The organism is Pontibacter sp. E15-1, assembly GCF_022601975.1.
Classification (GTDB): domain Bacteria; phylum Bacteroidota; class Bacteroidia; order Cytophagales; family Hymenobacteraceae; genus Pontibacter.
Map to the genome: position 1 here is coordinate 1 of NZ_JAKVIR010000002.1, position 57,671 is coordinate 57,671.

Annotated in this window: 47 protein-coding genes (1 of these 47 running past the window's edge); 19 read left to right on the forward strand and 28 right to left on the reverse strand. The window is 52.1% G+C overall.

Annotated elements, in window-relative coordinates; all coding sequences use genetic code 11:
* Window positions 1-151: 151 nt before the first annotated feature.
* Entirely contained in the window at window positions 152-3,688 is a 3,537-nt protein-coding gene (gene smc / locus MKJ04_RS01515; protein ID WP_241638587.1) for a chromosome segregation protein SMC, read from the reverse strand.
* A 142-nt stretch (window positions 3,689-3,830) separates the two neighbouring features.
* Between smc and MKJ04_RS01520 the strand changes: the two genes are divergently transcribed.
* Window positions 3,831-4,355 carry a hypothetical protein gene (locus MKJ04_RS01520; RefSeq protein ID WP_241638589.1) on the forward strand — a complete coding sequence of 175 codons (525 nt, stop codon included), beginning with the start codon at window positions 3,831-3,833 and terminating at the stop codon, window positions 4,353-4,355.
* Window positions 4,356-4,406: 51 nt separating this feature from the next.
* On the opposite strand, the gene MKJ04_RS01525 is transcribed toward MKJ04_RS01520, so the two are convergent.
* The 3 genes from MKJ04_RS01525 to pckA form a co-directional block, all read right to left on the reverse strand.
* Window positions 4,407-5,072, reverse strand: coding sequence for a DUF4159 domain-containing protein (locus MKJ04_RS01525; RefSeq protein ID WP_241639060.1), 666 nt, complete (start codon window positions 5,070-5,072; stop codon window positions 4,407-4,409).
* A 17-nt stretch (window positions 5,073-5,089) separates the two neighbouring features.
* Window positions 5,090-5,806: a 16S rRNA (uracil(1498)-N(3))-methyltransferase gene (locus tag MKJ04_RS01530; RefSeq protein WP_241638591.1), complete on the reverse strand. Its 717-nt coding sequence runs from the start codon at window positions 5,804-5,806 to the stop codon at window positions 5,090-5,092.
* A gap of 245 nt (window positions 5,807-6,051) precedes the next feature.
* The gene (pckA, locus tag MKJ04_RS01535; protein ID WP_241638593.1) at window positions 6,052-7,665 is read right to left on the reverse strand and encodes a phosphoenolpyruvate carboxykinase (ATP); all 1,614 of its coding nucleotides are present in this window, start codon (window positions 7,663-7,665) and stop codon (window positions 6,052-6,054) included.
* A 487-nt stretch (window positions 7,666-8,152) separates the two neighbouring features.
* Between pckA and MKJ04_RS01540 the strand changes: the two genes are divergently transcribed.
* Together MKJ04_RS01540 and MKJ04_RS01545 are read left to right on the forward strand one after the other, a co-directional pair.
* Complete coding sequence (locus tag MKJ04_RS01540) at window positions 8,153-9,952, forward strand: peptide MFS transporter (protein ID WP_241638595.1); 1,800 nt, start codon at window positions 8,153-8,155, stop codon at window positions 9,950-9,952.
* 360 nt (window positions 9,953-10,312) lie between these two features.
* A complete protein-coding gene (locus tag MKJ04_RS01545) occupies window positions 10,313-10,909 on the forward strand; it encodes a hypothetical protein (protein ID WP_241638597.1) in 597 nt (198 codons plus the stop codon).
* 199 nt (window positions 10,910-11,108) lie between these two features.
* Here MKJ04_RS01545 and groL read toward each other — a convergent pair whose 3' ends face one another.
* The 11 genes from groL to MKJ04_RS01600 form a co-directional block, all read right to left on the reverse strand.
* A complete protein-coding gene (groL, locus tag MKJ04_RS01550) occupies window positions 11,109-12,743 on the reverse strand; it encodes a chaperonin GroEL (protein ID WP_241638599.1) in 1,635 nt (544 codons plus the stop codon).
* Window positions 12,744-12,783: 40 nt separating this feature from the next.
* Entirely contained in the window at window positions 12,784-13,074 is a 291-nt protein-coding gene (groES, locus tag MKJ04_RS01555; protein ID WP_241638601.1) for a co-chaperone GroES, read from the reverse strand.
* A gap of 256 nt (window positions 13,075-13,330) precedes the next feature.
* Entirely contained in the window at window positions 13,331-13,720 is a 390-nt protein-coding gene (secG, locus tag MKJ04_RS01560; RefSeq protein WP_241638603.1) for a preprotein translocase subunit SecG, read from the reverse strand.
* 1 nt (window position 13,721) lies between these two features.
* Window positions 13,722-15,107 (reverse strand): hypothetical protein, encoded by a 1,386-nt coding sequence (locus tag MKJ04_RS01565; protein WP_241638605.1) that lies wholly within the window; start codon window positions 15,105-15,107, stop codon window positions 13,722-13,724.
* A gap of 56 nt (window positions 15,108-15,163) precedes the next feature.
* Window positions 15,164-15,694, reverse strand: a complete 531-nt coding sequence (locus MKJ04_RS01570) for an LptE family protein (RefSeq protein ID WP_241638607.1) — start codon at window positions 15,692-15,694, stop codon at window positions 15,164-15,166.
* On the reverse strand, window positions 15,678-16,964 hold the full coding sequence (locus MKJ04_RS01575; protein WP_241638609.1) for a sigma-54 interaction domain-containing protein: 1,287 nt from the start codon (window positions 16,962-16,964) through the stop codon (window positions 15,678-15,680). Before MKJ04_RS01575 ends, MKJ04_RS01570 begins: the two co-directional genes overlap by 17 nt.
* Before the next feature lie 84 nt (window positions 16,965-17,048).
* On the reverse strand, window positions 17,049-18,479 hold the full coding sequence (gene miaB / locus MKJ04_RS01580; protein WP_241638611.1) for a tRNA (N6-isopentenyl adenosine(37)-C2)-methylthiotransferase MiaB: 1,431 nt from the start codon (window positions 18,477-18,479) through the stop codon (window positions 17,049-17,051).
* A gap of 183 nt (window positions 18,480-18,662) precedes the next feature.
* The gene (locus tag MKJ04_RS01585; RefSeq protein WP_317246692.1) at window positions 18,663-19,958 is read right to left on the reverse strand and encodes an anthranilate synthase component I family protein; all 1,296 of its coding nucleotides are present in this window, start codon (window positions 19,956-19,958) and stop codon (window positions 18,663-18,665) included.
* An 8-nt stretch (window positions 19,959-19,966) separates the two neighbouring features.
* Window positions 19,967-21,439: a tetratricopeptide repeat protein gene (locus MKJ04_RS01590; protein WP_241638613.1), complete on the reverse strand. Its 1,473-nt coding sequence runs from the start codon at window positions 21,437-21,439 to the stop codon at window positions 19,967-19,969.
* Window positions 21,440-21,486: 47 nt separating this feature from the next.
* Window positions 21,487-22,218 carry a zinc ribbon domain-containing protein gene (locus tag MKJ04_RS01595; RefSeq protein ID WP_241638615.1) on the reverse strand — a complete coding sequence of 244 codons (732 nt, stop codon included), beginning with the start codon at window positions 22,216-22,218 and terminating at the stop codon, window positions 21,487-21,489.
* 3 nt (window positions 22,219-22,221) lie between these two features.
* Window positions 22,222-23,322 (reverse strand): Nif3-like dinuclear metal center hexameric protein, encoded by a 1,101-nt coding sequence (locus MKJ04_RS01600; protein WP_241638617.1) that lies wholly within the window; start codon window positions 23,320-23,322, stop codon window positions 22,222-22,224.
* A 75-nt stretch (window positions 23,323-23,397) separates the two neighbouring features.
* Here MKJ04_RS01600 and lpxK point away from each other — a divergent pair, with 75 nt between their 5' ends.
* From lpxK to MKJ04_RS01615, 3 genes are all read left to right on the forward strand, one after another.
* The gene (gene lpxK / locus MKJ04_RS01605) at window positions 23,398-24,447 is read left to right on the forward strand and encodes a tetraacyldisaccharide 4'-kinase (protein ID WP_241638619.1); all 1,050 of its coding nucleotides are present in this window, start codon (window positions 23,398-23,400) and stop codon (window positions 24,445-24,447) included.
* Window positions 24,448-24,493: 46 nt separating this feature from the next.
* The gene (locus tag MKJ04_RS01610; RefSeq protein WP_241638621.1) at window positions 24,494-26,476 is read left to right on the forward strand and encodes a putative porin; all 1,983 of its coding nucleotides are present in this window, start codon (window positions 24,494-24,496) and stop codon (window positions 26,474-26,476) included.
* Window positions 26,477-26,573: 97 nt separating this feature from the next.
* Window positions 26,574-27,182 carry a tRNA-(ms[2]io[6]A)-hydroxylase gene (locus tag MKJ04_RS01615; RefSeq protein WP_241638623.1) on the forward strand — a complete coding sequence of 203 codons (609 nt, stop codon included), beginning with the start codon at window positions 26,574-26,576 and terminating at the stop codon, window positions 27,180-27,182.
* Window positions 27,183-27,240: 58 nt separating this feature from the next.
* Here the strand turns inward: MKJ04_RS01615 and MKJ04_RS01620 are convergent, their stop codons facing one another.
* On the reverse strand, window positions 27,241-28,506 hold the full coding sequence (locus MKJ04_RS01620) for an asparagine synthetase B (protein WP_241638625.1): 1,266 nt from the start codon (window positions 28,504-28,506) through the stop codon (window positions 27,241-27,243).
* A gap of 132 nt (window positions 28,507-28,638) precedes the next feature.
* Here MKJ04_RS01620 and MKJ04_RS01625 point away from each other — a divergent pair, with 132 nt between their 5' ends.
* The gene (locus MKJ04_RS01625) at window positions 28,639-29,880 is read left to right on the forward strand and encodes an ABC transporter permease (RefSeq protein WP_241638627.1); all 1,242 of its coding nucleotides are present in this window, start codon (window positions 28,639-28,641) and stop codon (window positions 29,878-29,880) included.
* Between the two features lie 118 nt (window positions 29,881-29,998).
* On the opposite strand, the gene MKJ04_RS01630 is transcribed toward MKJ04_RS01625, so the two are convergent.
* The 3 genes from MKJ04_RS01630 to MKJ04_RS22845 form a co-directional block, all read right to left on the reverse strand.
* Window positions 29,999-30,559: an OmpH family outer membrane protein gene (locus MKJ04_RS01630; protein ID WP_241638629.1), complete on the reverse strand. Its 561-nt coding sequence runs from the start codon at window positions 30,557-30,559 to the stop codon at window positions 29,999-30,001.
* A 133-nt stretch (window positions 30,560-30,692) separates the two neighbouring features.
* Complete coding sequence (gene mtaB, locus MKJ04_RS01635; protein ID WP_241638630.1) at window positions 30,693-32,012, reverse strand: tRNA (N(6)-L-threonylcarbamoyladenosine(37)-C(2))-methylthiotransferase MtaB; 1,320 nt, start codon at window positions 32,010-32,012, stop codon at window positions 30,693-30,695.
* A 172-nt stretch (window positions 32,013-32,184) separates the two neighbouring features.
* A complete protein-coding gene (locus tag MKJ04_RS22845) occupies window positions 32,185-34,020 on the reverse strand; it encodes an LTA synthase family protein (protein ID WP_241638632.1) in 1,836 nt (611 codons plus the stop codon).
* Window positions 34,021-34,277: 257 nt separating this feature from the next.
* Here MKJ04_RS22845 and MKJ04_RS01645 point away from each other — a divergent pair, with 257 nt between their 5' ends.
* A complete protein-coding gene (locus MKJ04_RS01645; protein WP_241638633.1) occupies window positions 34,278-36,470 on the forward strand; it encodes a glutamine synthetase III in 2,193 nt (730 codons plus the stop codon).
* Between the two features lie 58 nt (window positions 36,471-36,528).
* Here MKJ04_RS01645 and MKJ04_RS01650 read toward each other — a convergent pair whose 3' ends face one another.
* Both MKJ04_RS01650 and MKJ04_RS01655 read right to left on the reverse strand, forming a co-directional pair.
* Entirely contained in the window at window positions 36,529-36,927 is a 399-nt protein-coding gene (locus MKJ04_RS01650) for a hypothetical protein (RefSeq protein ID WP_241638634.1), read from the reverse strand.
* A gap of 349 nt (window positions 36,928-37,276) precedes the next feature.
* Window positions 37,277-38,236: a hypothetical protein gene (locus MKJ04_RS01655; RefSeq protein ID WP_241638635.1), complete on the reverse strand. Its 960-nt coding sequence runs from the start codon at window positions 38,234-38,236 to the stop codon at window positions 37,277-37,279.
* Window positions 38,237-38,440: 204 nt separating this feature from the next.
* Here MKJ04_RS01655 and MKJ04_RS01660 point away from each other — a divergent pair, with 204 nt between their 5' ends.
* The 6 genes from MKJ04_RS01660 (at window position 38,441) to MKJ04_RS22685 (ending at window position 42,863) form a co-directional block, all read left to right on the forward strand.
* On the forward strand, window positions 38,441-38,683 hold the full coding sequence (locus tag MKJ04_RS01660; RefSeq protein WP_241638636.1) for a DUF433 domain-containing protein: 243 nt from the start codon (window positions 38,441-38,443) through the stop codon (window positions 38,681-38,683).
* Window positions 38,667-38,933, forward strand: coding sequence for a DUF5615 family PIN-like protein (locus MKJ04_RS01665; protein ID WP_241638637.1), 267 nt, complete (start codon window positions 38,667-38,669; stop codon window positions 38,931-38,933). Before MKJ04_RS01660 ends, MKJ04_RS01665 begins: the two co-directional genes overlap by 17 nt.
* 299 nt (window positions 38,934-39,232) lie before the next feature.
* Entirely contained in the window at window positions 39,233-41,206 is a 1,974-nt protein-coding gene (ispG, locus tag MKJ04_RS01670; RefSeq protein ID WP_241638639.1) for a (E)-4-hydroxy-3-methylbut-2-enyl-diphosphate synthase, read from the forward strand.
* Between the two features lie 387 nt (window positions 41,207-41,593).
* The gene (locus MKJ04_RS01675; RefSeq protein WP_241638641.1) at window positions 41,594-41,758 is read left to right on the forward strand and encodes a DUF6728 family protein; all 165 of its coding nucleotides are present in this window, start codon (window positions 41,594-41,596) and stop codon (window positions 41,756-41,758) included.
* Between the two features lie 11 nt (window positions 41,759-41,769).
* The gene (locus tag MKJ04_RS01680) at window positions 41,770-42,123 is read left to right on the forward strand and encodes an MmcQ/YjbR family DNA-binding protein (protein WP_241638643.1); all 354 of its coding nucleotides are present in this window, start codon (window positions 41,770-41,772) and stop codon (window positions 42,121-42,123) included.
* Window positions 42,124-42,365: 242 nt separating this feature from the next.
* Entirely contained in the window at window positions 42,366-42,863 is a 498-nt protein-coding gene (locus tag MKJ04_RS22685) for a MarR family winged helix-turn-helix transcriptional regulator (RefSeq protein WP_245402576.1), read from the forward strand.
* A 450-nt stretch (window positions 42,864-43,313) separates the two neighbouring features.
* On the opposite strand, the gene MKJ04_RS01690 is transcribed toward MKJ04_RS22685, so the two are convergent.
* On the reverse strand, window positions 43,314-46,199 hold the full coding sequence (locus tag MKJ04_RS01690; protein ID WP_241638647.1) for a leucine--tRNA ligase: 2,886 nt from the start codon (window positions 46,197-46,199) through the stop codon (window positions 43,314-43,316).
* Window positions 46,200-46,370: 171 nt separating this feature from the next.
* On the opposite strand from MKJ04_RS01690, the gene MKJ04_RS01695 reads away from it, so the two are divergent.
* Together MKJ04_RS01695 and MKJ04_RS01700 are read left to right on the forward strand one after the other, a co-directional pair.
* Window positions 46,371-47,033, forward strand: a complete 663-nt coding sequence (locus MKJ04_RS01695; RefSeq protein ID WP_241638649.1) for a DsbA family protein — start codon at window positions 46,371-46,373, stop codon at window positions 47,031-47,033.
* A 108-nt stretch (window positions 47,034-47,141) separates the two neighbouring features.
* A complete protein-coding gene (locus MKJ04_RS01700; RefSeq protein ID WP_241638651.1) occupies window positions 47,142-47,864 on the forward strand; it encodes a DUF1003 domain-containing protein in 723 nt (240 codons plus the stop codon).
* Here MKJ04_RS01700 and MKJ04_RS01705 read toward each other — a convergent pair.
* Both MKJ04_RS01705 and MKJ04_RS01710 read right to left on the reverse strand, forming a co-directional pair.
* Window positions 47,854-48,594: a DUF3291 domain-containing protein gene (locus MKJ04_RS01705; RefSeq protein ID WP_241638653.1), complete on the reverse strand. Its 741-nt coding sequence runs from the start codon at window positions 48,592-48,594 to the stop codon at window positions 47,854-47,856. The genes MKJ04_RS01700 and MKJ04_RS01705 overlap by 11 nt on opposite strands.
* A 295-nt stretch (window positions 48,595-48,889) precedes the next feature.
* Window positions 48,890-49,390, reverse strand: a complete 501-nt coding sequence (locus MKJ04_RS01710; RefSeq protein WP_241638655.1) for a pyridoxamine 5'-phosphate oxidase family protein — start codon at window positions 49,388-49,390, stop codon at window positions 48,890-48,892.
* Window positions 49,391-49,661: 271 nt separating this feature from the next.
* Here MKJ04_RS01710 and MKJ04_RS01715 point away from each other — a divergent pair, with 271 nt between their 5' ends.
* A complete protein-coding gene (locus MKJ04_RS01715) occupies window positions 49,662-50,246 on the forward strand; it encodes an ACP phosphodiesterase (protein ID WP_241638657.1) in 585 nt (194 codons plus the stop codon).
* 89 nt (window positions 50,247-50,335) lie between these two features.
* Here the strand turns inward: MKJ04_RS01715 and MKJ04_RS01720 are convergent, their stop codons facing one another.
* From MKJ04_RS01720 to MKJ04_RS01735, 4 genes are all read right to left on the reverse strand, one after another.
* Complete coding sequence (locus tag MKJ04_RS01720) at window positions 50,336-50,848, reverse strand: peptidylprolyl isomerase (protein ID WP_241638659.1); 513 nt, start codon at window positions 50,846-50,848, stop codon at window positions 50,336-50,338.
* Window positions 50,849-50,969: 121 nt separating this feature from the next.
* Entirely contained in the window at window positions 50,970-52,913 is a 1,944-nt protein-coding gene (locus tag MKJ04_RS01725; RefSeq protein ID WP_241638660.1) for an AAA domain-containing protein, read from the reverse strand.
* A 192-nt stretch (window positions 52,914-53,105) separates the two neighbouring features.
* Complete coding sequence (locus MKJ04_RS01730; protein ID WP_241638662.1) at window positions 53,106-53,678, reverse strand: hypothetical protein; 573 nt, start codon at window positions 53,676-53,678, stop codon at window positions 53,106-53,108.
* Window positions 53,679-53,748: 70 nt separating this feature from the next.
* Window positions 53,749-56,004 (reverse strand): efflux RND transporter permease subunit, encoded by a 2,256-nt coding sequence (locus tag MKJ04_RS01735; protein WP_241638664.1) that lies wholly within the window; start codon window positions 56,002-56,004, stop codon window positions 53,749-53,751.
* A gap of 204 nt (window positions 56,005-56,208) precedes the next feature.
* Here MKJ04_RS01735 and MKJ04_RS01740 point away from each other — a divergent pair, with 204 nt between their 5' ends.
* Both MKJ04_RS01740 and MKJ04_RS01745 read left to right on the forward strand, forming a co-directional pair.
* Window positions 56,209-57,003: a thymidylate synthase gene (locus tag MKJ04_RS01740; RefSeq protein WP_241638666.1), complete on the forward strand. Its 795-nt coding sequence runs from the start codon at window positions 56,209-56,211 to the stop codon at window positions 57,001-57,003.
* Window positions 57,004-57,109: 106 nt separating this feature from the next.
* Window positions 57,110-57,671, forward strand: the 5' portion of a protein-coding gene (locus MKJ04_RS01745; RefSeq protein ID WP_241638668.1) for an MBL fold metallo-hydrolase. 200 nt of this gene lie beyond the right edge of the window; only the first 562 of its 762 coding nucleotides appear in the window; it begins with the start codon at window positions 57,110-57,112; its stop codon lies off the right edge, out of view.

Below are 57,671 nucleotides of genomic sequence, written 5' to 3' on the forward strand. Positions count from 1 at the left end.
CCCTTACAACATGAAGATGCAAGAGATAGAAGAAAGGATTAGCCGGGAGCTTCAGAAAGCAAAGCTGCTCCAACCAGCGAAGATAAGCAACATCCTCCAGTACATGGAGCAGCAAATAAGTGTACCCTTATAATAAGGTAATGGGAGTAAGTTAAGCTATCTGGCGCAGGTCTACCGGTATTACCCTGGAGATACCCGCCTCGATCATCGTGATGCCATACATCACGTCGGTAGAGGCCATCGTGCGCTTGTTGTGCGTGACCACGATAAACTGGGAATCCGCTGAAAACTTACGGATGATGTTGTTGAATTTGTCGATGTTGGCATCATCCAACGGGGCGTCCACTTCGTCAAAAATACAGAACGGCGCGGGCTTTAGCAGGTAGATGGAGAAAAGGAGAGAGATGGCCGTGAGCGTCTTCTCCCCGCCGGAAAGCTGGTTGATGGTGAGCGGGCGCTTTCCTTTTGGCTGTGCCATAATCTCGATCTTCGAATCTAGCGGACTTTTCGGGTCTGTCAGCACCAGGTCGCAGTTGTCTTCCTCTGTAAACAGGCTTCGGAAAACCAGTTTAAAGTTGTGCTTGATCTGGTTGAAGGCATCCATAAACTTGTCCTTGGCCACCGTGTCAATCTCGTTGATGGTATCGATGAGCATGTTCTTGGCGTTCACCAGGTCGTTGCGCTGCTCTGTGATGAAGGTGTTGCGTTCCTCGATCTCGGCATACGCCTCAGCAGCCATGGCATTCACCGGTCCCATCTTATCCAGTTGACCTTTCACGGTGCCGATGTGCTGACTCAGTTCATCCGAGGAGAGCGGGATCAAAAGGTCTTCCTCCGGAACCGGTGTGGCAAAATCCTCATCAGATATACTGAACTCTGCTGCAAGGCGCTCTTTGATAGCCACCAGCTTGAGCTGCGTTTCTGTTTTAGCCTGTTGCATGCGCATCAGGAGCTCGTCTGAGTTCTGGCGCTTGCGCTGAATCTCGCGAATGGTTTTCTCTTTCTCGTCCAGGTCGCCGCGCAGGCTGAAGTACACCTTTTCTATATCCTCCAGCTCATGGCCAAAAGCGGTACGGGCCTCCAGCATAGCCGCAACCACTTCCTCATTGTCCGCTATAAACACCTCGGCCGCGCCGATCTCTTCCTCTGCCTTCACCAGTTCCTGCTGCAGGGTGTTGATACGCTCCTGGTTTGTCTCCACCGTTTTCTGCTTGTAGCTGATTTCCTGCTGCAGGCTGGCATACCGGTTTTTTAGCTGGTGAAACTGTATGTTCTCCTGGTTATACCTGCCCGAGATCACGGTGATCTTCTCCTGCTGCCCGGCAATGATGGCGGCATGCTCTGTCAGTTGAGCTTCGAGCTGGCTCAATGCATGCATGTCGGCCTCTGCCTGCGGAGACACTTCCTGGCTTTGCTCCCGAAGTTCCAGCAGGCGCTCTTGCAGCTCCTGCTTTTTTTGGTCGAAGTTGCGGAGGTTTTGCTGGTATTGTTCATGCCTGATCCGGACTGTGAGCAGTTCCTGCTGTTGTTTGGCCACGTCCTTCTCCAGTTGCCTGATCGCGTCTTTCTGCGATTCCAGCTTATAGTTTTGCAACAGCTGGTTCTGGGTGTTCACGCGGCCCTGCATCAAGTCCACCTGCCGGGTGAGCTCCTCTACCTCTTTGGCCAGCGCCTCCAAACTCTGCTTGCGCCCCAGCCGGTTGCCGTCGAACAGCCCGACAGACCCACCCGAAAGGCTCAGGGGCTTGCGGATGGCGCTGCCGTCCTTCAGAATGATTGTTTTATAGTCGTTGTCATACAGCTCTTCCTCGCTGTCTTCCGCGATATACACGTTGCGGAGCATGTACTTCATCAGCCCGCTGTATTTTTTCTCAGCAGAAACTACCTCATACCCGGCTTTCAAATTACCCTCACTGTACGTGGCGGTAGGCTCTAATTCCTCAATCTCAGAAAGGATAATGAAGTTTGCGCGCCCCTTGTTCTCGCTTTTCAGCAAGCCAATGGCTTCCACGGCATCATGCAGCTCATCCACCACAAAAAAGTTCATGTATGGCTCCAGGTAACTCTCTATAAGTGGCTTGTAGTCAGGCTCGCAAACCAGTATGTCAGACAGAAGGGGGGCAGGCTTCGACCAGTCAGTGGTTTTGCTCAGGTATTTAATCGCCTCCGGAAATCCCTCCATGTTCTCGACAAGAGACTTGGTGAGATTATACTGGTTTTGCTTTGCGTCGAGCGAGCGGGTCAGCTCAGCGCGCTGTGTCTTCAGCCCCTCTATATTTTCCTCGGTCGCCACTATTTGCTGCTGCAAGGTTTCTTCTTTAGCCTGAAGTCGCACCAGCTCTGAGGTAGAATCCTCTAAAATCAGCTGTGCCTCCTGCAACTGGTCCTGCAGCTCAAGGCCATCGGCATCCGCATTTGTTTGCTGCTGGTGGAGGCGCTCCAGTTCCTGATTGATGTTCTGTATCTGTACCTGACCGATCTCCAGTGATTTGCTGAGTTGGTATACCTCATTCTGCTTCGCCTTCTGCTGCTGCGTCAGGTCCTGCAAGATATCCTGCAGGGAGGCTTTCTCCTCATTGGCTTCCTGCAGCTGCTCCCGCATTTCGGATACCTGCTCTTCTGCCGTGGCATAATGTTCCTGCACCTCTGTCAGTTCGTCGCTCAGTTCCAGGATGCTTTCCTGGGTATGAGTCACGTTCGCGGTGTCCTGGCTGATCTGTTGGCGCAGTTGCTGCATGCGTTCCTGCAAGTAAGACCTGCGCTCGGCGTTCAGCTTGATGTCGTTCTCGAGTTGGCGGAGCTTGGCAGTTTGCACCTGCATGGTTTTCTGCATCTCCGCCAACTTTTCCTGTGTCGCGTTCAGTTCCTGTTTTTGGTCCGCAATGGCGTCTTCCGCCTCTGTCACGGTGCTCACATATTGTTCTTTCAGGCAGTTCTCCTGCTGCACGTCCTGCTCCAGGCGCTCCAGGGTATGCTGGTACTGCGAGATGTTGCGGCGGGCAAATGCCAGGCTGTGCTTTTTATAGTCTTCCTTTAACTGAAAATACCGAATGGCCTGTTTTGCCTGGCGTTCCAGCGTTTTCATGTTCTTGCCAATCTCATGCAGCACGTCTTCCACGCGCTCCAGGTCCGCGTCGGTTTCCTCCAGCTTCTTCAGCGTTTGTTTCTTCCGTACCTTAAACTTGGAGATACCCGCCGCTTCCTCGAACAAAAGCCGGCGCGAGTTCTCTTTGTCGTTCAGTATCTCGTCCACCATCTTCAACTCGATGATGGCATAGCTGTCGGAACCGATCCCCGTGTCCAGAAAAAGTTCGTTGATGTCCTTCAGGCGGCAGGGCACGCTGTTGAGCAGGTATTCGCTGTCGCCGTTGCGGTAGTACTTGCGCGTCACAGTTACTTGCGAATACTCTGTCGGTAGGATGCCCTTGTTGTTGTCGAAAGTGATGGAAACCTCTGCTAACTGCACGGGTTTCCGGGTTTTGGAGCCGTTGAAAATCACGTTCTCCATTTTGTCGGAGCGCAGGTTGCGGGTTTTCTGCTCGCCTAGCACCCAGCGGATGGCGTCCACGATGTTGGACTTGCCGCAGCCGTTAGGCCCGACAATTCCCGTAATCCCGTTGTCGAAATTAATCACGACCCGGTCGCCGAAACTCTTGAAACCTTTAATCTCTAATTTTGATACTTGCATTCGCGTGTGCGGAAACGATGTTAATCTAAACTCAAAAATAAGACGATTTTCGATACCAATAGGTCTGACCGTGCTTTAATATTCGGGGAGGCACATCAATTCTGCGCCGGATTTTCGCTATATTTGGGTATAGACCAACGCAATGGAAGACTTTAAATTAATTTTATATGTACTGGCAGCCGTTGCCTACTTTGTGTTCATGCAGTGGCGCAAAGCCTTCAACGCGCCAAAGGGGGAACAGGACCAAAAGGAACCACCAAGGCCTGAACGCCGCCAGCAACACCCCGCCAAGCCCGTCACATCTTTTGAGGATATTTTGCGGGAACTGCAGCCTAAGCTAGACCAGGCGGAGGCACGTGGAAAAAAGGCCGTGGATCGGGCCAGGGAAGAATTGACGCAAAGGATGCCGCCACTTGTAACTGAGGCAACTGTCATTCCGAGGTCTCCCACAAAACCGGACCTGGTACCGCGGGCGCTTTCCTGGGAGAAACCTGCTGACGCCAAGCGCCTGGCCGTGCTTTCGGAGGAACACCTTCAGAAAAAACGGTTTGAGTCGTATACCAAAGATAAGAAAAATGCGAACCGCTACGCCAGCCTGCTAAAAAACCCGACCTCCGTTCGTGATGCGGTAATCCTTACCGAGATCTTCAACAGGAAATATACCTAGCCGCTCAAATCTCTTTGATAATCTTCGCGTTGTCTGCAACTTAAAACTCATTTAATCTGCCACCGTCAGGGCAAACGTGAGGATATTGGCGCCCATCCGGAGGGCCTGTTGGCGTATGGGTTCCGGGTCGTTGTAAATCTCTTGGTCCTCCCATCCATTCCCTAAATCGGTTTCATAGGTATAGAAGCACACCAAACGGCCTTTGTATAGAATACCGAATCCTTGCGGGGGCTTGTTGTCGTGCTCGTGTATCTTGGGCAACCCGTTGGCGAAGGTATATTTTTGCCTGTAAATCGGGTGGTCGAAGGGCAGTTCTACAAAGTCAAGGTCCGGGAACACTTTTTTCATTTCCGTCCGGATGTATTTGTCGAGGCCGTAATTGTCATCGATGTGCAGGAAACCGCCATTGATGAGGTAATTTCTAAGGTTTTCAGCCTCTGCATCGCTAAAAACAACGTTTCCGTGCCCAGTCATATGCACGAATGGATAGCTGAAAAGCTCAGGGCTCCCAACCTCCACCACGGCTTCGTCCGGGGCGATGTTTGTGCTCAGGTTCTGATTGCAAAACCGGATCAGGTTTGGCAGCGAGGTTTTGTTGGCATACCAGTCGCCGCCGCCATTGTACTTCAGCTTGGCCACTTTAAAGCTGTAATTCTGTGCATTCGCAGCAGGAAGCGCGGCAAGAAGTAGCAACAGAGCAATCAGGAGGCGTTTCAGCATGGCGTGTTTCAGTCTTATAACGGGGCGTAGATGTCGTGGAGCACGTGCAGGGAGTGGCAGGCCACCAGGGCTGCCGTTTCGGTGCGCAGCCGGCTTGTGCCCAGCGTCACGGGCCGGATACCCGCCTTGTAGGCCATGGCAATTTCTTCAGGAGAAAAATCCCCCTCCGGGCCGATCATGATGCAGTGGGGCTGCCCATAGGTATAGTGATCCTTGATGCTCTTGGTGGCATCGTCTTCCAAATGAGCAATATAAGTATGGTTTGTCAGGGCTTTTTGTAAAAACCGGTGGAAAGGAGTGAGGTCGTGCAGCAGGGGAAGATACCCTTTCTGTGACTGCTTCATGGCACTAACGGCAATTTTCTCCAGTCGCTCCAGTTTCAGGTTGCGCCGCTCAGAGTGGTCGCACAGCAGAAAGGTGATTTCGCTGACCCCGATCTCCACGGCTTTCTCCACAAACCACTCCATGCGGTCGATGTTTTTGGTGGGGGCCACGGCGATGTGTGTGCTATAGGGCAGCTTGCCATACTCCATTTGCTTGTCTATCACCTGTAGCTGACACTTCTTTTGGTTGGCATCCTGAATGATGGCAGTATAAAGCCCGCCAATGCCGTCTATAAGGTAGATGGTGTCCCCCTGTTGCAGGCGAAGCACGCGCGTGCAGTGTTTGGACTCGTCCTCGCTCAGCACATAGAACTCAGATGATATGTCGGGGGTATAAAACAGGTGCACGGTGCTTGATTTGAAAGTTGATTACAGTTTTTTAAAGAATGTAGTATAAAACACGAACAGCGTTCGTCGCAGGCCATCGTCAGTTCCCAACGCGCTTACGGGATGCAGAAGTACCCATAGCCGGGCAGGTATACCCTCTTTTTCTACATACGAATGTATGGAATTTGCGACTATTACGGAAGCGGACAGAAAAAAAGCCCCTCCGACAAATGCAGAGAGGCTTCGTGTTAGAAAGTATGGAGTAGTTATGCTGTTACTTCTACATGCGGCGCGCCGGCCAGTATTTCTTCGCTCGCAAACGTGGCGTATTTCCGGAAATTCTCGACAAATTTAGCCGCGAGCCCGGTTGCCTTGGCGTCGTAGTCCTCTTTTTTCTCCCAGGTGTTGCGCGGGTTCAGAATGTCTGACGGCACTCCCGGGCAACTGTCCGGTATCTCTACACCAAACACCGGGTGCTCGGTATAGTTCACAGTGCTGAGTTCTCCGTTCAGTGCTGCCGTGATCATAGCGCGGGTATAGGCCAGTTTCATCCGGGAGCCGATGCCGTACGGGCCACCCGTCCAGCCTGTGTTCACGAGCCATACGTTCACATTCTCCTGTTCCATCTTCTGCCCGAACATCTCCGCATACCGGGTTGGGTGCAAGGGCAGAAAAGCCGCCCCGAAGCAGGCAGAGAAGGTGGTGACCGGCTCTGTAACACCAACTTCTGTGCCAGCTACTTTAGCGGTATACCCCGAAATGAAGTGGTACATCGCCTGGCTCTTGTTCAGCTTCGAGATGGGCGGAATCACACCGAAGGCGTCTGCCGTCAGGAAGAAAATATTTTTCGGTATACCGGCCCGAGACGGATTAACCGCATTCGGGATATGGAAAATCGGGTATGCCGTGCGTGTGTTCTGTGTTACAGAGCTGTCTGTATAGTCCACTGTGCGGGTTCCCTCATAAAAGCGGGTGTTCTCTACAACAGATCCAAACCGGATCGCGTCCCATATCTCCGGCTCCTTTTCATGGGTCAGGTCAATCACTTTGGCGTAGCATCCGCCCTCAAAGTTAAAGACGCTGTCCTCAGTCCAGCCATGCTCGTCGTCGCCGATCAGGCCGCGGTTGGGGTCTGCGGAAAGCGTGGTTTTGCCTGTGCCCGAAAGCCCAAAGAAAATCGCGGTGTCCCCCTCATGGCCCACATTGGCAGAGCAGTGCATCGAAAGGGTGTTCTTTTCCTGGGGCAGCAGGTAGTTCAGCACCGAGAAAATCCCTTTCTTGATTTCACCGGCATACCCGGTGCCGCCAATCAGAATCATACCCTTGGTGAGGTTGATGATGGCGAAGTTGGACTGGCGCGTTCCGTCCACGGCGGGATCAGCCTCAAACTCCGGCACACACAGGATCGTAAACTCCGGCTGATGCTGTTCAAGGTCCTTTTTTGATAGGCGAAGGAACATGTTGTGGCAGAAGAGGTTGTGCCAGGCCTGTGTGTTGATGATGCGCAGGTTCAGGCGGTAATCCGGGTGGGCTCCTGCATAGGCATCGCGCACGTATAGCTTGCGGTCTTCCAGAAAGTCCACCATCTTTTGCTGCAGCTGGTCAAACTTTTCCGGTGAAAAGGGAATGTTGATGTCGCCCCACCACACGGTATCCGCGGTTTTGGCATCTTCAACAATAAAGCGATCCTTCGGGGAGCGGCCGGTAAAAACGCCGGTGTCGCACATGAGTGCGCCCGTGTCCGTCAGCTTTCCTTCCCCATTCATGATTGCCTCTTCCACCAGTTCAGCAGGGCTCAGGTTCCAGCGGATCTCCCGTGCTTTGTTAATGCCTAGCGATGACAGGCCTGCTGTAAACAACTTACCTTCAGATTGTTTCATTATACACTGCGTTGAGTAATTAAGTGAGTGGTTACTTCCTGATGCAAAATTACTATAAAATTATGAATCTCATAATAAAACGCTGTGTGAAGCCTTATTTATTATCAACATCTTAATTTAGAGACGTGATGATGTATATATAATCATACGACACCGGGGCCACGGCGATTGGATGTATTTGCTGTTTTGCGGTTAACCTGATATATCTACTTATCTAATTCTGTAGCTGACTACTACAAACATTCATTACGGCGGGTTTGGTGGCGTTTGGGCTGAACAAGAAGCTGCTATAAAAATATGCATTGCTTTCGCCAGGCAGTTAGCTTATATATAGGCATTCCTAAATTTTAACAGTTGCAGCGGCCATCGGCAACATTCCGGGAGAGGGAGAAGGGTGCAGCGGCGGGCAATCATTTGCTTTAACCGAAATAGCGTGTTATTTTTAACGTGATATACCAACAACTACCTTTCTAATTATCGATCATTTATGTCAGATTCCAAACCTATTTCCGGAGGGAGAGCGCCAGCTTTTATTGATCCGCAGGACACTTTGTTTGGCCATCCCAAAGGCCTCATGATTCTATTTTTCACCGAAATGTGGGAACGCTTCAGCTATTATGGCATGCGCGGCATTCTGGTGTTGTTTCTGGTGTCGAATGTAAACGGCGGCTTCAGCTGGACTGAAACGGAGGCGATCAGCCTTTATGGCACCTATACCATGCTGGTGTATCTGGTGGCGATTCCGGGGGGATTGCTGGCGGACAAAGTGTTGGGACAGAAAAAATCGGTGATGCTGGGCGGCTTCACGCTGGTAGCGGGTCACTTTCTGATGGCCTGGCCAGCGGAGTGGGCTTTTTACACAGCCCTGGCGCTGATCATTGCCGGCACCGGAATGCTGAAGCCGAACATCTCCACCATGGTGGGCGGGCTTTACCGCGAGGGCGACAGCCGTCGTGACTCTGGTTTCACGATCTTCTATATGGGCATCAACCTCGGCGCTTTCCTCGCGGCACTGATCGTGGGGTACGTGGGCGAGACTATCGGCTGGCATTACGGCTTCTCTTTGGCGGGCATCGGTATGTTGCTGGGGCAGATGGTATTCATCGGCGGGCAAAAGTACCTTCGCCATGTCGGCAACCTCGTAAAAAGTGAAGACCGGATTTTTGACAAGAATGAGCGACAGCAGCAAGAAGGCGGCAATGGCTTCTCTAAAGTAGAGAAAGACCGTTTGGTGCTGCTGGGCATCTCCTTCGTGATTGTGCTGGTGTTCTGGGCTGCGTTTGAGCAGGCCGGAGGGTTGATGAACCTATACACCAAGAACTACACGGACCGCTATATCGGTGATGAGTTCGCCGTGAATGAATATAACACGCAGGGCAAGGATACGCAGGATCTGCTGGCCATTGAGGCTACCAAGAAGGTGGTGGAGAATAAGCAGGTTACAGAGTTCAACACCGTCGGGGAGTTTTTCGGCAACCTGGTATCGCCTCGGTCGCTCACCTATGAGGAAATCAACAGCGAGTTGAGCAAGCCTATAGAAGTGGAAGGTACCACCATTGAGCCAGCCACGCGCATTAACAGCCGGCAGTTTATGCTGCCGGTGGCGGAGGCAGACAGCGCTACCTACAACGCCTTGCTCTCGGATAGCGCCCCGATCGTGGAGACTTCCAGCGCCTTTACCATTTTTGACCGGCAGAATGAGCAGCCTGGGTTTATTGTTCCTGCCAGCTGGTTCCAGAGCCTAAACGCCCTGTTCATCCTGATCTTCGGGGGTATAGTAGCCACCATCTGGCTATATCTGGCCAAGACCGGTAAAAACCCGCCGTCCATCGCTAAAATGGGAATCGGAACCGCCATCATGGGCACAGGCTTCATCTTTATGGTGTTTGCCTCGCTGCAGCGGGAGTCCAGCATCTTTGGTCTTTCCTCGATGTGGTGGCTGGTGCTGGCTTACCTCTTCCATACCTTGGGGGAATTGGCGCTTTCTCCGGTGGCACTATCTTATATCACCAAGCTGGCTCCGAAGAGTCTGGTGGCATCCATCATGGGCATCTACTTTGCTGTGACTGGCTTGGGCAACAAAGTGGCCGGCCTTTTAGGGGAAGCCGCACAGAACATGGGCGAGATGGAAATCTTCGGCGGTATAGCCGTTGTGTCTATCTTACTGGGGCTGTTGCTGTGGATCTTCAGTGGCAAGCTGAACCGTTTGTCGCATGGTGCGGAAGACAAGCACGACAATGAGGGGAAGGCTCAGACCGGCCAGCTGCTGGAAGCGGAACTCAGCTAAATCCGCTGTAGCTGCGGCTCGTTAGAATTAAAAGGCCTTCAGGCGCTTAGCGCTTGAAGGCCTTTTTTTGTGCTTTCGTCTCAACACAGAAGTAGTAGCGCAGGCCCTCGGATACAATCCTGGAGATCAGCTGTAATACGTAAAAATCATGTATATTTATATATGATGATGTTTGGCTTTATAAAATTATGCAAATATTGACAAAAGCTTCTAATTTCCATATATAAAAAATATAATAGTATAATATAAAGTATATGATGGCATTATGAGGAAAAAAATTGCATATATGCTATCGCTTACATAGATTTCAGACATCAAGCCGAATTAATAAAATCATACTTCAACTTTTAGCCAAAGTTTATGATTCATTTTAACTGGCGAAGGCAGCTAACAGTTGCCTTCGCTTTTATTTGTCTGAGTTCCTGTGAGGTGATGTCGGATCTGGAGTTAAATCTGGAGCCTGCACCGGAAGCAGTTACGTATCTCATTCCGCAGGGACAACACTACGCCACCAGCAACTTCTACAAAAAAACAACTAGCAGCAAGCTCCGTTTCGAAGTCCTGTTTGACAGCAGTGCCGTTTATACTACCACCGATGCCGCGAATCAGGGAGACATCAACAAGCTATATGGCCTGTCAGACTGCGGCGGCTTGCACCAGGTGAACAGCGCCCGCTTCGGGTGGCGCTGGTATCAAAACAAGTTGGAAATACACGCCTATACCTACCTGAACAAGCAGCGCCAGTCAAAGTTGATTGGCACCGTAGCACTGGGTAAGAAAAGCGTTTGCGAGCTCGAATTCCTGGATCAGGAGTACCAATTTTGGCTGGACGGAAAGATGGTGAAAATGCCGCGTGCCTGTAACGGGGAAGGAGCGGGTTACCAACTGTACCCGTACTTCGGCGGCGACGAAACGGCCCCTCACGATGTCACTATTTATATCCGGGATCTGGAGTAATGCACTAAATGCTGCTGTGCTTTAAGCAGCTCTAATTTTTGATTGGTGAGTTTATTGATTTAACAGCCCTGCCTTCAAAAGGAGTTAAAAGAGAGCCTTGCGTAACAGCAGTAAATAGCTTTTCAACTCATCCTCCATATATAAAAAAAACCTGAGCCATTGCTGACTCAGGTTTTTTAGTGTTAGGTGAGGGGATGAATTACATCATGCCGCCCATACCGCCCATGCCACCTGGCATAGATGGAGCACCTTTGTCCTCTTCTGCATCTTCAGAAACCACACACTCGGTAGTGAGCAGCAGGCCTGCGATAGATGCAGCGTTCTCAAGGGCAAGACGTGTCACCTTCGTAGGGTCGATGATACCAGCCTGGAACATATTCTCATACTTGTTGTCGCGAGCATTGTAGCCATAATCAGCCTTACCTTCGCGAACGGCCTGCACAACTACAGAACCTTCGCCACCAGCGTTAGAAACGATTGTTCTTAGCGGAGACTCCAGTGCCGTCTTGATGATCTGAACACCTGTCTGCTCATCGGCATTGTACACATCAATGTTGTTCAGGGCATCTATCGCACGGATGAGGGCAACGCCACCACCAGCTACGATACCTTCCTCTACGGCAGCGCGTGTTGCGTGCAGGGCATCATCTACGCGGTCTTTCTTCTCTTTCATCTCTACTTCAGTAGAAGCACCGATATAAAGGATCGCAACACCACCAGACAATTTCGCCAGGCGCTCCTGCAGCTTCTCCTTGTCGTAGTCAGAAGTAGTAGCCTCCATTTGAGACTTGATCTGATTTATGCGCGCCACGATATCATCTTTCTGTCCAGCGCCGTTTACCAGCGTTGTGTTGTCTTTGTCGATGATCACCTTCTCCGCCTGTCCAAGATACTCAAGTGTAGCGTTTTCTAACTTGTAGCCACGCTCTTCAGAGATCACAGTTCCACCTGTCAGGATGGCGATGTCCTCCAGCATTGCCTTTCTTCTGTCGCCAAAACCAGGGGCCTTCACAGCGGCAATCTTAAGTGAGCCACGCAGTTTGTTTACAACCAATGTAGCAAGCGCCTCGCCGTCTACATCTTCAGAAACAATCACCAGGCCTTTACCAGTCTGGACAACCTGCTCCAACACTGGAAGCAACTCCTTCATGGTAGACACCTTCTTGTCGTAGATCAGGATGTAAGGGTTCTCGAACTCAGCCTCCATCTTCTCTGCGTTGGTCACGAAGTAAGGAGACAGGTAACCGCGGTCGAACTGCATACCTTCCACTGTTTTTACTTCAGTCTCGGTGCCTTTCGCCTCTTCTACAGTAATTACACCGTCCTTACCAACTTTGTCCATCGCATCGGCAATCATCTTACCGATTTCAGCGTCGTTGTTGGCAGAGATGGTACCTACCTGAGATATCTCAGAAGAGTTCTCAATTTTCTTGGACTGTGTACGCAGGTTCTCAACCACCGCATGCACGGCTTTGTCGATACCACGCTTCAGGTCCATTGGGTTAGCGCCAGCCGCTACGTTCTTGATACCAGCTGTGTAAATCGCCTGCGCCAAAACAGTAGCGGTAGTAGTACCGTCACCAGCCTGGTCGGCAGTCTTAGAGGCAACCTCCTTCACTAACTGGGCACCCATGTTCTCGATAGGGTCTTTTAGTTCGATTTCTTTCGCAACGGAAACACCGTCTTTCGTAATGGTAGGTGCACCGAATTTCTTGTCGATGATCACGTTACGGCCTTTAGGACCCAACGTAACTTTCACTGCATTTGCTAATTTATCAACGCCCGCCTTAATCTTAGTGCGTGCGTCTGTATCAAATGTGATGTTCTTAGCCATAGTTTAATATACTTTTGGATTAAGTTTTACAGATCTTAAATTAAAGAATCGCAAGGATGTCAGACTCGCGCATGATCAGGTAGTCACCTCCATCTACGGAAATCTCAGTGCCTGCATACTTGCCATACAACACCTGGTCACCCACTTTCAACTGCGGAGCGATAAGTGATCCCTGGTCAGAGGTTTTTCCTTCTCCTACGGCTACAACCTCTCCTCGCTGAGGCTTCTCTTTAGCAGTATCAGGGATGATGATACCTGACTTTGTCTTTTCTTCTGCTGCAGCAGGAGCTACAATTACTCTGTCTGCTAATGGTTTAATGCTGATTGACATAGTTTTTTGTTATTATGTTTATTGTTTATAAGTATGTAATAACACGGCTATACTATCACTTCTTGTGCCAAGACGGCATTCCTGCCATTTTACGTCAAATTTGCAGTTTTGAGCCGGTGGGCACCTGCCATCCCTGACATAACCTGACACAAGAAAACAAATTTGGCGGCAAAGCTGACACCGAAAGGGGAGTGACAGCAAAGCAAAAGAGCCAACCCTGCGTCAGGACTGGCTCTTTGCGTACGTATAGATCGGACTATTCTGCGTTAGCTGTGTCCACCATATCCGGGATATTGGCTGCATCAGGAATAGCGGCTGAAGAATCTTCTGACGCGCCTGGAAATGCGCCCGGGGCGGCAGGAAGCTGCGACTGACGCGCGCGCTCCTCGTTTACGCTGCGACTAACGGCTGCATCACCGGCAGAGCTGCCTATCATGTGAGTGCCCAAAGTCAGGATAACAAGACCGATGGCAAATGCCCAGGTGAGCTTTTCGAGCAGGTCGCCGGTGCGCTTCACGCCCATCAACTGGCTGGTGCTGCCTCCAAACTGGCTGGAGAGCCCGCCTCCCTTAGGGTTTTGGGCAAGTACCACTAAAATTAGCAGTACGCAAACAAAGATAATGATACTGATAAGGGTGATATACATCTCAGGTTAGTTTTTGTAATTTTTCTATCTGTCCGGCAAAGTAACTCTTTTTTTCCGGATTTTTCAAAATGAGCTGCTCATATATTTTAATGGCCTTTTTTACTTTTCCCTGGTTCAGGAAGATGTTGGCCAGGCTCTCGGAGGCAATACCTTTCTTGATCCTGGAGTTCCGCAACGAGAGATCCTCCTGCGGCTCCTGCTTCATTTTCAGGTTGTTCATGGCCTTCAGTCGCGGATTCAGCTTCAGGAACTGATCGATAAGGCTGGATTGGTGGTGCAACGAAACAGCGGGCTGCTCCTGTGTGTTTTCCTGCAGCTCGTGCGTTTTCACATATTCCAGAATCATCTCCGGGTGGAAAGCAGCCGGGCGCTGGCGCGTTATATTGTCCTTTAGTTGCAGCGATTCCCCCATGCGGCTGGACGCCATCCAGTAGCCCAGTGCATCTGCCTCATACATCCGGTCGATCTCACTAAGGGCGTATTTCACTTCAGCCTCCTGCCGGAAAGGGGCTGGGAGAGGATGTGTGTCATCTACTGGCATTTCCTCAGGCGCTGCTTCTACGTATGGCACCTCGGCTGGCAAGGCTGGCTCTGGATACGCTTCATCCTCAGATGCTGCCAGCTCACGTTGCGCTAGGTCTTCATCAGCATGCAGCGCATGTTCAGGCAAGGAGACGTATGGCCGACTTTCTTCATCATCAGACGGAGCGGTATAGGCAATCGGCACTTCTGGATCGGGTTTCTGGGCCAGCAAGTCTGTAAAGGTTGGGCTCAGGCTGCTGATCGTCATCAGTTGCTCCAACTCTGTGTCCGGCACTTCCTCCGGTTCTGATTTCGCAACGGTTTCTGTGTTAGGACCTATCGCTTCATCAGCCAAAGGAATGGTCACAGCCTCGGGTATGCTCTCCGCTTCATCACTGATTTCTAGTTCCATTTCCATTTCTGGCTGCACAGGCACATCCATTTCGGTTTCTTCTGCCTCCTCCGCTAGAATAGGATCTACTTCCTGAGGTATAAACTCTTCGTCCACAGTAGCGGTAGCGGCTTCCACTTGATGCGCTTCTGCAACGAGCGGCACTTCGCTTGAATGAGTTTCGGGGAGCATGGTTTCTACCACTTCCGGGGCGGCATCTTCAAAAACAGGGGCTGGGATGGGGGAGGTATAAATCACGCGCTTGAGCACCTGCCGGTTGGTGGCGTAGGCCGAGGCCCTGCGCAGGCGCTGCGTCGATAGCATGCTTCCTTTGTCGTGCGCTGACTTGGCCAACAGGAGATGGGCAGTCTGGCAGTATGGAAAGGCCGCGGCCACTTTTTCCAGCTCTTCAGTCTGCTGGTCCGAGATCGTGTAGGTCTGCTGTATAAGTTCGAGGAAGGCTGATTTATTCATACGGGCAGCTTATTTATACCTTAGAGTGTCTAGTTTCCTGAATTTATCCATTTGTCTTACCAATCTGCCACCGTCTTATTGAACACATCTGTCACCAGGCGCTCGGTCAGCTGCTCAATCTGCACGTTAGACAGCTGGGTGATATCAAGGTCATCCGGAAAGTCCTGTGAGATCGTGAACGCCCTGTCAAAGTCCTTGTCTTCCTGCTTTGTATTGGTAAAACGCACCTGCACGCTTATCGTCAAACGGTTCAGGCTGGCGATATCCTGCTGCCCGTCGCGCTGAATAGCCGCCGGAGAATAGTTAAAGCTAACAATCTGCCCTTCCAATTGCAAGTCGCCCGCGCTTTGCTGAACTTGTAGATTGGTGTTGCGCCGGTAGTAATCCGTGAAGCTGTTCGTCACGATCTGCGTCAGGTTAGCGGGGCCCTCTCCAGAGCTGTTCTCGAAGTTCTGGATCGAAATGGTCTTGATGTCCGGCGAGATGGTGGTGCCGGAGAGAGAGTAGATGCCACAGCTACTGCTAAGCACAGCCAGCAGCAGTATACCGATATAGCGTAAAGCGCTCAGGTTAGTCCTCGATGTCATACTGTTTCAGTTTGCGGTAAAGCGTGCGTTCAGAAATGCCGAGGTCCTGGGCGGCATACTTGCGCTTGTTGTTGTGTTTCTTCAGGGCCTTTAGGATCAGCTCCTTTTCTTTGTCCTCCAGCAGGAGACTTTCTTCCTCGTACTCGTGCGGAATATCTTCCACCTTTTGTTCGTCATAGTCCTGCACCTGGGCATGCTTTACAGGCAGGTAGTAGGGCTCCTTATGCACCTGTTCCTTTTGCTGGTAGCTGCGGCCATTGCTGCTGTAGGCTTTCTGCTCAATATTCTCGAAAAGGTGGCTGTGCTCTTTCAGCAGTTCCTCGTCGTTTGGCTGGTGCGTGATCATGTCGAACACCAGCTTTTTCAGTTCTGACATATCGCGGCGCATGTCGAAGAGCACTTTATAGAGAAGGTCGCGCTCCGAGAAATTATGCTCTGAGCCGTGTTCTTTGGCCAACAGGGCAGGCAGGGTGTTCATCTGATCCTGTGGCAGGTATTCCTGCAGCTTGTCTCCGTTTACCTCCCGCTCATACTCCAGCACCGAAATCTGCTCTACCATGTTCTTGAGTTGCCGGATGTTGCCAGGGAATCGGAAGCCAATCAGTTTCTGCACCGCTTCGGGCGTCAGGGTGATGGGCTTTACTTTATACTTCTCCGAGAAATCTGCCGCGAACTTCCTGAACAGCAGGTAGATGTCATCGCCCCGTTCACGCAACGCCGGAACAGTGATGGGCACGGTGTTGAGGCGGTAGTATAAGTCTTCCCGGAACTTCCCCTTCTCCACGGCATTGATCAGGTTCACGTTGGTGGCGGCCACCACCCGGACATCCGTCTTCTGCACTTTGGAAGAACCGACTTTAATAAACTCGCCGTTCTCCAGCACGCGCAGCAGGCGCGCCTGTGTGCCCAGCGGCATTTCCCCGATCTCATCCAGAAAGATCGTGCCGCCGTCTGTCACCTCGAAATAGCCTTTCCGAGACTCCTGAGCACCCGTAAACGAGCCTTTTTCGTGGCCGAATAGCTCTGAATCGATGGTGCCCTCAGGTATGGCGCCGCAGTTGATGGCGATGAACTGGCCATGCTTGCGTGGGCTTAGCTGATGGATGATCTTCGAAAATGACTCTTTTCCGCTTCCGCTCTCACCGGTAATCAACACGGTCATGTCGGTGGGTGCCACCTGCACAGCCACCTGTATGGCGTGATTGAGCAGCTGGGAGTTACCTATGATGCCAAAACGCTGTTTTATACTTTGTATATCGAAATTGCGCATGAATTTAATTTTTGATGATTTGGAGACTGGCTGCAGGAACGCCTCAGGAAAACGCCTCGCCTTTTAGTTGCTGGTGCCCCCAAATTAATCAACAGCCTCCCCAAACAGGGTGCCCACGCTACAGTCATGGACAAACACAGTGACGTAATCGCCCTTCTTGTAGTGCTTTTTGTCGAAGATCACCACTTTGTTCTGGTCGTTGCGGCCGCTGAGCTGCTCTTTCGACTTCTTCGAAAAATTCTCGACCAGCACTTTGTGCACCTTCCCAATGTCGCGCTTGTTGCGTGCCAGTGATGTTTCGCGCTGCTTCGTGATGATCTCATCCAGGCGGCGTTTTTTCACCTCAAGCGGAATGTCGTCCTCTAGTTTCCGGGCAGCCAGGGTGCCCGGACGCTCAGAGTAGAAGAACATATAGGAGTAATCATACTGCACATAGTCCATCAGGCTCAGGGTATCCTGATGCTCTTGCTCAGTTTCGGTACAGAAACCCGCAATCATGTCGGAGGAGATGCCACACTCATCGCCCAGGATCCTGCGGATGGCATCCACCCGATTGAGGTACCAGGCGCGGTCATACGTGCGGTTCATGAGTTCCAGCACCCGTGAGTTGCCGCTTTGAGCCGGCAGGTGGATATACTTGCAGATGTTCTCGTGCTTTTTCATCGTGTGCAGCACCTCGTCTGTGATATCCTTCGGATGCGAAGTGGAAAAGCGCACACGGAGATCAGGCGTCAGGAGGGCGACCTTTTCCAGCAGTTGCGCAAAGTTTACACGCTCTTCTCCGTCTTCCGAAGCCCATTTATACGAGTCTACGTTCTGGCCCAGCAGCGTCACTTCTTTATACCCCTGCTCAACCAGCGCCTGCGCCTCCCGCACAATGGAGTGTGCATCGCGGCTGCGCTCGCGGCCGCGGGTAAACGGCACCACGCAAAAAGAGCACATGTTGTCGCAGCCCCGCATGATGGAGATATAGGCGCTCACACCGTTGCTGTTTAGCCGGATCGGGTTGATGTCGGCATAGGTTTCCTCGCGGGAGAGCAGCACGTTCACTGCCTTCTGCCCGCCATCCACCTCGTTGATCAGGTTCGGCAGGTCGCGGTAGGCATCCGGCCCCACCACCAGGTCCACAATCTTTTCCTCTTCCAGCAGCGACTGCTTCAGGCGCTCGGCCATACAGCCCAGCACGCCCACCATCAGGCCCGGCTTCTTTTTCTTGAAGTGGTTGATCTGGCCCAGTCTGTTGCGGACCGTCTGCTCGGCTTTTTCACGTATCGAACAGGTGTTCAGGAAAACCAGGTCCGCCTCGCCAATTTCGGAGGTTGTGTCGAAACCCTGCTCAAACATGATCGACGACACAATCTCGCTGTCCGAAAAGTTCATCTGGCAGCCGTAACTCTCGATGTATAACTTGCGAGCCCTGCCGGTGTTCGTGCTGGCGGTCAACTTGGTGTCACTGGCGGCGGCTTGCTCGGGGGTGCGGTTGTCTATATAATCTAAATCTAGTATCGGATCCATACAAATGCTGTTTCAACCGCAAATATACAAGATTATCCGCGAAAACGTGACAGAATGACAGTAGAATTACGAATTATGAATTACGAATTACGAGTTGAGGGGTATGCATAGCGCGGGATTTGTGCTGCACCTAGCCTTGTTTTGTAATTCGTAATTCGTAATTCGTAATTGAAGGCGCAACGGTCATTCTTGTCCAAGCACTTTAAGGATAGCTTGCGCCTTGAGAAGGCATTCGGCGTATTCCTGCTCCGGGTCAGAGTCGTAGGTGATGGCGCTGCCCACCATAAAGGAGAGGTAGCGGGTACGGGCATTATACTGTATGCTGCGGATCACGACGTTAAAGTCGCAGTTGTTGTCTGGGGTGATAAACCCCATAGCGCCAGCGTATAAACCACGCTTGGTTACTTCAAGCTCCTCAATCAGTTGCATGGCGCTGATCTTGGGGGCTCCCGTCATACTGCCCATCGGAAACGCGCCCAGCAAGGCATCCACCAGGTCAAGATCGGGCCGCAATTGGCCCGTTACGGTAGAGATCATCTGCGACACCTGCCGGAAACCGTAAATACCGAACATTTCCTCCACCCGCACCGACCCGGTGGCGCAGGAACGGCTCAGGTCGTTCCGCACCAGGTCCACAATCATCATGTTCTCGGCTAGTTCTTTCTCATTGTGCCGCAGTTGGTGCTGCAGCTGCGCATCTTCTTCGGGGGTATGGCCTCTCCGAATGGTGCCTTTGATGGGCTGCGATATCAGTTGACGGCCTTCTTTTTTCAGGAAGCGCTCCGGCGAGGCGCACAGCAGGTAGGTGTCCTGGCATTTCAGATAACCAGAGAAAGGGGTTGGCGAGGCCGCGGACAAGGCCATATACAGGGGGAGCGGCTGCACCAAAGCATCCTCAGCGTAAAACTCCATACAGTAATTCAGTTCATACACGTCGCCCTCTGTTATATGCTCCCGGATGCGGGCCACCTGCACCGCATACTCCTCCTGGCTGACCCTCTGCCTTACCTGTATGTTTTCGGGCACGAAAGCCGGCGTCACACTGGCGGCCATTATTTCGCCCAATATCCTGTCGATGCGATCTGTTGATGCGTAGGCTGTTAGTCCGGTTTCATGAAAGTATATATAGAACTCTGGCGCAAAGAAAAGGATAGGAGAGAACCCGACATGATCCGGGTGCTGACTCACCAGCTTTTCGATCTGATTTTTCAAATCATACGTCAGGAAGCCACAAAGCAGTGGGTGTTCCCCCTGCAACGTCTGCCGCAGACTTTGGAAGGCCTCGCTGGCATTTAGCGAAACAGCCGGTCTGGAAGAAACAGCCAGCAAGTGCGCAAAGCCCTGATGCGGATACGAAATAGCGTTCGGGTTATAATAAGCGACATGCGGGAACTGGTCGGCCCAGGCCAATGCCTTGTGCCTGAAATCTTCTTCAGAAACGGGCAGTGCGGAGTAGGCGTATGTTGCAGAAAACATCATGCGGGTGTCTAAAAGGATGAAAGGGCCAGCTTGGCCTTCGCATCGATGCTGTTTTTGTAAGGATGGCCCTTGTAGCGGAGGGCCTGCCGGAAATACGCTTTGGCCACTTCCGGCTGATCGGCCTGCTGGTAGATATACCCCAGTTGCAGCGCGGCGTTCGGGGCGAAGTATAGTTCTGTTGCACTAGCCAGCACAATAGTCTGCCGGTATAAACTCACGGCTTCCTGCAAGTCTTTCAGTCCGTGGTATACCCTTGCTTTACGGTAAAGATACTCTGCCCGCACGGCCAGGGACGTGTCGGAAGGAGACAGGGGCTGCTTCAGGTCCTGCAATGCCTGGTCATAGTATCCTCCATCCGCGTGCAGGCGGGCCTTCAGCAGGGGCAGCACCGGCTGCGCATTTTCTTCTGCATACCTGGCGGCATACCGGTCTTCCTCGGTTTCCCGGATTCCGGCTTCGGCAATCTGCTTCAAGTGCTGCTTTGCGGCTGAGGGATTACGACTCAGCAGATAAGCCAGATATAGTTTGTAATGGGCCGATTTAAGGTAATGTTTGCCGCGGTGCTGCTGCAGAAACCTGTTGTTTTCTGCAGCAGAAGCAGCGTAGTCACCCCGGTAGAGGTATAAGTCGGCTACCATATGGTGGAGGAAAGGGAAGGGACTGTACTGCTTGCCCACAGGCCGCCGCTCATATAGCATGATGGCCGCCTCTCCCTGATTCGTCTTTTTGAGGAGGTGCATGGCGGCAAACAGAAACAGGAGGTTGTCGGGCCGCGCCTGGACCATTTCCGTAAGTTGGGTCACGGCCAGCGGGGCTTTCTCAGGCACCAGCGCATGCAGCACAACAGCCCGAAGCAGCTTCGCCTCATCCTGGAAAAGGGTAGGAGTGTCGGCGGCAGACTGCAAGTTGGCCATACCCTCGCGCACGCTGCCCTTCAGCCCGACGATGCTCAGGAACCACTGGTACTGGTCCGGCACAGACCCGATCATGACCTGCAGCATCCCCAGGTTTTTTCTGTTGGGTATAAATCCGGGCCAGCGCTGCAGGTTTGTCCTATACCGGAGGTATGCTTTCCGGAGATCCCAGGCGGCAGCCAGCTTGTTGCCAAAGAGCAGCTCACTCATTCCGATGTGAAGGCTGATTTCTGCGGCTGCAAAATCAGCCCAGGCGCTGCGGCCCTTTGATTTTTCGAGGATGGCCAGCCGTTGCTCCTGGGCTTCCAGCAATGAGCTATACCGCTGCTGGTCCTGCTCCAGGCACAGTTCCCAGAAGTCGTTGTAATTGCCGAATAGCAGGGCTGCCGCTTTCTCCTCGTCAGTATTTGGGGTTGCTTTATGGAGGATGGCCCGGCTAGATGCCACTTTCAGCTTCAGGAGCTCCTGGTAGGCGTGTGTCAACGGAGGGCTGAGCGCAGAGGCAGTGGCCGTTGCGGCAGCCAGCACAAAGCACAGCAGCAAAAAAAAAGGATGGGGTTTAGCCATCCTTTTCCGGGTATCTTTAAAGCGCTTTTCGCTCAAGGGGATATGCCTTAGAATACACGTTGCTCCACGCCAGCCAGTATACGGCCGCAATGCTCGCAAACGATCACCTTTTTCTGTGCGGCGATGTCTGCCTGACGCTGCGGGGGAACGGTGTTGAAGCAGCCGCCACAGGCATCGCGCTTCACGGTAACAACAGCCAGGCCGTTGCGCACGTTTCCGCGGATTCTGGTGTAAGCGCTCAGCAGGCGAACCTCAATGTTTTCAGCCGCCTTGTTGCGCTCCTGTTCTAACTGCGTTTCTTCCTCTTCGCTTTCGCCAACAATCTGGTTGAGCTCCTTCTTTTTGTTGTCCAGGTCTTTGCGGCGTTCTTCCAGGCGGTGCTTGGTGCCTTCTATCTCTGTGTTTTTCTGCTCGATCTGGTAGATCGCTTCCCTGATCTTCTTCTCGTTTATCTGGATTTCCAGCTTCTGGAGTTCTACTTCCTTGGTGATGGCGTCATACTCGCGGTTGTTGCGAACATTCTCCTGCTGCTCCTCATACTTGCGGATCAGGCCCTCTGAGTCTTTGATGCCCTGCTTGCGCTGCACAATAGACTCGTTCAGGTTGGCTACCTCATCATCAAACTTGCGAACCCGCACTTCGTAGCCTTCGATCTCATCCTCCAGATCCTGAACCTCCTCCGGAAGGTCTCCTCTTACTCTTTTGATTTCATCAAGCTGCGAATCGATTGTCTGAAGCTTTAAAAGGGCTTCGAGTTTGCTGGCTACAGTACTTTCCATGTATTAAAAAGTGTATCTGACAGGGTTTGTGTTTACTTCTGATATTAAGACTGCAAAATTAGGAAAGTTTTTTGAAATTGTGTCATAAAAAATCTCCTTTGTATATACTTCGCTCTCATAGTGCCCGATGTCGGCGACCAGCAACTGTCCTTCCGCGTCAAAGAATTCATGGTATTTAAAGTCGCCGGTCACGAAGGCGTCGGCTTTCTGGCGGAGGGCGTCTTTCAGCAGGAAGCTGCCCGCACCCCCGCATACCGCCACGCGCTGGATGGCCTTGCCGCCCACCGGTGTATAGCGCAGGCCCTGCAGCTGCATTTTGTTTTTGAGGTAGCCTAAGAAGGCTTCTTCAGTGAGCGGCTCCGCCAGGTTTCCGATCATCCCGATGCCGACTTCCTGGTTCTGGTTTTCGAGGGCATACAGGTAGTGCGCCACTTCCTCGTAAGGGTGCGCCTGTTTGAGCGCCGTCAGCACCTTGGCCTGCAGATAGGCCGGGAAGATCACCTCCACACGGTTTTCCTGCACGTGCTCGGGCTTTCCGGCCTCGCCCACGGTGGGGTTTGCCTGCGCGGAGGGCTTGAAGCGCCCCGTGCCCGTTACCTGAAAGCTGCAGTCGCTGTATTCTCCGATATGGCCCGCGCCGGCTTTGTGCAACGCCGCCAGCACATCTTCGGTGAAGCCCACGGGCACAAACACGGCCAGTTGCATCAGCGTATGCGGTTTGCTCACCAGGATCCGCTGCTCCCGCAGTTCCAGCTTGTCTGCAATTTTGGTGTTCACGCCCTGCAGCACATTGTCGAGGTTGGTGTGGCTGGCATAGATGGCGATATTGTTTTTTATGGCTTTGATGATAGTGCGCTCCACGTAAGTGCGGCCTGTCAGGGTTTTGAGCCCTTTGAAAATGACCGGATGGTGCGCCACCACCAGATTGCAGCCTTTTTGCAGCGCCTCGTCCAGCACTTCTTCGGTGCAGTCCAGCGTGACCAATACCCCGGTGGCCTCTGCCGCTGCGTCGCCCGTTTGCAGGCCTGCGTTGTCGTAGCTTTCCTGGTAGCGCAATGGGGCCAGGCCCTCCAGCACCTCGATGATTTCCCTGATTTTTGGCATCCTGTTGTCGTTTATTGCCTGTTTAATGACGGCAAGTTAAAATTAATTTACTTTTACACCCGTTACCCAACATGTATGAATAAGTTGAAACGGATACTTTGGCCCTTCGCGCTGCTGTATGGCGGCGTGATGCAGGTGCGGAATCTCCTTTATGATAAACAGGTTTTCCCGACGCACAGTTTTCTGTTGCCCGTGGTGGCGGTAGGCAACCTGACTGTGGGCGGCACTGGCAAAACCCCGCACGTGGAGTACCTGCTGCGCCTGCTGCAGGGGTATAAGTTAGCAACCCTAAGCCGGGGGTATAAACGCCAGACTAAGGGCTTCTTACTGGCCGGCACTGAAAGCACGGCTGCAAGCCTAGGTGATGAGCCATACCAGTATCACCAGGATTTCCCCGGGGTGACTGTGGCTGTGTGCGAAGACCGGGTAGCGGGTATACAAAACTTGCTAGACAGTGTGCCCGGCCTCGAAGTCGTGGTGCTGGACGACGCCATGCAGCACCGCCCAGTACACCCCTCGCTCAACCTGATGCTCACGGATTATACCCGCCCGTTTTACGAGGATCTGGTGTTGCCCGCCGGTCTGCTTAGAGAGCCGCGCCGGGGGGCTGCCCGTGCCGACGCCGTCATCGTCAGTAAATGCCCGCCAAAGCTTTCGCAGGCCGAGCAGGATCGGATTACGGAGAAGACAGCCCGGTATACTGCGCCCGGAACCCCTGTTTTTTTTACAACTTATACCTATGGCGCGCCGGTGCCACTTGGCCTTACAGAGGGGTATGACATGCGGATTGTGCTGCTCACCGGGCTTGCCCACGCAACGCCGCTAAAGGAGTATCTGCAGGCGGCAGGGTATGACGTGCTGCGCCACCTCGACTACCCGGATCATCACGCCTATACGCAGCAGGATATGTATAAACTACAGGCGCTGCTGCAACAGCCCGACTTTCAGGGGGCGCAGGTGCTTACCACGCGCAAAGACACCGTGAAGCTGGTTGGGCTGGAACTTGAAGCGCTGACCCGGTCACTTCCGATCAGCTACGTTCCGGTGGTTGTGCGGTTTCTGCAGGGGCAGGAGCAGTTCGACCAGCTCGTGACGCGGCATGTGGCGCAACTTAACCGTGTGTAAGCCGGAGATGCCGCTAATTTTAGATATAATTCACTAATTTTGACGCGTGAAAAGAATCTCATCTGCCTTTCTGCTCTTCGTGACCGGACTGCTGCTTTTAAGTCAGCATGCCGTTGCCCAGATTATAGACGACACCACCAAATTGTACTATAACCCCAAAACCACGCTGCAGCTGTATGAGCAGGATGTGCTGCGGGGGCGCTATACCGAACAACCCGTAGACACGCTGCTCAACAATCTGCATAACGAGCGGTATTGGTACAACGACACCGCTTTTTACCAGCACCTGGGCAATGTCGGGACGGCCTCTCAGCCAATGCTCTACCAGGTGCCCGATCAGATTGGGGTGCGGCTGGGCAAGACTATATTCGACCGGTACGCGTATCAGCCCAACAAAATCAACTACTTCAACACCCGATCGCCTTATACGCACCTCTACTACGTGCAGGGTGGGCGCGGGGAGCAAGCTTTCGAAGCCCTCCATACCCGCAACATCACACCCCGCTGGAATGCTGGTATCGCCTATCAGATCCTTTCCGCCAACCAGCAAATCGGGCAGGCGGCCCTTGATCGCTCCACACGGGGGTTTATCGACAACCAGGCAGTGAAGGCGTTCTCACATTACCGGTCTGAGAATGAGAAGTATGACGTGTTCCTGAACTTTACCTACATGAAGGTGGAGCAGATTGAGTCGGGCGGCATCGTGCCGGACACCTCTCTGTCTTACCAGCGAAACGGGTATGACGGGTCTTTTCTGGAGCGGTTTGCGGAGGCGCCGGTGCAGCTGACGCAGGCATCAAACGAGGAGTCGCGCGCAAACTTCCACCTGACGCACATATACCGGTTGGCCAAGGAGAACCTTAAAGCCTACCATACCTTCGACTGGAAGCGGCAGCAGAATACTTTTGCAGATGACAAACTGAGCATCTACCGGCAAAACATGGCGCAGTATGCCACAAACCTCGACCCCGCGTTTTTAGTGTATCCGAATTTCAGCGAGACGGTGACCGGGTATAACTTTACCCCGGTCCGCACGAAGGACGCCACTGCCTACCGGGAGCTGCAAAACGTGTTCGGACTGATCGGGAAGAACATGCTGTCGTCGTACAACGCCTACGCGAAGCTGCGCAACGCCAACATGACTTTCACTGCCAAATCCCCGTTTAAGGTGCCCGAAGACACGACTACCTTCTATGGCGACAAGCGCCTCTCGGATACTTATACCCAGGTGTTTGTCGGGGGCGACATCAGGGTTTTCTACAAAGATCTGGCTGAGCTGACGGGGGAGGCAGAGTACCAGGTGGCCTCAGACTACCGCATCAAGGGCAAAGCGCGCATCGGCGGCGCATACGCCACCGTCGAGCGGGTGTTGCTTTCTCCCACGCGCGTCGAAAACTTTATCTTGAGCAACCATTACGCCTGGGACAACGATTTTGAGACATCAGTAACCGACCAACTTGGATTTGGGTATGAAAGTAAGCTCGGCAAGCGACAGTTTGTGCGCCTCAGTGCGCATTATACCAACATCAAGCGCTATATTTACTTCAACGAGGAGGCAGTGCCGCAGCAGCAAAGCGGCAACCAGCGGCTTTGGGGAGCATCGCTTTCCCACCACATTCAGTTTGGCCCCTTGCATCTCAAAAACTTCGGGACCTATACCAATACCGAGGAGGCCAACAAAGTGCGCGTGCCAGAATGGCTGCTAGAATCGTCGGTATACCTGGAGGGATTCCTGTTCAAAAAGGCGCTCTTTAGCCAGTTGGGGGTACAGGCCACCTATTTCAGCAGCTACTTTGCCGATGGATACATGCCCGTGACGCAGCAGTTCTATGTGCAGGATCAGTTTCAGGTGCAGGCATACCCTGTGGTGGAGGTGTTCCTGAACGCAGACATCAAATCCGTAAACCTCTTTCTGAAAATGAGCCACGTGAACGACAGCCTGCTCGACCCTGTCTATTTCCTGACACCCTACTATCCGGGCATGCGCCGCAGCTTTGTCTTTGGCCTGAAGTGGATGTTCTTTGATTAATTAACAGCATACTATAGCATCATTTGATCTCATAAGGAAGGCTTCAGCCAGATAATTCAACAAGCAGCATATAAAACAAGTTACACACCGTAAGCACATGTCTACCTCACAACCCACCAAAACGATTCTGCGCCTGGAACTGCCCACCGACCCGCGCTGGGTCAACATCGCAGAAAAGAACATCGAGGAAATATTGGTAGACCATGCCTACTGCGAGCAGAAAGCGGCCACTTCGGGCATTTCGCTGATTGTGAAGTATCCGGACAAGACGCGGCTAGTAGAGGAGATGACCGACCTGGTAGCCGAGGAGTGGAGCCACTTTGAGCGTGTGCTTACCGAGCTGAAAAAGCGTGGGTATAGCCTGGGGCGCAACCGGCCGGATGAGTATGTGGTGGAACTGACGAAGCACATTCGCAAAGGCAACAAGCGCGAGCGCCAGCTCATGGACCACCTGCTGGTGAATGCCCTGATCGAGGCCAGGAGCTGTGAGCGCTTCAAACTGCTCTGGAAAAACATCGCAGACGCAGGATTGCAAAAGTTCTATTACGAACTGATGATTTCGGAAGCGGGCCATTATGTGAGCTTCGTAAAACTGGCCAAGGAATACATGCCCGTGGAAGAAGTTGACGCCCGCCTCAAAGAGCTTTTAGCCATCGAAGCCGACATTATCCGTAACCTGACGCCACGCCCGGACCGGATGCACTAATACAGTTAACAGTAAGCAGTAAACATTGATAAAGTTAATTAGTAACTGTTTGCTGAAATCATGTTTTCTGCTTCTTCTTTTTTGCTGCCGGGAATAGGATGTTGTTGAGGATAAGGCGGTAACCCGGGGAGTTGGGGTGCAGGGCCAGGTCTGTGGGGTCTTCGCCTACCAGGTGCTGGTAGTCCTCGGGGTCGTGGCCGCTGTAGAACGTCCAGGTGCCGCGGGCGTAAGTACCGTGCATGTACCGGATTTCGCCCAGTTCCTTGTTTTCGCCCATCACTACCACTTCAGGCTTAACCAGCGACTTCCGGAAAGCGGTCGTCTGGCCCATAAAGCCCTTGATCGTCTTCTCGTGGTTCTGGGTCAGCATCGTCGGAATCGGGTCCCACTTGGCGGAGAAGGTAAAGAGCTGGAAATAGTCGTTAGCTTCTGTTACGGGGCGTTCCTGCGGCTGCATGTCGATGTTGGAATACTCGTACTCCATGGGGTTGCGCGAAATCCTGAAATCCTTGAAAGCAAACGTTTTGTCAAAGTTCAGCTTCTGCTGCGCCTGCGGGTCGGCGGGGTCGCCGTCGAACATGGCCTCTACAATGTCGACACCCTCTGCCGCCAGCGCAATGTCGTACGTGTCCGTGGCCGAGCACATGGCAAACACAAAGCCCCCTCCGGCGCAAAACTCCTTTATCTTTTGCACCACGGCCAGTTTCATCTCAGAAACCTTCTTGTAGCCTTGCCTGGCCGCCGACTCCTCCAACTCCCGCTGCTGCTCCTGATACCAGGGATAATGGCGGTAGCTGGCGTAAAACTTGCCGTACTGCCCCGTAAAGTCCTCGTGGTGCAGGTGCAGCCAATCATATTTGGGGAGGTCCGCTTTCAGGATTTCCTCATCATAGAGCACATCATACGGAATCTCGGCGTAGGTGAGCACCAGTGTCACGGCATCGTCCCAGGGCATTTTCGACTTAGGGGAGTATACGGCTATCTTGGGCACTTTTTCCAGTTTCATGATATCCATGTTGGCCTCTGGATTGTTGATCTCGGTCAGGATGCTGTTGTACTGCGCATCGGAGATGACCTTGTAGCTGATGCCCCGCACAATCAGCTCGTTTTCCAGGAGAGGGGCATGCTGAAACGCAAAGCTCCCGCCCCGATAGTTTAGAAGCCAGTCCACCGGTATGTCCTTTCCGAGCACCCAGTAGGCCAGCCCATACGACTTCAGGTGGTCTTTCTGCGCTGCGTCCATCGGCACCAGTATGGTGCTGCCCAGCGTCGGGAACGAGAACAGGATGATAGCTAAAAAGAGGGCGATGGTACGGAAAAACATGGGGTTCGTCTTTAAAATATGTCCTAAGGTATAAAAAAGGTTCTTCTTTCAGAAAATGAGACTAACTTAGAAGCAATGCCCTTTGGATATACTTAACGTAAAATACTTTAAAAGCGCACATCAAGCAAGCAGATGAATCTGATAGAAAACATACTAGAGGGGCTCCGGTCGATACAGGGCAACTTACTGCGGACAGTTCTCACTGGCCTGATCATCGCCATCGGCATCATGTCGCTCGTCGGCATCCTGACGGCGGTAGACAGCATGAAGTACTCCCTGACGCAGACTTTCTCCAACCTTGGGGCCAACTCCTTCGACATCCGCAGAGCCGGTATGAACAACCGCGGCCGCAACGAGGGGCGCACCGAAAAGGTATACCCGGTGATCTCGTACGAGCAGGCCACCATGTACCAGGAGTTGATGGCGGCAGATGCCCGCGTGAGCCTGTCGGCCTTTATCTCGGGGGCCACCATCGTGAAAAGCCAGACAGAGAAAACAAACCCCAACATCAGCATTGTGGCCGGCGACGAGAACTATATGCCCAACAACAACCTGAACCTCACGAAAGGGCGTGACTTCTCTGCCTCTGAGCAGGAACTGGGAACGAACGTGGCCGTAATCGGCGATGAGCTGGTGACCACGCTTTTTAAAAACACCGACCCGGTCGGCAACTACGTCACTTTTCTGGGGCGGCGCTTTAAGGTAATCGGTCAGTTGGAGAAAGCGGGCAGCAGCATGGGCGGCAGCAGCGACCGCCGCATCATCATCCCGCTCGAGACCGGCCGGCAGATTCCGAGGGCTGGCAACTCAACCCTGAACTATGATATAAAAACCGCCATCTACCGGGCCGATGAGTTGAACTACGTGATGGGCGAGGCGACCGGCATCATGCGTAAAATCAGGCAGGACGCGCTGGGGCAGGAGGAATCGTTTGAGATCCGGCGAAGCGACTCGCTGGTGCAAAGCCTCGACGAGATATCCGGCTACCTGAAGGCTGGCGGTTTTGTAATCGGATTTATCACCTTGCTGGGCGCCTCTGTGGGTCTGATGAACATCATGATGGTGTCGGTGAATGAGCGGACACGCGAAATTGGCGTGCGGAAGGCCCTGGGTGCGACAGCCTTCCAGATCCGGCAGCAGTTTCTGCTGGAGGCCGTGGTCATCTGTATCATGGGCGGCTTTGTGGGCGTGGTGCTTGGCATTCTGATGGGCAACGGCATCGCCTCATTAATCGGAGAGGGGGGCTTTATCGTCCCGTGGCTTTGGGTAGCGGTGGGTATGACGATCTGCGTGGTGGTGGGTGTTATTTCAGGGTACTATCCTGCCTACAAAGCCTCAAAATTAGATCCTATCGAATCGTTGCGTTACGAGTAAAAGCAACGTATTACGTTCGCTACACTAAAAAGCCCGCTGCCATTTTCTGGCAGCGGGCTTTTTATATATATGATCAGGACTTTCCTCCTGTATCGATTTAATGCTGAGGTCAGGTATGCTACTTCTTCTTTTCCGCAGTTTCTGTTTTAGCGGTGTCTTTCTCGGCGGTATACGCATTGTTCAGTTCGGTCAGCACCTCGGAAGTGATGTCGCGGGTGGAGTCGCTGTACAGGATCGCGCTGTTGCCGCGTGAGTAAGTCAGCACCATTTTGTAGCCTTTCTCCTCGCTCAGTTTCTTGAGGTATTCCTCCACGCGGTCATAGATCTTCTTCATTTCCTCAGACTCTTCGCCAGCCAGCTCGTTTCCCTTGTTCTGCTGCAGCGACTGCAATTGCTGCTGCTTCTGCTGGAGGCGCTGCTCCGTAGAGGCACGCTGCTGGTCTGTCATACCCTGTGCAGACTGCTGATACCGCTCAACTTCTTTTTGGAAAGATTCTGCCTGGGCGCGCAAGTCTTTTTCAGCTTTCTCGCCCTTGCCTTGCAGGCGGGTACGAACGTCTTTAAAGTACTCGTAGTTGGCCAGCAGCGAATCGGAGTTTACATACACAATGTCGGGTGTTCCTGCTTCGCCATTTACAGCGGTGCTGGCGTTGGTGGTGTTGCCCTTAGAATCAGGCATCTTCTCACAGGCAGACAAAAAGGAGGCGGCAACTGCTAGGCTTAAGGAAATCTTCAGAACGTTCACTATTTCGTTGGTTAGATTGGTTGAAAGTTTATTCAGTTTAAATATAAGGCGAAACTTTGGCCAATACCTAATGCCGCAGCACTTCGTGGTAAGTTTCTTCCGCCTCCATCAGGCCCTCCGGGGTAAGCCGCGTGAGGCGCACGTGCTTGGTTTCGTTCACCAGCACCGGGTCATACTTGGCAACCACTCGCACATAATTCTCAGTCCAGCCTTCCATCACGCCGTCCTTCACATCGTCTTCGAACAGCACTGTGAACTCAAGGCCAATATTCTGCTCGTAGAAATGTCGCTTCTTCTTTTCCGAAAGTATCCGGAGCATGTCGGCGCGGCGGTTACGGTCTTTTATACCCACTTTGCCGGGCAGGGAAGGGGCCGCCGTGTTTTCCCGCTCAGAGTAAGGGAACACGTGCAGGTAACTCACATCCAGCTCGTTCAGGAAGTTATAGGTTTCCAGGAAGTCTTCCTCCGTCTCTCCCGGAAAGCCCACGATCACATCCACCCCAATGCAGCAATGGGGCATCAGCCCCTTGATCTGCGTCACGCGGTCAGCGTACAGCTCGCGCTGATAGCGGCGGCGCATCAGTTTCAGGATCTTGTTGGAGCCCGACTGCAGGGGCACATGGAAGTGCGGCATAAACCGGTTGCTCTGCGCCACAAAAGCGATGATCTCGTCTTTCAGCAGATTGGGTTCGATGGAGGATATCCGGAAACGGTCGATGCCTGCTACCTGGTCCAAGGCTTGCACCAGCTCGTAAAATGACTCCACGCGCTTGCCGTCCTGCAGGCCAAAGTCGCCGGTGTTCACGCCGGTAAGCACGATCTCACGCACACCAGATTCCGCAATCTCGTTGGCGGATCGCACCACATTCGCGATCGTGTCGGAGCGGCTGTTTCCGCGGGCCAGCGGTATAGTGCAGAAGGTGCAGGAATAATCGCAGCCGTCCTGCACTTTCAGGAAGGTGCGGGTGCGGTCGCCGAAGGAGTAGGAGTTATGAAACGTGTTGGCCTCTGAGATCGGGCTGGCGTATACCTGGGCCTTGTCCTTCTTCTCAAACGTCGCCAGGATGTCTACCAGCTGAAATTTCTCGGCCGCCCCCAGCACCGCGTCTACCCCCGGAATCTCAGCGATTTCTTTCGGTTTGAGTTGCGCGTAGCAGCCCACAATCGTGACAAATGCGTTGGGGGAGTGCTTGAGCGCCTCCTTCACGATCTTCCGGCATTTCTTATCGGCATTGTCCGTTACAGAGCAGGTGTTGATGACGTAGATATCCGGCGTGTCCGTAAACTCCACTTTCTCAAACCCACGCTCCTGGAAAATTCGGCCAATGGTGCTGGTCTCGGAGTAGTTGAGCTTACAACCTAAGGTATAGAATGCTACTTTTTTCATATTCAGGAGGCAAAGGTAATAATTTTCTGCCTTAAAGCCGCAATGCCGCCTGCAAATAATAAAGCATAACAAGCTGTTAATTAATGCTTTAAAAATAATTGCAACTAATCTACTGTTGGTTTGCCCTCAGGTATACGCTGGGTATGGTATGGAAACAGCGCCCTATAGCCGCTTATTTCTTCACAAAATCCTCGAACGACTGCTGCATATAGGCCTTCCCGTTTTGTATTTGTTCGTCGGTGATGCCTGTATCCGCTGTGATGACCTGCTTTGCCATGTTGTCGAAGGTCAGCGTGCCTTGTGGGGTGACGTAGCCGAAGCCATCATTGAACACATAAAACGCAAAAGGAGAGGTGTCCGGAGCGAACAGATTCCGGCTCCATGTGAAGTCCTGATAGGGCAGGTGAACCTGGGCAAGCAGCGTAGCCGCAATGTCGGTTTGGGAGGCAATGGCCCGGACTTCCAGCGTGTCCCGGATGGCGCCGCCCGTGAGTACGAACGGGATCCGGAATTTGCCTGGCGCGTAATTCGGGTCGTTGCCCGGCAGCGGGTGGCCGTGGTCGGCCGTAATCACCACCACGGTGTTTTCCCACCACGGCTGCTGCTTTGCCTTCGCTATGAATTGCCCAAGGGCCCAATCGGTATAATACACGCTGTTCCGGAACAAGGCTTCTTCAGTGCTTCCCGGAAACTTAAGCGAAATCGGGATCTCAAAAGGCTCGTGGCTGCTCAGGGTATACACCGTGCTGAAGAAAGGCTCACGCTCCTGGTTCAGCTCTTCCAACACCCGACCGAACAGCACATGGTCGTGAGCGCCCCACTTGGAGTTATAGGTGGCTGGGTCAAAATCCGCCTTGGCCGTCAGACGGTCATACCCCCCGTTGGTAAGGTAAGAGCGGATGTTGGCAAACTCCAACTCACCGCCATAATAATAGCTGGTGCTATACTGGTACTGCTTGAACACCTTGCTCAGCTGAGGCAGCCGCTCCGTTTTCTGCGGATACTTAATGATGGATGTTGTGGTTTGCACCGGGTAACCGCTCAGGAGGGCCACCATGCCTTTTTCGCTGCGGTCGCCGCTGGCATACATGTTCGTGAAGCTAATGCCCCCGGCTGCCAGGCGGTTCAGATTCGGCGTCACGTCCGGCTCGCCTCCCAGGCTGCCGATGAACTTGGCCGTATAACTCTCCAGGATGATAAACAGCACGTTGGGTTTGTCCGCCTGTATAAACGCAGCGGCACTCGAGTCTGGGGTATGATAGAGGGCCTGTACCCGTTCTGCGGCCTCCTCGGGCGGCATGTACTGGTATGGGTTTGTGTTGGCCTTGTTGTACTTGAGGAGCGCGTATGCCAGATTCCAGGGCATGTTCAGACCCGCGTGGTTGGCATAGGGCTTTGCCGAAAAATAAGCCGCGCTCTGGTTTATCGGAATCTGCTGCCACCCGCCGCGCAGCGGCAGTACTAACACTGCCAGGTATAAAAGCGCCAGTCCGGCCGCTATCCATTTCCCGCCCCGTGTCGCGAATCGCTTCAGGTCAATTGCTTTTACATAGAGCACGATATAGGCAAGCGACAGCATCAGCGTGATGAGCAGCAGCAGGAAGAGGGGAGCCACGGCGGCAGAAGCTACCATCTCGGCGGGTGTGTTGAGGTACTGCAGCGGAGTGGCATCCAACCGGAAACCCCAGTAGGTATACAGTTCCAGGTCTGCGGACAGGAGCGCGGAGAGCACGACCAGCAATACAAAGGTATAAACCCGCACAAACCCGGCTGCTTTAAACCTCGGCCACAGCGTGGCAAGCAACAGCGCTAAAAATGGGAGCAGGCAAAGGTAGGCGCTGGCGGAGGCATCCAGCCGCAGGCCATACACAAACACGTTCAGGGTGTCAGCCGAGGTGAGTGCAACGCTCTTGTCGAGGTGATAGATCAGGAACACCGCGCGGGCCACAACAAAGTAGAGCACCCAGAACAAAAAATAGAGGGGCTGGAAGTACAGTCGATTTCTCACGGCACAAATATACAGCTTCTGCCAGCGCAACGGATGCCCTTCCGTAGATTTTCGGAGAAGTGGGACAGGTATGGCCAACATGGGGGGAGCCGCCAAAAAAGTATGGTTATGATTTAAGATCCCTATTTGATTGACACGCTATTTTGCCAACAAAAGGGTGTTTTTGTTGGCAAAGCCTTAAAAAAAAGAGATCTTTTTATTTGAAAGCGAAATTTATATCTATATTTGCTACACCTTAAAACCATTCATACTAACAAATGGCAACACTACGATTTAAAGCGCTGGATTTAGTAAGCCAGCGCAAAACAGCTGATGTAACTTTACCTTCTCAGAACATTACGCATTATTATGGCGAGAATGTGTTTGGCCTGGAAGCCATGCGCGCGACAATGTCGTCTGATAATTACAAGCGTCTGCGTCGTATCAGCAACTCAGGCGACAAAGTGGATCGTAACCTTGCAGATGCCGTGGCGGCAGCGATGAAGTCGTGGGCAATGAGCAAAGGAGCCACGCACTACACGCACTGGTTTCAGCCACTGACAGGGACTACTGCCGAGAAGCACGACTCTTTCTTCGACCTGACGTCTGAAGGCGACGCGATTGAGGCCTTCAAAGGAAGCGCCCTTGTGCAGCAGGAGCCGGATGCATCTTCTTTCCCGAGCGGCGGTATCCGTAACACGTTTGAGGCACGTGGCTATACTGCCTGGGATCCTTCTTCCCCGGCTTTTGTGATCGAAGGCATCAATTCCAAGACACTTTGCATTCCTACCATCTTCGTTTCATACACGGGCGAGGCGCTGGACTATAAAACACCACTACTGAAGTCTTTGAAGTTGTTGAACGACGCGGCTGTGCCTGTGTGCCAGTTCTTCGACAAAGACGTGAACAAGGTTACCACTACTCTGGGCATTGAGCAGGAGTACTTCCTGGTAGACAAGGCCCTGTATGCTGCCCGCCCTGACCTGATGATGACAGGCCGAACGCTGTTTGGCCATGCGCCTGCAAAAGGACAGCAGCTGGAGGACCACTATTTCGGTTCTATCCCGAGCCGCGTGCATGCCTTTATGGTAGACTTTGAGAAAGCAGCCCACCGTCTGGGCATTCCGCTGCGCACGCGCCACAACGAGGTGGCCCCGGGCCAGTTTGAGTGCGCGCCTACGTTTGAGGATGCCAGCCTTGCTGCCGACCACAACCAGCTCCTGATGGACATCATGGACCGCGTTGCTGATCGCCACGGGTTTAAAGTGTTGCTGCACGAGAAGCCTTTTAAAGGCGTGAACGGTAGCGGAAAGCATAATAACTGGGCCATGAGCACCAACACTGGTGTGAACCTGCTCGGCCCTGGCAAAAAACCAAAAGAGAACCTGCAGTTCCTGACCTTCTTCATCAATACCATCAAAGCGGTGCACAAGCACGCCGACCTGCTGCGCGCCAGCATCGCGTCTGCCAGCAACGACCACCGTCTGGGTGCCAACGAGGCTCCGCCGGCGATCATGTCTGTTTTTGTGGGCCAGCAGCTGACCGCTGTGTTGGATGAGCTGGAGCGCACTGCCAAAGTGCCGATGGAGAAAGGCGATAATATGTACCTGAAGTTGGGTATAGACCGTATCCCGGAGGTATTGCTGGATAACACAGACCGTAACCGTACGTCTCCGTTTGCCTTCACCGGTAACAAGTTTGAGTTCCGTGCGGTTGGTTCATCTGCCAACGTATCGAACCCGATGACGGTGCTGAACACGATCGTGGCTGACCAGCTGATGGACTTCAGAAAGGAAGTGGATCAGCTGATTGACGGAGATGGCATGAAAAAAGAGATCGCCATCATCCAGGTGCTGCGCGAGTATGTAGTGGAGTCGAAGGCGGTGCGTTTCGAAGGCAACGGCTATTCTCAGGAGTGGGAGGATGAAGCGGAGCGACGCGGCTTGTCTAATGTGAAGACGACGCCACGCGCCCTGGACGTTTACCACCGCGAGGAAGTGAAAGAGCTGTTCAGCAGAACTGGCATCCTGACCGAGGTTGAGCTGAACGCCCGCCACGAGATCCTGCTGGAAGAATACATCAAGAAAATACAGATCGAGGCCCGTGTGCTCGGCGACCTTGCCGTAAACCACGTGATCCCAACCGCGATCGCATACCAGAACAAGCTCATCAATAACGTGCGCGGTTTGAAAGAACTTGGCCTGGAGGATGAGTTCACTAGAACGACAATAGACTCTATCAAGAAAATGTCGCAGCACATTACCACCATCCAGAAGAACGTGGATGAAATGGTAGAGGAGCGCAAGGTAGCCAACAAGATAGACGATGCCCGCGAGCGTGCCATCTACTATCAGGAGAAAGTGTTTGCTTATTTCGACACGATCCGTTACAGCGTAGACAAGCTGGAGCTGATGGTAGACGACGAAGACTGGCCTCTGGTAAAATACCGTGAGCTGATGTTCAACAGATAGTATAGTCAGGTTTTCGGACTTGCATGCAAAAGGCACCTTCGCGGGTGCCTTTTGTTGTTTATATCGGTTCCTCAGCGTGGCCCTCCGCAGATAGCGCGCGAATCTTGACTGCGAGTTGCCCCGCTACTTTGGCAAGTACCAGCGGCAGCAATATCAGCACCAGCCCCACGGCCATCACCTTACGAAGGCCCAGCCGCATAATCAGTTTGGTCGCCAGATTGTTGCGTATCTCGGCCAGCATAAACTTTCCGGCACGGGTCATGGGTTTGCCATGGAGCACTTCCTGTACGGTGCGCCAATTGCCTTTTTCCAGCTGCCGCAACAGAAATGCGGTAACCGTGTCTGATGTGACTGCGATCGCCTCATTCAGCTGCTCCTGGCGCAGTTTGCCCCATTGGGCGATCGCTTTTAGTTTGCGTGGGGATGGATTCGGGAAAAATGGCTGCATGTGTATCATACCTGTTTGTACGCGCCCACCATAAAATGGCTTCCGGATATCAGGGTTTTTCCTTCTCTGCTCAGGTTTGCCCAGTTTATACCCCGTTTCGTTTCTGGCAAATCGAGTCTGGTCCCGTTTAAAATAAAAGGTAGTCCTGTATAAAAGTAATGTTCTTCTCTCAACTCAGGGTATTTTTAAAGTTGAAAAGCTAACTCCTGTCTTGCATAAACCATCATGTAAAATAGACCAAGATTTAACAACAAATCGGTCAACACTTTTCAGAACGAGTCATTACTTTATTGCGGTAAAGTAAACGGCCGTTTATGTAACTTAATAGCTGGAGAACTGACTAACTTAAAGTCGCTTATCAAGTGAGATACTTTTCTTCAAAAATATTTTGAGGCATAAGCTGTAAATATCTTTTATAATGTGTTGTTTTGATGAATTCACTAAAGTCAGACTGGTCCACATGTAATCCATCTTCAATCCAATTATCTTTATCAACAAGTAAAGCTGGGTTCAAAATGATAGCTTGCTCATCTAGATCATGAACACAAATGATAAAATGTGGTGGTATAAAGCCTTTAAGGCTAAACTCTTCTTCTTTAGGATGAAAACTATTTGATAGAACAGGAAGTTTTAGCTTAGTAATCTTTTCCTTGTACTCATCTAGTTTGCTGACACTCATATACAAGTTGTATGTGTTTGGGAGCCAAAGAAATACAATTAACTTATTACTTTTCTCATTCCACAAAGCTGTTTGGGGAGATAAGGTTGTAGAAACATAGTTGACTAACCTATTGCTTTCATATGTTTGTAATCCATAAAAGTAATAGTCGAAAATATCCTTATTAAATTTAAGAGTTTTTGAGAATATATTCTTGTTATTTACATTCTTAAAATAGGTCAAATCTATTGGCGCATTATTTAATTCACTGTTCAATTCACTGTAGTTATCGAATATCCATTTTGCAATTTTAGTATTATTTATATTGATGTTTTTCAATGGATTTCCAGTCTTGCCACTTTCGTGAAGGAAATTTTTTGCTTTATCACCAACTAGAAAAAGTCCATCATATAGACTGTCATTTGAATTCAATTTTGCATTCAAATTATCTCTTAATTTAGATTTTTTTATCCCTCGTAATAACAGCAGAGCTTCATTGTCATCATAATTTAAAAATCTCCTAATTTTATCTAAAGCTATTCTTCTATCAACTTCGGTTCCACTGTTATATTGCCCAAATTTTACAGTTATGTCTGAATTAATGATTGTTGTTAGAAGCTCCTTAGAATCTTCAGTTGTATAAAATTCTGTATAATCCATTTTGATTTAATGGTAAAACTTTAATCATCTTTTAATGATTAATATATCCTTCGTTTATTTTCTTAAAGGTAAAAAAACTAACGTTTTCCTTCCTATATCTGGAGCGCCGATTGATCACGCATTTTTACTGATTTCAGGGTAAACAAAGGCGTAAAGAAAACACTGTAAACGCGTATCTTAAGGTAAAGACTTATTTTAACATCTATGGCGAATATCAAAGATTACATCTCCATCGATCCGGAAGTCCTAAGCGGTAAGCCGGTGTTCAAAGGAACTCGTGTTCCGCTCGATACGCTTTTCATGCACCTTGAGAAGGGTATTTCACTAGCTGACTTCTTAGATGACTTCCCGTCCGTAAGCAAAGAGCAGGCAGTGGCCGTTCTTAGTATTGCAGAAAGGATCATGACTTCCAAGGACATCGAGAAGATTTATGAGCGTGCTGCTTGACGAGAATTTACCAAAGCGGATTAAGTTTGATTTTCCTGAACACGAAATCTTAACTGTAAGCGACAAAGGCTGGAACGGCAAGAAAAATGGAGAGCTAATGCAATTGATGATAGCTGAGGATTTTGACGTGCTGCTGACCTTTGATAAAAACATGCAGCACCAGCAGAATTTCAAGAAATACGCTGTGCCTGTTTTTGTGCTGAACGCCAGTGACAATACTTACCTGACACGAAGCCGGCTTGTTACCTAAATCAAAGAGACATTAGCTCTTCAGTTGCAGCCAGGCCCAACTATCATAAACGAGTAGTCATACCGAGCGATTCTGCTCCATTCTCTGTCAGCGACGCGTTCGCCCGGTTAAGAAAATCCTCACCTTCTCTAAAAAGCTCGAGAGGCCCCTAAGGACTATTTGGTATACTTTCACTATGTATAACCTACCAATACTTTTATAGGACAACCAAATAAAGATGTTAATTTTACGTTCGTTGGCTTTGAACAAAGCAGGGTCAACTTTAGTTAAAATCAAGAGCTGTCGCGCACATTTTATATATGAACAAATCCTATTGCCCTAGCCTTACCTCATACCAGCGCCGCAAAACGCATGTGGTCAACATCGGTGGTTTACCCATGGGCGGCGATTACCCGATCCGGGTGCAGTCGATGACCACCGTGGACACCATGGACACGCTTGGGTCTGTGGAGCAGTGCATCCGCATGATCGAGGCGGGGTGTGAATACATCCGTATCACGGCGCCAAGCATCAAGGAAGCTGAGAATCTGCGCAATATCAAGGAAGAACTTCTAAAAAGAGGGTATAGCGTGCCCCTGATTGCGGATATCCATTTCACGCCGAACGCGGCGGAGGTGGCCGCCCGGATTGTAGAGAAGGTGCGGGTAAATCCGGGCAACTATGCCGACAAAAAGAAATTTCAGGAAATCATATACGACGATGCCTCTTATCAGGCTGAGCTGGACCGAATCCGGGATCGCTTCCTGCCCCTGGTGCGCATCTGCAAGGAACACGGAACGGCCATGCGTATCGGTACCAACCACGGCTCCCTGTCTGACCGTATCCTGAGCCGCTACGGCGACACTCCGTTGGGTATGGTAGAGAGCGCGCTGGAGTTTTTGCGCATCTGTGAGGCCGAAGAATATTATGAGGTCGTGATTTCGATGAAGGCCTCCAACACCCAGGTCATGGTGCAAGCCTACCGCCTGCTGGTGCAGAAACTGGAGGAAGAGGGCATGCAGCCATACCCCCTGCATTTGGGCGTGACGGAGGCAGGAGAGGCAGAAGACGGCCGCATCAAATCCGCTGTGGGCATCGGCACACTGTTGGAGGATGGCCTGGGCGACACTGTGCGCGTGTCGCTTACAGAAGCCCCTGAGGCAGAGGCTCCCGTGGCCAAAGCCCTGATCGACCGGTATACCCACCGGGCCGAGAAAGCACAAGCCATGAAACCCATCTGTGAGGTGCCAATTAACCCGTTTCAGTACCACCGCCGTGCCACGACAGAAGTAGAGAACCTGGGAGGACAAAACGTGCCACGCGTGATCGCTGACCTGAGCCGGTTGGAGGACATAAAGTATGCTGACTTGAAATGTGTCGGCCATTTATACTCCATGCTGCTCGATAAATTCAACATGAACGATCTGGGGGCCGACTATATTTATACCGGCGATCGCCCGATCACGTTTATGTTGCCGAATGGCCTGAAGGAGATCGTGAATTACGTGCCCTGGCAGCTTCAGGAGCGACACGCAAACAGAGTGCCGTTGCTGACTGCCAGCCAATATCTCACTGCGCCTGAGTTGAACTCTTCCTTGAACTTCGTGGAAATCACGATCAGCGAGCTTACAAATGAATTGCTTGAGCGCCTGAGAAACGACAACACAGTCACGTTAGTGCTGCAGACACAGAATGAGCATGCCATGCCGGAGTTGCGCAAGTGCTTTTTCAGGCTGATGAATAATGGAATCAATACGCCCTGCATCATCAAAAGAGAATATGCACAGCTGACAGAGGACGAGGTGCAGCTGTATGCGGCAACGGACATGGGTGGGCTTTTGATCGACGGATTGGGAGACGGCGTTTTTCTGAGCACCGAACTGCTGGCTGATCAGGATAAAGGCGCCTGGCTACAGACGATTGACAAACTGAACAGCCTGAGTTTTGGCATTTTGCAGGCAGCCCGCACGCGCATGAGCAAGACGGAGTATATCAGTTGCCCAAGCTGCGGGCGCACGCTCTTTGATTTGCAGGAAACCACCGCCATGATCCGGAAGCGAACAGACCACCTGAAAGGGGTGAAGATCGGAATCATGGGCTGCATCGTAAACGGGCCCGGCGAAATGGCCGATGCAGACTATGGCTACGTGGGCGTGGGTGTGAACAAGATTGCGCTGTACCGCGGGCAGACCGTGATCAAGAAAGCCGTGCCGGCAGACCGTGCCGTAGACGAGCTAATTGAACTGATCCGCGAAGACGCCCGCTGGATTGAGCCCATGCAGATTGAAGAATAAATAGCTTTAGTGCTTCGCCGAATTAGAAATGAGGTATAAAAGCCGTTTCCAGTCATATAAAAAACAAATGCTAATTCTGGTAATTAAACTGGTATCAAGTACTGCCTTTTTACTGAAGACAAACGCAGTATTTGCAGTGAAATAAGCTGATTTTGTTTAAATCAGGACTTTCGCATCTAATCGAAACACGGAGCGAAAGCATTGTGTAGCCTGCCGTTATTGTGTGTTCTTACCAACAACTTGTTGGTCAAAAGACGCAACAAGGGCAGCTTTGCGAAATTAAATTAAGCTGATTTTGATAAATTATTTACTGCCCAAGCATGTTGCAGCATAAGCTGGGCCACTGTTACAGCTATCATCTATTGCTATCACTTAAAACGGAATGATATGAAAGGATTATTTAATTTCTCGGAGGTGCTTACCTACTTCTTCCGCAAAAAAGACCCTAACCGCAAGACAAACTTTAACTTGCGCACTATGCATACGATCAATAAGATTTCGATCCTCATGTTTTTGGCAGGAGCCGTTTATTTTATCATCAAGCACTGGTAACCTTTCTTTAGATGGATATAGAGGCCTTTAGAGCGCATTGCCTGGCCAAGCCGGGTGCCACAGAAGACTTGCCTTTCGGTGAGGACACGCTTGTGTTTAAGGTATGCGGGAAGATGTTTGCCCTCTGCAGCATAGCAGACTACGCGAATGGCGTCACCTTGAAATGCGACCCAGAGCAGGCAGTGGAATTGCGCGAAACCTACACGCAGGTAAAGCCGGGCTATCATATGAACAAAGCGCACTGGAACACCATTTTGCCTGCATCCGGCCTGCCGGATGGGCTACTTCAGGAGTGGGTGGATGCTTCGTATCATTTGGTGGCCACGAAACTTCCCAAAAAACTGAAGCAAGAGTTGGGTATCTAATTTCTAACCCGGTTCAACTTATAACAAGGTGTACAGGCGTCGTTTTTTTGCCACGCTAAACAGTGCTTCCACGTATTTGCGGCATCTCTTTCTGCTTTAGATTTTGACGCAGCGTCCCGCTGAAAACTGAAGATTTCAGCATTTTAAACGGAATATCTGACCTGTAATTTCTGATTTCCTGCCTGTTTTGATGAATTACTCCATATTTTTTGGTATAATTGGTAAACTCATCTATCAGCGTTATGACTCTAGAGAATGAAATTGGTATTTCATCTTTTCGGAACGAGAGGCAAAGGGCGAGTATAAGCATCTTATACACGTATGGCTTCCTTTCGAATGGTTACGAAAATTATTTCAAGAAATTTGGCCTGACCACCCAACAATACAACGCCCTGCGCATTCTGCGAGAACAACATCCAAAGCCAGTGTCCACATCTTTTCTGCGCGAGAAAATGCTGGACAAAATGTCGGACGCCTCCCGGTTGGTAAGCAGGCTGGCAGGCAAAGGATTTGTGGTAGTAAACCAAAACCCCGTTGACAAACGGCTGGTGAACATTGTTATCTCCGACGAAGCCCAGAAACTGCTGGCCGAGATTGACACACACATGCACGAGTTGGATGCTATGCTGCAGGACCTAAGCGAAGAAGAAGCCTTGCAACTGGTTGACTTACTACATAAAGTAAGGCTCTCCGTGCAAAATAGAGTAGACCAGCCGGTAAGTTCATCCGAGGATATCTGAGCGCAATAGCCAGGATTTCTAATCACCCAAAAATTAAAAAGGTGCAGCCAGAGGTATACTTCTGGCTGCACCTTTTTAATACCATTATTAATTAGAATTTGCACAGTCAAATTTGACGTAACGCAAGAGAGCCTCGCAGTTCGTAAAAGTCCCCCTTTGAAGGGGGCAGGGGGGATGAGAGGTCGCCGGAAGTACCTCTCCTGCTCTTGCTTGATGAGAAACTGATTCAAAATGTTTCACAGTAGATTGCCTGCAGGGAGTGTCATCCCTCTAACCCCCTTCAAAGGGGGACAAAAAAAAGGTATGCGTAACAGCAGGTAATAAACACAGTACGAAAAAACTTAAATACGCTAAATCCATTCGATAATGGTATTAGTAGAGGTATAGTATAAAAACAGAAGCCGCCGGACGTATAGGATCCGGCGGCTTCTGTATTTGTTGTGGGGTATGTTATACCACAACGTTGATGATTTTATTCGGCACGATGATGATTTTCTTTGGCGCTTTGCCATCTAAAAACCGGGCAAGCTGCTCGTCGGCCAATACCGCTTTCTCTATTTCTTCGCGGGGCATATCCAGTGCAAAGTTCATCTTATGGCGCATCTTTCCGTTTACCGACACCGGGTACTCAAACGTGTTCTCCACCAGGTATGCCTCATTCCACTCCGGATACGATGCATGGCTGATGCTCTCGCTATGGCCCAACTGCTGCCACAGTTCCTCGGCCAGGTGTGGTGCGTAAGGGGAAAGCACAATGGTGAGCGGCTCCAGTATGGCGCGCTTGTTACATTTCAGCTGCGTCAGTTCATTTACGCAGATCATAAACGTAGAGACAGAAGTGTTGAACGAGAAACGCTCCACGTCTTCCTCCACCTTCCGGATGGTTTTGTGCAGCGACTTCAGTTCCGCAGCCGTCGGTGCCTCGTCCGACACGGCGAATTTGCCGTCGTTGTCGTGGAAAAGTTTCCAGAAGCGCTTCAGGAACTTGAGCACGCCGTCCATGCCGTTTGTGTTCCAGGGTTTGAACTGCTCCAGCGGACCCAGAAACATCTCATACATGCGCAGCGTGTCGGCTCCCTGACGTTCCACAATGTCGTCGGGGCTCACCACGTTGTACTTCGACTTCGACATCTTCTCGATCTCCACGCCGCAAACGTATTTGCCATCCTCTAACACAAATTCCGCAGTGGCATACTCCGGACGCCATTTCTGGAAGGCATCGAGGTTGAGGACGTCGTTTTCCACGATGTTCACATCCACGTGCAGAGGTGTAAAATGCTCCTGCAAAAGATCAATTGAAAATTTTCCTTCTGTGACTAAATTAGAAGCATCATTATTTAATTGAGACACAGCACCTAAAGGATTTGATAAAGCTTTAGCCTTTTCTCGCGCTTTATTTAGAGAATAAAAAATTGGAGCCGACTTATCAGAAGATTTCAGTCTATACACGAAGTTGGATCGGCCCTGAATCATACCCTGGTTAATGAGCTTTTTGAACGGCTCTTCCTCCACCACGAGGCCCATATCGAACAGAAACTTGTTCCAGAAGCGGGAGTAGAGGAGGTGCCCTGTGGCATGTTCCGAGCCGCCGATATATAAATCCACATCGCGCCAGTAAGTGATGGCTTCTTCGCTGGCGAAAGCCTCGTCGTTCTGCGGGTCCATGTAGCGGTACCAGTACCAGCTGGAGCCAGCCCAGCCCGGCATGGTGCTCAGCTCATAGTTATACTGCTCCTCATACTTCCAGTCCACGGCGCGGCCAAGTGGCGGTTCGCCGGTCTCGGTGGGCAGGTAAGCGTCAATCTTCGGCAACTCCAGCGGTAATTCACTTTCTTTAATCAGATGCGGTATACCGTCTTTGAAGTATACTGGCACAGGCTCGCCCCAATAGCGCTGGCGGCTGAACACGGCATCGCGCATCCGGAAGTTGACTCTGGCTTTTCCGATGCTGTTCTCCTCCAGAAACTTTACCAGCACGGGAAGCGCCTCTGCGTAAGTCAGACCGTTGATGATATCCGAGTTAATGTAATGTCCTTCTTTGGTTGCGTCGGCCTGTGTGTCAGCGTCTTTTTGCGCATCCAGGATAGGTATGATCGGCAGGCCGAAGTGCGTGGCAAAGTTCCAGTCGCGCTGGTCGCCGGACGGCACAGCCATTACCGCACCCGTTCCGTAACCCGCCAGCACATAGTCGGCGATGTATACCGGTATCTTCTCGTTGTTGAACGGGTTGATGGCATATGCTCCCGTAAACGCCCCGGACACGGTGCGCACATCGGTCATGCGCTCCCGCTCCGAGCGGTTTTTGGCTACCGCCACGTATTCGTTCACGGCATCACGCTGCTCCACGGTGGTGATTTTTTCCACCAGTTCATGCTCCGGGGCCAGCACCAGAAACGTGACGCCATACACGGTATCCACGCGGGTGGTAAACACTTTGATCTTCTCGGCTATATGCTCCACAGCGAAGGACATCTCCGCACCGACCGACTTCCCGATCCAGTTGCGTTGCATCTCTTTGATCGGCTCGGGCCAGTCAATGGTGTCCAGGCCCTGCAGCAGGCGTTCGGCATAGGCCGTGATGCGCATCATCCACTGGCGCATCAGTTTGCGCTCCACGGGGTAACCGCCGCGTTCTGAAACGCCGTCTTTCACCTCGTCGTTGGCCAGCACCGTGCCGAGTGCCGGGCACCAGTTCACCACCGCGTCCGCCACATAGGTTAAACGGTACTTCAACAGCATCTCAGACTGCTGCTTGTCATCCATCTGCTGCCATGCTTCGGCAGTGAAAACAGGGGTTTCCTCGTCGCAGGCGGCCTGCTCCTGGGTATTGCCCTGCGTGGCGAACAGCTCAACCAAATCAGCGATGGGCGCCGCTTTGTCTTGTGCAAGGTCGTAGTAGCTGTTGAACAGCTGCATGAAGATCCACTGCGTCCATTTGTAGTAGCCAGAGTCAGAGGTGCGTACCTCCAGTTCCCAGTCGAAAGAGAAACCCAGGTTCTTCAGCTGCTCCACATACCGCTTGATGTTCTCTTCGGTGGTGATGGCCGGGTGCTGCCCCGTCTGGATGGCATACTGCTCCGCTGGCAGTCCGAAGGAATCGAAACCCATCGGATGCAGCACGTTATACCCCTTCAGGCGCTTGAAACGGCTTACAATGTCAGAGGCGATATAGCCGAGCGGATGCCCCACATGCAGGCCTGCGCCTGATGGGTATGGGAACATGTCCATGGCGTAGTACTTGGGCTTGCTGCTGTTCGCGGTTGCCTTAAAGGTCTTGTTATCCTCCCAGTAGCGCTGCCACTTTTTCTCAATCTGGCTGAAATTATACTCTGACATTGGCTAAATCTGAATTCAATTTTTTAAGTTTGACCGCTAAGATAACTAAGAATTGAATAATTGTTGGTGGTTTGTTGTTGATTGTTTGGTTCAACAGTTGCCAGGTAAGCTTTGAATCCCCATTTATACCCTACCTGTTCACCCTTTATTTTTTTTAAATTATAGAACTTGATGATGGAGAAAAAGCACGATTTGCTGGATGTGATGCACCTGATTTATGTCATGGACCCCATGTGCTCCTGGTGTTATGGCTTTAGCCCCGTGATAAAGCGCCTCGCGCAAGAGCAAGCAGGCGCGATGCAGTTTAAACTGGTGCTGGGCGGCTTGCGGCCTGGCACAGAGCAGCCCCTGGACGATAAGATGAAAGAGAGCATCCGGCACCATTGGCAGGATGTGGAGAAAATCTCAGGTCAGCCGATTGACTACACGTTTTTCGAGCGCAAGGACTTTGTGTATGACACCGAGCCGGCATGCCGTGCCGTGATAACGATGCGCTACCTGAAGCCGGAGGCAGAGCTGGACATGGCGGAGGCGGTTCAGCAAGCGTTTTACGCCAGGAACCAGGACGTGACGCAACCGGGGGTACTGGCCGCGATCGCCTCGCAGTTTGGCGTGGAGGAGACAGCGTTTCTGGATAAGTTCGCGTCTCAGGAAATGCGGGAGAAGACAGCACAGGACTTTACGATCGCCCGGCATCTGCAGGCCACCGCTTTCCCGAGCCTATACCTGCTCAACGGAACCAGCATCCACCTGCTTAGCCGCGGCTACCGTACCTTCGACGGTATAGCGGCGCACGTGCAGCAGGCCCTCCTGAAACTTAATGGCCCTCAGTAGCCTGCGTACAGCTGCCTGATACCGAAAAATCATATCGCCACGTACCCTGACGTGCAGTAAAACTGGCTGGTTCTGCTTATATTTCTAAAGGATTTTAGGGAGGCAACTATGAGAAAGCACCATGCACAAATGGGTACCTGTTTTATCACGCACAAGCTGTATCCGATGCGGCAACTTGCGCTGGGCTCCAGTGTCCGGAAGCATATATTTGAGCTGATCCGGGCAGACCACCCGGAGTTTGCGGAGACTGACTACATCAGTTTGGAGCAACTGGCGGTATACCGAAAAAAATATCTGGAGCAGCTGCTTTTGCGCGAGGTCGGCGAGCTGACATCGGTGGAGGAGGAGGTGATCGAAAGCATTCACCAGCAGGAACTCCTGACCACAAACATAGAGGAGGAGCTAAGCGAAAACCTGACATTAGGGAACCGCATGGCCGACGGCATTGCGACCTTTGGCGGCAGCTGGCGGTTCATCATCATCTTTTTCTCCTTTTTGCTGCTCTGGATGGCGGTGAACATTTACCTGCTGGCTGCGGAGGCATTCGACCCATACCCCTTTATCCTGCTCAACCTCATCCTGTCGTGCCTGGCTGCCATACAGGCACCCATTATCATGATGAGCCAGAACCGGCAGGAGGGCAAAGACCGGCAACGCTCGGAGCATGATTACAAAATAAACCTGAAGGCGGAGCTGGAGATAAGAATGCTACACGAAAAAATAGACCATCTGATTGTGCACCAAAACCAGCGCCTGCTCGAAATCCAGCAAATCCAGGTGGACTTGCTGGAGGATCTCATGACAAGGTCTAAAAACGGATTCAAGAAATAGTTTGCAGCGCTCCTGCCAATGGGTCTTTCCCGTTCCAGGTGCCAGCGGAAGCAATTGGCTTGAAGCGGGCAAAGAGCTCTTCGCTATACCAGTTCTCTGCCCGCGTCCGGCGCATGACCTCCTGGTGCTGCGGGTTCTGATAGGCAAAGCGCTTCATTGCCTCCACCGACTCCCACACACTGAAGGTAGCCTGCCGTATAAACGGCAACTCTCCCAGACCGATAGAACAATAAAGCCCCTCGGCAGCCTCCAACGACTTGCTGGTGCGCAGCCCGAAACGGCAAAACGCCGGAAGGCGTTGCCAGTTAACACTTGCCCGCGTGAGGACCGCCACCGGACCCAGATTATATCTTTCAGTGAGCGTGGGAGCGAAGGGCTCCTGCGCATCCCATTGGCCATGCGACTGATAGGGCAAGAGCTTTACCGTCCACATCTCGTCTGAATGCTGCCGGTATGCGTCCATTAGTTCGGACTGTTCCAAAAAGGCATCGGCTGCGGCTTCGGTGTCCCAGGTGCAGAGCAGGCCATACCGTCCGAAATTCGGTTGCAGGCTGAAACTCTTGCCCTGTCCACTGCCGAGCAGCTTATGGAAAAGCAGTCCGGGCACGCGATCCAGTTTTGGTTTGGCGGTACCCATCTGCGCCAGGCCCCATCGCACAGTGCCTTTGCGAAGGCCAAAGAGTGTGAGCGTAGTGAGCCGGGGAGCGGAATCTGGAGAAATCAGTGCCAAGGGAAAGGGGTATAAAGGGAGTGCTTTGCCAATTTTGCCAAATTAAAAATTAGAAATTAAGAATTAGAAATTAAGAATTAGAAATGAGGGATAAAAACTGTTTCTAGTCATATAAAAACAAACGCTACTTCTGGTAATTAAGTGGGTCGAGAGTAGTGTTAAGCGTCTGTTTAAAATTCATCTTTTGAAAGCGAAATTTAAACAAGCACTCATAAAAAAACACCAGCCAAACGGAAGTGTTTAACTGGTGCAGTTTTAAGATATGGTATAAACCATCGCTAATTTTATGATCGATTTAGAGATTGATTTTCTCATTCTCCCCGGCATCCGGGCGCTCGCCTGTCAGAGCGGCTTTTACCATGCCATACAGGTGAATGACAGCGCTGTTAGGAGCGTCCCAATACTCTGCCTTGTCAATCGTCACTTTTATCAGGCCGATGTTCGGGTCTTTTTTGCCATCCGGGAACCAGGTGGTCATGGCAGGATTCCAGAGCTCGTCAATCTTCTGCTGGTCGCGCAGTACCTGCGCTTTACCCGATACGGATACGTAAAGTTCATCGCTGGGCTTGGAGTAGCTCAGGTTAACGTGGGAGTCGTGGCGGATTTCGTGGGATTTATGTGATTCATACCCTGTAAAAAACCAGATTACGCCATCAGGATTTACCTCCATGGCACGCATCGGGCGGCTTCGGAGGCAGTCGTCATCGTCCATGGTGGTTAGCATGGCCACTTTAATATCCTTTATCAGGTCGAACAGCTTCTCAAGGTTTTCTTTTCTGTTTGCGTCGTTATGCATAGCTTTATAAATTCAGTTCAGCTTTAAGTTACGGGGGCGGGTGCCCCAGGGTTTATACGGTCATGCGGCTAAGATCCGCGTAAATCATACCTAAAAACAAATGGTGCTGCAACCTGTTTAGGCTACTTGCCACTACAGCATGCATGTAGCAGGTGTAGCCATACCGGATCTGCTGTAACTGTCAGATGAAGTGAGAAATGGCTGCATATTCATACCATATACGCGTGCTGCGCAAGCCACTCAGGCAACCGTTTAACTAACTCTTTCGGATTTGAATTATTTAGCACATATTTTTTTGTCGGGTGAAGAGGAGGAGCTGATGCTGGGCAACTTTATAGCCGATGCGGTGAAGGGCAAGCAGGCAGAACGCTATACCCCCGGCATTGCCAAAGGTATCCGGCTGCACCGCCTCATCGACAGCTATACCGACACCCACCCCGTGGTGGCAGAGACGAAGGCGCGGCTACGCCCGAAGTACCGCAAGTTTGCCCCGGTGGTGGCCGATATGTATTACGACCATTTTCTGGCTGCCAACTTCAATGTGTACACAGGCCTTGAGCTTCCAGCCTTTGTGCAGCAGGTATACTACCTCATCGGCACCCGGTTCGACCAGCTTCCATTCCGTGTTCAGCAGTTCTTCCCGCACATGCGGCAGCACAACTGGCTGTTGTCTTACGCAGCGATAGACGGCATCGGGCAGGCGCTGACCGGGATGAGCCGGAGAGCCGCGTTTGCCTCAGGTATGGAGACGGCTGCGGAGGAACTGCAAATGAACTATGCGGCCTATCTGGCGGAGTTCGAAGCCTTCTTTCCGGATCTGGTGGAGTATGTCGCGCGGGCAAAGGAGGAATTATAGTATGCCATACCGATACCCCATCTCATTATAGAACAATAAAAAAGGAGCAGCTTTCGAGCTGCTCCTTTTTGAAAAGATTTTAGTTTGAATTAGTGCTGGTGACCGCCTTCGCCGTGCACATGGCCGTGGTCCAGCTCTTCCTGCGTAGCCTCGCGCACGTTTTCTACTTTGCCTTTAAAGAAAAGCTCTTTGCCTGCCAGGGGATGGTTAAAGTCCATCTTTACCGTGTCTTCTGTCACTTCCACCACGCGGCCCTGCAGTTGGTTGCCTTCGCTGTCGGCCATCGGGATGTAATTTCCTTCCTCCAGCATGTTGTCCGGAACTGAGCCCTCCACCTCAAACACATTTTTCGGCAAATCCACGACAGCTTCCGCGTTGTATTCGCCATACCCGTCTTCGGTGTTCAGCTTAAAATCAAAGTTGTCGCCAGAGTTTAGCGTGCCGAGGTTGTCTTCAAACTGCTCGGGCAGGCCGCTCATGCCATATATAAAGACCATGGGCTGCTCTTCGTTGGCTGTTTCTATCAGGCTTTGCTCCCCGCTCTCATCCAGTATGCGCAGTTCGTAGGTAAGCGTCACCACTTTGTCTTTATCAATTTTCATGTTTTATTTTTCAGAGGTTTATAAATGTGAATAAGTTAAAGTTACGGTTTCTGCGCCGAAAATCAGAGGAGAACGGGTATAAATTGGGCGTGGCAGCACAACATATACCCGTTCCGCCAGCTTAAGGCATACACTCGGTAAGCTCCCAGGCGCTGCGGTAGGCATTGATGCTTTCTACATACGCAAGAAAATCAGCATAGTAAGGGTGCTGGCTGAGTGTGGCGCTGTCGCCCACAATCACGAGCTTCTTCTTGGCCCGTGTCATGGCCACGTTCATGCGCCGGATGTCAGAAAGGAAGCCGATTTCGCCTTTCTCGTTGCTGCGCGTCATGCTGATGTAGATCACATCGCGCTCCTGCCCCTGAAAACTGTCGACGGTGCCGATGGAGAGCTGCCGCTTCAGCTTTAGCTCGTGCAACTGCGGCATGTGCTCCACACGGTCCTGCAGGTAATTGATCTGGGCGCGGTAAGGGGCAATCACTCCGATGCGCAGCGGCTCGGCATCCGCGTCGGTGGGGCTATAGTCGCGCAGCAGCAGGGCCAGGTGATTCAGCAGCAGGTTGGCTTCGTCGGGGTTGGCAGAGCTGGAGCTTTCCGGGCTTTCCACTTCATTGTAGCCGCAGCCAGCCGTGTCTACAAACTCCACGGCCAGGCCAGGGGCAAACTGCGCGTCAAACTGGTGCAGGTCGTGGTCGTGCACACTCGGGTGCGCCTCCAATGCTCCCTGATAAAACTGCTGGTTCGAGAAGGCCATGATGTGGTGGTGCATGCGATACTGGGTTTTCAGCATCACAGCCACGTCAGGTTGCCGCTCAATGCACTTCTCAAAAAGTGTTTTGCCCAGGCCACCTTTCTCCGCCTCAAAAGACTTGACGGTGGGGGGGAGCTGGCAGTGGTCTCCGGCCAGCACCACGCGCTTAGCCCTGCTGATCGGGATCCAGCAGGCGGGCTCCAGGGCCTGCGCCGCCTCATCGATGAACACCGTGTCGTACTCAAGATGGCGGATTGCTTTGTTGGCTGCCCCCACCAGCGTGCAGGTAATGACCTGTACATGGTTCAACAGATCATCGGTGATGTACTCCTCCACACGGTCTGCCTCGTCGAGCAGGCGCTTGCTTTCGGATTTGAAAAACTGCCGCTGGGCGCGCTCCTCATGCCCGAAATTTCGCTTGTGCTGAAAGGCCATGCGTTTGTACTCATCGGCTGTCTTGCGGTAGTCCTTCAGGCTTTTGTAGGAGCGGTGCGCCATGATCTGGGCATCCAGGGTATGGTCGAGCAGCACATCCGACACCCGGGAGGGGTTTCCGATCCGGATCACGTTTACCCCAGCCGTGGCCAGTTTCTCTGTCAGCAGATCCACGGCGGTGTTAGACGGAGCGGTGACCAGGAGGCGGCGCTGAGTCTCCAGCGATTTGAGTATGGCCTGTACCAGCGTGGTGGTTTTGCCCGTGCCCGGAGGGCCGTGTATGATGGCCACGTCCTTTGCCTGCACGATTTTGCGCACCGCCTCATTCTGCGATGGGTTCAGCAGCGGGATGTTGTCCATTGCCTCCGAAGTGAACGCGGCTGGAACGTCGCCCAGCAGGATATCGCGAAGCTCAGCCAGGCGCGTCTTGTGGGCGTCAAGGGTCTTTTTCATCGCGATCTCCATCTCGCGGTAACTCATCTCGTCAAAGGTGAGGTCGATGCCGAGGCGGCCATCGTCTATCCACTCGGGGAGATCCTCTTTGTTGGTGGCGAGCAGCACTTTGTTCCGGCGCAGCCCCACGATCACACCGCTCAGGTTCTGGCGCTCGCCGTTATTGCTGAACAGGGCGGCGGCCTTGCCCGTCTGGAACATGTGCAGCTGGTCCCGGTCTTTTGTCCGCTCCAGCTCCAGCACAATCTTGTTTCCGAAACCGATTTCCTCCTTCACTATCGTGACGGGGTACCAGCAGAACCCCATGGCCTTTCGCTCCGTGATGGTGCTCTTCAGGCTCTTGATTTTGTATTGCTGCCTGTCTTCTTCCTGTTCAATCTTCAGCAGCTCCTGTACCTGCCTCAGCTCATAAAGTATCTCGCTCATGTATCTCAAAAAAAGAAAGGCTGGCAAAATTGCGACAGCCTTCCGGGGTATATCGTTTTGTTTCTGGCAGTATAAAAGCTGCCATCCTGTGGTTCAGCCCATCGCCGTGACGTCCTTGTAACAGCATCAGTCCTACTAAAATTCCTGTGCCCAAGCACCGCCCATACCATAGCCCGCGCCAGGGGTACTTCTCTAGGATTTGGGCACTCTCTTTTTGCGCACCTTTTTGGAGGCGCTGTTTAACCTTACCTGCAGGTATATGGCATAGAGCAATAGGATAAATGCGGCTACAGCCAGCACCGTAATCACTTTGTCTTTGCCATACCGCAGGTCGGCGGTCTCGCTCAGTTGCACCTCCAGGTCTTTGATGGTGCGCTCGCGCTTCTTTATGTTCGCGTGCAGCATTTTCAGCTGGCTCTGCAGGTCGGCGATTCGGGCACTGACGATCCGCTGGTCCTCCACCGTTATTTTGCCTTCGCGTTGGTTCTCAACGGTGCTCTCCGCTACTTTCTTGATGCTGGCCACTTTAATGGCCGAGATTAGCTCCGAGTCCTTGTTAATGATCTTTTTGAGCGTCTCGATGATACTCAGCAGATCAGCCTTGGATTTCTTGCCCCAGAAATTGCTGTTCTGCTGGCTGTAGAACTGGTATTCCATCACAAGCTGCTCCCGCTCGTTCATCAAATTCGTCAGCTTGTCCTGTTCCTGGGCCCGCACACCTACAAACCAGAGGCAGCACACGGCCAGGGCCAATAGTTTCTTCATCATCATCACTCCTTTTCTTTGCTCACAATTCAACTGCAAATATGGCCAACCTAAAGGAAAAGGCCTCAATTTATTTTCGCGGGTGCTTATAAAACAGCAGAATGAGCACAGGCAACAGGTATAAGTCGGCCACCACGGCAAAGAGCAGCGTCAGGCTCACGAAAAGCCCCACATAAAAGGTGGCGTCGAAGGTAGAGAGCACCAGCGTAAGGAAACCCGCCACCAGGATGCAGGAGGTGATGATGATCGCCTTACCGGCGGAGATGAACGTGCGCTTTACGGCATAGGGCAACGACTTTCCGGCCAGCAGCTCCAGTTTCAGTTTGCTGAGGAAGTGGATGGTGTCGTCCACGGCGATGCCAAAAGCGATGGTGAAGATGATGGATATGGACACAGTCATGTTGACGCCCATAAACCCCATCAGCCCCCCGATCATCAGCAGCGGGATAACGTTGGGTATGAGCGAGATAACCACCATCCGCAACGATCGGAAAACCAGCCCCACAATCAGGGCAATGACACCAAAGGCAATCAGGAGGCCCTGCATCATGTTTTTGGTGACGTAGGCGTTATTTTTATCGAGCAGGATAGAGCTGCCCGTGAGGCGGGTGTGCAGAAAGTCCGGGTTGATGTGCTGGCGGATATAGCTGCGCAGCGAGTCGTTTTGCACGGTAGCGGCCGCGCTGCCGATGTCCTTCATTTTCCCGGTCAGCCTTCCTTCGGCGGCATCAGCCGTCACGAGGCTGCGCAACTCGCTGCGGTTCCGGAAAGCCTGCAGGCGCTGCTTCACCTGCTGCAGCCCGCGCTTGCTTTCGGGCAGTTTAAAGTAGTCGTCCAGGCCGCCGTTCTGGGCGCGGTTAATTGTTTTCACCACAGAGGCGGGAGAGGTGATGAAATTGAGCCCATAGGTATGGGTGAGGTAGCGCTCCAGCTTCTCCACTTCATGCAGCACCTCCAAGTCATACATGCTATGGCCCTTGGCGGCAATCAGGTGCATCTCAAAGGCGCGCACCCCCGAGAAGTTGTCCTCGAAATAGCGGAAATCCTGCAGTATGGGATCGTCATCCCCCAAATCCTCCAGCAGCGTGGTATCCACTTTTATCTGACTTATACCTGCCAGGCTGATGACGATAATGGCAAAACTGCTGACCAGTATCTCTTTCGGGTGTTGCAGCACAAAGCGGAGCATGCGCCCCAGCAAGATCGGCCACGAAAAATCCACACGCCGCGCCCGCACCGGATTTGGCTTTTTGATGAGTATGAGGATGGCCGGCAACAGCGTGAAGGCCAGCACGTAGGCCAGACCGATGGCAATGGCGGTGTACAGCCCAAAGTTGCGGATGGGCACAATAGCCGTGGTAAGCAGGGTGAGAAAGCCGATGGAAGTGGTGAGCGAGGTGAGGAAGGTGGCCATACCCACTTCCTTCACCGTGATTTTAAGGGCGGGCAGCTTTTCCATCCCATTCCCGAGCTCCGTTATGTAGCGCGAGAGTATATGGATCACATCCGACATGCCCACCACAAACAGGATGGTCGGCAGCAGCATGGTCATCACATCGATGGGTTTGTTGAAGAGGCCCATTACGCCCATGGCCCATAGCACCGAGAGCAGTACCACCACCAGCGGCACCAGCACGCCCCAGGCCGTCCGGAACGTGATCCAGAGAAAGAGGATAACCAGCAGGATGGAGGCCGACATGAAAATGGCCAGCTCAATCTTCATCTTGTCCACGAAGACGGACTGCGCCAGCGCCTTGCCGGCCACGTGGCTTTCCTGTAACTGTAGCTGCGCCAGCTTGCCGTTCAGGGCCGCCATCAGGGTGTCGCTGGCTTCCTTGCCCAGGTTGTCGGAGGTCTGCACAAAAATAGAGACGGCACGGGCATTCTCAGAGAAAAGCGTGCCCACCAGTTCCCGGGAGGTATAAATAGCCACAGAGTCCTGTTCATACCGCTCCGGCTCAGCCACGTGGAGGTATGGGATCTCAAAATAGCCAAACTGCTCGATAATGGGGCTTTTGACAGTAGTGGGAGAGAGCACGGCCTCGACATGGGGTTGCCGCTGCATAAAACTGGTCAGGCTGTCTACCTTCGTCAGAAACGGCTGCTCAAAAAGGCTTCCCTGGTTCTCCAAGCCGATCAGAAGATAGTCGTTGTCGTTGCCGAACTTGTCGCGGTAGCTCAGAAAATACGCCAGGTCCGGGTCGCCTTTCGGGAAAAAGTTCTCGAAGTTATAATCGAACCTGAGGCGGGAGGCAAAATACACGCTGCAAGCCGTCAGCAAACCGATCAGTAGCAGGAGGAAGAGGCTGAGTTTTCTGTAGTTCAAGGGGGCTAGGGTATAGGCTGTTGGAACTCCGGTAACCTGCCGGAACATGCAAAGATACAACTGTAGCCAAAGTTTTTTGTTTTAGCATCGGGAGATTTGCCCAAGGCAAGTTTTTCGGCAAAACCAGAGATTCCCTGATTTTCGCTTTCCGCGAATCATGCTATCTTTGGCACTGCACACCAATCAAAAGCAGAACCCATACCCATGAGACAATATTTAGAGTTGATGCAGCACATCCTGGACAAAGGGGTGACCAAAGAAGATAGAACAGGCACGGGCACCAAAAGTATTTTTGGCTACCAGATGCGCTTCGACCTGGCCGAGGGTTTTCCGCTGGTAACCACCAAAAAAGTACACCTCAAGTCTATCCTGCACGAGTTGCTCTGGTTTTTGAAGGGCGACACCAACATCAAATACCTGAAAGAAAACGGGGTAAAGATCTGGGACGAATGGGCAGATGAGCAGGGCGATCTTGGGCCTGTGTATGGCTCGCAGTGGCGCAGCTGGCCCACACCCGACGGCCGCCATATCGACCAGATCACGCAGGTGGTGAACCAACTCAAGCACAACCCCGACTCCCGCCGCATCATCGTGAGCGCCTGGAATGTGGCCGAGATTGAGCATATGAAGCTGCCCCCGTGCCACGCGTTCTACCAGTTTTATGTGGCCGAAGGCAAGCTCTCGTGCCAGCTCTACCAGCGCTCCTCCGACGTTTTCCTGGGCGTGCCGTTTAACATTGCCTCGTATGCGCTGCTGGTGCTGATGATGGCGCAGGTTACCGGCCTCGAGCCCGGCGAGTTCATCTGGACGGGCGGCGATACGCACCTATACCTCAACCACCTGGATCAGGCACAGAAGCAACTCACCCGCGAGCCCCGCCCGCTGCCCACCATGAAGCTGAACCCCGCCGTGAAGGATATTTTCGATTTCACGTATGAGGACTTCGAGCTGCTGAACTACGACCCGCACCCCGGTATAAAAGCCCCGGTGGCTGTATAGCAAGGCAGTTTGGGTTAATACAGGCGGTTTTGTCGTAAAGGAGATTGTATTTATATATAAACCAATTCCAGAATCGGCTGTTACTTAAGCTCAAACTAAACGGACTATGAAATTAAAATCGATTTTAACGGTACTCTTCGCCGCGGCTGTGATGCAGGTAAGCGCCCAGAACGCAGCACCAGACCAGATCAAAACCAACAAGGGCGACCTGACGATCCAGCCCATACAGCACGCGACGCTCGTCCTGACGTGGGAGGGAAAGACCATCTACGTGGACCCGACTGGCGGCGCTGAGGCTTTCGAAGGGATGGCCAAGCCGGATCTGATCCTGATCACGGACATTCACGGAGACCACATGGACGTGAAGACCCTTGATGCGCTGCAAGCGGAAACCGCAGCCATGATAGTGCCCCAGGCGGTGGCGAACGAGTTGCCCATGCAGCACAAGAGCCACACGAAAATATTGGGCAACGGCGAAAGCACGACTGCTCTGGGCATACCCATCACGGCTGTGCCGATGTATAACCTGCCCGAGAGTGCGGATGCCATGCACACCAAAGGCAGAGGCAACGGCTATGTGTTGCGTTTCGGCAATAAAAACGTGTACATCTCCGGCGACACCGAGGGAGTGCCGGAAGTGCGCAACCTGAAAAACATCGACGTGGCGT

Excerpts from the sequence above, each read along its gene's own strand:
- smc (WP_241638587.1), bottom strand. The coding sequence starts at position 3,688 with ATGCAAGTATCAAAATTAGAGATTAAAGGTTTCAAGAGTTTCGGCGAC.
- MKJ04_RS01520 (WP_241638589.1), top strand. The coding sequence starts at position 3,831 with ATGGAAGACTTTAAATTAATTTTATATGTACTGGCAGCCGTTGCCTAC.
- pckA (WP_241638593.1), bottom strand. The coding sequence starts at position 7,665 with ATGAAACAATCTGAAGGTAAGTTGTTTACAGCAGGCCTGTCATCGCTA.
- MKJ04_RS01540 (WP_241638595.1), top strand. The coding sequence starts at position 8,153 with ATGTCAGATTCCAAACCTATTTCCGGAGGGAGAGCGCCAGCTTTTATT.
- MKJ04_RS01545 (WP_241638597.1), top strand. The coding sequence starts at position 10,313 with ATGATTCATTTTAACTGGCGAAGGCAGCTAACAGTTGCCTTCGCTTTT.
- groL (WP_241638599.1), bottom strand. The coding sequence starts at position 12,743 with ATGGCTAAGAACATCACATTTGATACAGACGCACGCACTAAGATTAAG.
- groES (WP_241638601.1), bottom strand. The coding sequence starts at position 13,074 with ATGTCAATCAGCATTAAACCATTAGCAGACAGAGTAATTGTAGCTCCT.
- secG (WP_241638603.1), bottom strand. The coding sequence starts at position 13,720 with ATGTATATCACCCTTATCAGTATCATTATCTTTGTTTGCGTACTGCTA.
- MKJ04_RS01565 (WP_241638605.1), bottom strand. The coding sequence starts at position 15,107 with ATGAATAAATCAGCCTTCCTCGAACTTATACAGCAGACCTACACGATC.
- MKJ04_RS01570 (WP_241638607.1), bottom strand. The coding sequence starts at position 15,694 with ATGACATCGAGGACTAACCTGAGCGCTTTACGCTATATCGGTATACTG.
- MKJ04_RS01575 (WP_241638609.1), bottom strand. The coding sequence starts at position 16,964 with ATGCGCAATTTCGATATACAAAGTATAAAACAGCGTTTTGGCATCATA.
- miaB (WP_241638611.1), bottom strand. The coding sequence starts at position 18,479 with ATGGATCCGATACTAGATTTAGATTATATAGACAACCGCACCCCCGAG.
- MKJ04_RS01585 (WP_317246692.1), bottom strand. The coding sequence starts at position 19,958 with ATGATGTTTTCTGCAACATACGCCTACTCCGCACTGCCCGTTTCTGAA.
- MKJ04_RS01590 (WP_241638613.1), bottom strand. The coding sequence starts at position 21,439 with ATGGCTAAACCCCATCCTTTTTTTTTGCTGCTGTGCTTTGTGCTGGCT.
- MKJ04_RS01595 (WP_241638615.1), bottom strand. The coding sequence starts at position 22,218 with ATGGAAAGTACTGTAGCCAGCAAACTCGAAGCCCTTTTAAAGCTTCAG.
- MKJ04_RS01600 (WP_241638617.1), bottom strand. The coding sequence starts at position 23,322 with ATGCCAAAAATCAGGGAAATCATCGAGGTGCTGGAGGGCCTGGCCCCA.
- lpxK (WP_241638619.1), top strand. The coding sequence starts at position 23,398 with ATGAATAAGTTGAAACGGATACTTTGGCCCTTCGCGCTGCTGTATGGC.
- MKJ04_RS01615 (WP_241638623.1), top strand. The coding sequence starts at position 26,574 with ATGTCTACCTCACAACCCACCAAAACGATTCTGCGCCTGGAACTGCCC.
- MKJ04_RS01620 (WP_241638625.1), bottom strand. The coding sequence starts at position 28,506 with ATGTTTTTCCGTACCATCGCCCTCTTTTTAGCTATCATCCTGTTCTCG.
- MKJ04_RS01625 (WP_241638627.1), top strand. The coding sequence starts at position 28,639 with ATGAATCTGATAGAAAACATACTAGAGGGGCTCCGGTCGATACAGGGC.
- MKJ04_RS01630 (WP_241638629.1), bottom strand. The coding sequence starts at position 30,559 with ATGCCTGATTCTAAGGGCAACACCACCAACGCCAGCACCGCTGTAAAT.
- mtaB (WP_241638630.1), bottom strand. The coding sequence starts at position 32,012 with ATGAAAAAAGTAGCATTCTATACCTTAGGTTGTAAGCTCAACTACTCC.
- MKJ04_RS01645 (WP_241638633.1), top strand. The coding sequence starts at position 34,278 with ATGGCAACACTACGATTTAAAGCGCTGGATTTAGTAAGCCAGCGCAAA.
- MKJ04_RS01650 (WP_241638634.1), bottom strand. The coding sequence starts at position 36,927 with ATGATACACATGCAGCCATTTTTCCCGAATCCATCCCCACGCAAACTA.
- MKJ04_RS01655 (WP_241638635.1), bottom strand. The coding sequence starts at position 38,236 with ATGGATTATACAGAATTTTATACAACTGAAGATTCTAAGGAGCTTCTA.
- MKJ04_RS01660 (WP_241638636.1), top strand. The coding sequence starts at position 38,441 with ATGGCGAATATCAAAGATTACATCTCCATCGATCCGGAAGTCCTAAGC.
- MKJ04_RS01665 (WP_241638637.1), top strand. The coding sequence starts at position 38,667 with ATGAGCGTGCTGCTTGACGAGAATTTACCAAAGCGGATTAAGTTTGAT.
- ispG (WP_241638639.1), top strand. The coding sequence starts at position 39,233 with ATGAACAAATCCTATTGCCCTAGCCTTACCTCATACCAGCGCCGCAAA.
- MKJ04_RS01675 (WP_241638641.1), top strand. The coding sequence starts at position 41,594 with ATGAAAGGATTATTTAATTTCTCGGAGGTGCTTACCTACTTCTTCCGC.
- MKJ04_RS01680 (WP_241638643.1), top strand. The coding sequence starts at position 41,770 with ATGGATATAGAGGCCTTTAGAGCGCATTGCCTGGCCAAGCCGGGTGCC.
- MKJ04_RS22685 (WP_245402576.1), top strand. The coding sequence starts at position 42,366 with ATGACTCTAGAGAATGAAATTGGTATTTCATCTTTTCGGAACGAGAGG.
- MKJ04_RS01690 (WP_241638647.1), bottom strand. The coding sequence starts at position 46,199 with ATGTCAGAGTATAATTTCAGCCAGATTGAGAAAAAGTGGCAGCGCTAC.
- MKJ04_RS01695 (WP_241638649.1), top strand. The coding sequence starts at position 46,371 with ATGATGGAGAAAAAGCACGATTTGCTGGATGTGATGCACCTGATTTAT.
- MKJ04_RS01700 (WP_241638651.1), top strand. The coding sequence starts at position 47,142 with ATGAGAAAGCACCATGCACAAATGGGTACCTGTTTTATCACGCACAAG.
- MKJ04_RS01710 (WP_241638655.1), bottom strand. The coding sequence starts at position 49,390 with ATGCATAACGACGCAAACAGAAAAGAAAACCTTGAGAAGCTGTTCGAC.
- MKJ04_RS01720 (WP_241638659.1), bottom strand. The coding sequence starts at position 50,848 with ATGAAAATTGATAAAGACAAAGTGGTGACGCTTACCTACGAACTGCGC.
- MKJ04_RS01725 (WP_241638660.1), bottom strand. The coding sequence starts at position 52,913 with ATGAGCGAGATACTTTATGAGCTGAGGCAGGTACAGGAGCTGCTGAAG.
- MKJ04_RS01730 (WP_241638662.1), bottom strand. The coding sequence starts at position 53,678 with ATGAAGAAACTATTGGCCCTGGCCGTGTGCTGCCTCTGGTTTGTAGGT.
- MKJ04_RS01740 (WP_241638666.1), top strand. The coding sequence starts at position 56,209 with ATGAGACAATATTTAGAGTTGATGCAGCACATCCTGGACAAAGGGGTG.